Consider the following 55,887-nt stretch of genomic DNA (forward strand, 5'->3'; position numbering starts at 1 on the left):
GGGCTACAAACCGGAACTGACGGGTGGCCCGGATAAGGCGCCAGCCGCTATCCGGGTACATCTCCCCGGTGGCGCTGCGCTTACCGGGGCTACAAACCGGAGCCGACGGGTAGCCCGGATAAGGCGCCAGCCGCTATCCGGATACATCTCCCCGGTGGCGCTGCGCTTACCGGGGCTACAAACCGGAGCTGACGGGTAGCCCGGATAAGGCGCCAGCCGCTATCCGGGAATATCCCCCCAGTGGCGGGGCTACAGGGAGTGATACTTTTTCACTCCCCGTGGTTAGCCAGCACCGCAGGCAGATTGCTCTCGATCCAGTCCGCCAGCGCCGCCACTTTCTCGCTCACCTGCAGGCCGAGCGGCGTCAGGCTATATTCAACGTGTGGCGGTACCACCGGATAAGAGACGCGGTCGATAAAACCATCCTGTTCCAGCGACTGCAGCGACTGCGCCAGCATCTTTTCGCTGACCCCACCCATTTTGCGGCGCAGATCGCTGAAGCGATGGGTCCCCTCGCGCAGCGCCACCAGAATCAACACGCCCCAGCGACTGGTGACATGTTTAAGCACATCGCGCGACGGGCACTGTTCCGCAAACAGGTTGCCGTTGCGCAGTTTCTCGCTCAGCGTCGGTTCGGCCATTTTCACACTTACCTTTTTGTACGTACTTACTAAAAGTTAGTTAAGGTGTTAGGTTACCACAACTGCCAATAAACACGAAGGAGAAGACCCATGATCGCCCTTACCGGTGCCACCGGCCAGCTTGGCCACTACGTTCTGCAAGACCTGTTAAAAACCGTTCCTGCCAGCCAGATTGTGGCGATTGTCCGCAACCCGGCAAAAGCCCAGGCGCTCAGCCAGCAGGGCGTTGTCGTCCGCCAGGCCGAGTACGGCGATGAAGCGGCGCTAACTGCCGCGCTGCAGGGCGTGGATAAACTGCTGTTAATCTCCTCCAGCGAAGTCGGTCAGCGCGCCGTTCAGCATCGCAACGTCATCAACGCCGCCAAAGCCGCTGGGGTGAAATTTATCGCCTACACCAGCCTGCTGCACGCCGACACCTCGCCGCTGGGCCTGGCCGGTGAACACATTGAAACCGAGCAGATGCTGGCCGACTCTGGTATCGCTTACGCCCTGCTGCGCAATGGCTGGTATACCGAAAACTATTTGGCCAGCGCGCCGCCGGCGCTGGAGCATGGCGTGTTTATCGGCGCCGCTGGCGAGGGTAAAATTGCCTCCGCCACCCGCGCGGATTATGCCGCCGCTGCCGCCCGCGTCATCGCCGGTGAAGGCCATGAAGGGAAAATTTACGAACTGGCGGGTGATAACGCCTGGACGCTGAGCGAGCTGGCTACCGAGCTGAGCAAGCAAAGCGGGAAAAACGTGGTCTACCAGAACCTCAGCGAAGCTGATTTCGCCGCCGCGCTGAAAAGCGTTGGTCTGCCGGCGGGTCTGGCGGATATGCTGGCGGATTCCGACGTCGGCGCGTCGAAAGGCGGGCTGTTTGACGACAGCCGCACCCTGAGTACGCTGATCGGCCGTCCGACCACCTCCCTTGCCGAAAGCGTGAAAGGCATTCTGTAACCGCCCCTGTCAGCTTTTGCGGTTGCGTCCCGGCGGTTCCTCTCTCATATTGAAGGGATAACCGTCGGGAGGCAGGCATGCAGGGCGTACCACCCCAATTTAGTGATGAAAAAGATCGCGCGCGCTTTCGCCATCTCGAACAGCTGCCCGGGGTGGAGCTCTACCACGCCCATATCTCCCGCTACGCCTTTGAACCCCATACCCACGAAGCCTTCGGCATCGGCGTGATTGAGCAAGGCGCTGAGCGCTTTCGCTACCGCGGCAGCCAGCATATCGCCGCTGCAAACGCCATTGTCACCATGAATCCCGACGAGCTGCACACCGGCGAAGCGGAAACCGCCGATGGCTGGCGCTACCGGATGATTTATCTGGAGCCGGACCGTCTGGAAGCCATCACCGGGGTGCGCGACTGGTGGTTCAGCGAGGTGGTCCGCGAGGATCCTCTACGTTCCCGACAGATTGGCCAGCTGATTTATGGCCTGTGGCATAGCGACGATCCGCTGGCCCAGCAGGGACTGCTGCTCGACCTCATCGACGCCTTCCGCCCTCTGGCCCACCATGCCTCTGCGCAGGGTGAGGCCGGGCATCGCTTCGACCGCGTACGCGACTACCTGCACGATAACTATATGCGCGCCATCACCCTCGACGAGCTGGCGCAGGTGGCGGCGCTTAGCCCGTACCACTTTCAGCGCCAGTTTAAAGCCCACTATCACGTGACGCCCCATCAGATGCTGATGGCCATCCGTCTGTGGCGCGCCAAGGCATTTCTCACCCACGGTATGCCCGCCGCCGAAGTGGCGATAGCCGTCGGCCTCACCGACCAGTCCCACCTGACCCGCGCCTTCACCCTGCGTTACGGTATTACGCCGGTGCGCTATCAGAAGCAGGTCGCCAGGCGCTAATGCGCAATCTCATACAATATTCCTGCCCGGCCCCCTTCTACACTGCAGACAACGGTGATGACAACGGATGCAATGATGATTAGTGGTGTGTTGTACGCCCTGCTGGCGGGGCTGATGTGGGGATTAATCTTTGTCGGGCCTTTGCTGGTGCCAGAATATCCGGCGACGCTGCAGTCGATGGGGCGCTATCTGGCGCTGGGCCTGATCGCCCTGCCGCTGGCGTGGCTCGGGCGCGCGCGTTTGCGCCAGCTGAGCCGCAACGACTGGTGGACTGCGCTGGGCCTGACGATGATGGGAAATCTTATCTATTACGCCTGCCTGGCCAGCGCCATTCAGCGCACCGGGGCGCCGGTCTCCACCATGATTATCGGCACGCTGCCGGTGGTCTTGCCGGTCTTCGCCAATCTGCTCTACAGCCAGCGCGACGGAAAGCTGCCGTGGCGGCGCCTGTTTCCGGCGCTGGTCTGCATCGCCGTGGGCCTGATCTGCGTTAACGTCGCAGAACTGCGCCAGGGGCTGCCTGATTTTAGCCCGTGGCGCTACGGCTCCGGCATCGCGCTGGCGCTGGGATCGGTGGCCTGCTGGGCCTGGTATGCCCTGCGCAACGCCCGCTGGTTGCGGGAAAATCCGCATCAGCCGCCGATGATGTGGGCTACCGCTCAGGCACTGGTCACGCTTCCGGTTTCGCTGGTCGGCTATCTCGCCGCCTGCGCCTGGCTGCACGGTCAGCAGGCCGGGTTTCCCCTGCCCTTCGGCCCGCGCCCGACGGTGTTTATTACGCTGATGCTGGCCATCGCAGTGCTCTGCTCATGGGTCGGCGCGCTGTGCTGGAATATTGCCAGCCAGCGGCTGCCGACGGTGATCCTCGGGCCGCTGATCGTCTTCGAAACCCTGGCCGGGCTCCTGTATACCTTTCTGCTGCGGCAAAGTTTACCGCCGCTGTTAACCCTGAGTGGGATCCTGCTGCTGGTGCTCGGCGTGGTCTCCGCCGTACGCGCCAGACCGGAAAAACCGATGTTGCAGCCGCTGACGGACGAAAAAAAGTAGCCAGGCCTCCTTAAGGGGTATTCCCTCGCCACAAAGATGCATTTAAAATACATCTTATATTCCTGATGACGAGGTAACTGCTATGGCTTTCCGTGACCAACCTTTAGGCGAGCTGGCGCTGACCATCCCGCGCGCCTCCGCCCTGTTCCGTCAATACGATATGGATTACTGCTGCGGTGGCAAACAGACGCTGGCGCGCGCTGCATCGCGCAAAGCGCTGGATGTCGCGGTGATTGAAGCCGAGCTGGCGAAACTGGCCGAGCAGCCTCTCTCCCGCGACTGGCGCGCAGCACCTCTCGCGGAGATCATCGACCATATCATCGTTCGCTATCACGACCGGCACCGCGAACAGCTGCCGGAGCTGATTCTGCAGGCGACGAAGGTTGAACGTGTGCATGCCGATAAACCAAACGTGCCGAAAGGACTGACCAAATACCTGACCATGCTGCATCAGGAACTCTCCAGCCACATGATGAAAGAGGAGCAGATCCTGTTCCCGATGATCAAACAGGGGATGGGCGCCCAGGCCGGGGGGCCGATCAGCGTAATGGAAAGTGAGCACGATGAAGCGGGTGAACTGCTGGAAGTCATTAAGCACATCACCCATAACGTGACGCCGCCGCCGGAAGCGTGCACCACCTGGAAGGCGATGTATAACGGTATCAACGAGATGATTGACGATTTGATGGAGCACATCAGTCTGGAAAATAACGTGCTGTTCCCGCGCGCCCTCGCCGGAAAATAAAGAAAAAGGCGCCCGCAGGCGCCCTCGACATTGTCCGTCTTACTTTGGCCACTCCGGGTGGCCTTTTTTATGACGGGCCGTTGCAAGCAACGTTAACATTTTCTTTTATTTCGCCAGACGTTTTTTGCCGGCAAACAGCCAGCCCGCGCCCAGCAGAACAAACCACAGCGGGGTGACCATCAGCGCTTCACGGGTATCATCTTCCAGGGTCAACAGCACCAGTACGAAGACGAAGAAGGCCATACACACCCAGCACATGAATTTGCCCAGCGGCATCTTATATTTGGACTTCTCGTGCAGCTGCGGGCGCTGTTTACGGTAGACCAGATAAGAGCAGAGGATAATCGTCCAGACGAACATAAACAGGATCGCCGACACCGTGGTGATCATGGTGAATGCAGCAATCACGCTCGGGTTGACCATCAGCATGACCACACCGCCCAGCAGGCACATGCAGGAGAAGGTTAAACCCTTCGCCGGCACCGCACGCTTCGACAGCTTGGCGAACATCTTCGGCGCCTGACCATCCTGCGCCAGACCGAACAACATACGGCTGGTAGAGAACACGCCGCTGTTGGCCGAGGAGGCTGCGGAAGTCAGCACCACGAAGTTAATCAGGCTCGCCGCCGCCGGCAGGCCGACCAGCACGAACAGCTCGACGAACGGGCTCTTGCTCGGCACCACGGAGCTCCACGGCGTCACCGACATAATCACAATCAGCGCGAAGACGTAGAACATAATGATACGCAGCGGAATAGAATTAATTGCCCGCGGCAGGGATTTCTCCGGGTCTTTGGTTTCGGCGGCGGTGGTACCGACCAGCTCAATCCCCACGAAGGCGAACACCGCTATCTGGAAGCCAGCAAAGAAGCCGCTCAGCCCTTTCGGGAACCAACCGCCGTCATTCCACAGATGGGCGAAAGAGGCTTCGACGCCGGTCGGCGATTTGAAATGCATCATGACCATCACCAGGCCGACGACGATCAGCGCCACGATGGCGACGATTTTGATCATCGCGAACCAGAACTCCATTTCGCCAAACATTTTGACGGTAGCAAGGTTCAGGCCCAGCAGCAGCAGGATCACCGCCAGCGACGCAACCCAGTCGGAGAGTCCGGGAAACCAGAACTGCGCGTAGGCGGTGATCGCCACTACGTCCGCCATTCCGGTGACGACCCAACAGAACCAATAGGTCCAGCCGGTAAAGTAGCCCGCCCACGGCCCCAGCAGATCGGCCGCAAAATCGCTGAAGGATTTATATTCGAGGTTCGACAGCAGTAATTCGCCCATGGCTCGCATAACGAAAAACAGCATAAAACCGATAATCATATAAACAAAAATAATAGATGGGCCGGCAAGACTGATAGTTTTGCCAGAACCCATAAATAACCCAGTGCCGATCGCCCCGCCAATCGCAATCAGCTGAATATGTCGGTTTGTGAGATTTCGCCGTAGCGATTGTTCAGTCGGCTCCTGCTCAATAGCAGCGACTTTAACCTGATCTACCATGTGATTTCTTCCTGTTGTACCTGTCTGTGTTGTTCAGGCTCTGATGGCCCGTCGTCTGTCATTAACCCCAGCAAGGGCTAGTCGATATTAGGTAAGAATCGGAGGGATGAATACTATGATTTAGATATAATGTTAATTTTATGTTTAAAGTGAGTGTTATATCACTCATCTACCGCGAAATAGCTCACAAAAATACACCCATATGCGATGAATGCAAAACATAATTCTAATTAATTTTTAACTTAAGGATTTTACGCTATTTTTGCGGCTTCCCCCACCTCAGAGGAAGAGGAAGCCTCTGCTGTTTAGATAATATCCAGCAGTTCAACTTCGAAGATCAGGGTGCTGAACGGAGGAATCGACGCGCCAGCGCCGCGTTCGCCGTAGGCCAGGTTGTGCGGGATCGTCAGTTCCCATTTAGAACCGACCGGCATCAGGGTCAGCGCTTCAATCCAGCCGCCAATCACGCCGGTCACCGGGAATTCAGCAGGCTCACCACGGGCGACGGAGCTGTCGAAGACGGTGCCGTCGATCAGTTTGCCGGTGTAGTGCACGCGTACGCGGTCGGTACGTGCCGGGATCGGGCCTTCGCCCTGGGTCAGTACGCGGAACTGCAGACCAGATTCGGTACTGTTCACACCCTCTTTCTCGCGGTTTTCATCGAGGTATTTCTGGCCGTCGGCGGCCATAGCCTGGAAACGTTCGCGGCGTACGGCGTCAGCACGCTCGTGGATTTCACGCAGCGCGCGGTGAACGGCTTCTACCGGCACCTGCGGCTGGTTACCTTCCAGCGCATCAGCGATACCCGCCACCAGCGCTTCCGGCAGCAGCCCCTGCAGGCCGGATTCGCTCAGCTGTTGTCCAACCTGCAAGCCGATACCGTAACTTGCCTGCGCTTCGATAGTGTCAAAAGTTGGGGTTGCCATCTTTGTTCCTTTTTGGGTGATAAACATCAAGAGAAAAGCGTGCGAAAGCATAACAGCCATAGCGAAATGGGTAAAACTTTGTCGGCGGATGATGACAAATCTCAGCGAAACAGAAACAATAGGTGGCAGCAGGTTAACTTTACTTTGTTCCGGTCATCAGGACGTTAGCCATCTATACTCATATGCAGGATAAAAATATGCGGAGCAGGAGGAAAGCCATGCCCGGGCGCTTTGAACTGACATCTACCCTGGCGAAGATCTGGCACGCCCCGGATCATTTTCGCCTCCTGGACCCGCTGCCCCCGATGCACCGCCGGGGTATCATCGCAGGCTTCCTGTTGGTCATTATCGGTATCCTTCTTCCTTCCGACGATAGCCAAAGCCCGGCGACAAACAGCCGCGAAGCGAACCTGAATCTTCAGTCGCAGTCCCAGCCGCAAGCTGGCGGCAATCAGGCCGTTCCGCTCCCGCCGATCACCAATACGCCGACCGTGAGCGATGCCGATCAGATGGCGCCCGTCGCCCCGGAGCCGATTCAGGACGAGCAGCCAGATCAGGCGCAGACGCAGCAGCCTGCTTCCCAACCGTATCAATCCTCGCAGCAGCAGTCCGCACCGGGCATTGAGCAGCAGTGGCGGACCTATCGCATCGAGTCAGGCAAAACCCTGGCCCAGCTGTTCCGCGATCATGGGCTGCCGGCCACCGACGTCTACGCGATGGCGCAGGTTGAAGGCGCTGGCAAACCATTAAGCACGTTGCAGAGTGGACAGACGGTACAAATTCGGCAGAACGCCAACGGCGTAGTCACCGGCCTCACTATCGATACCGGCAACGGCCAGCAGGTGTTGTTTACCCGCCAGTCGAACGGCAGCTTTGTGCGTGCGCGATAGCGGAGAAGACGACAGCAAGCGTTACGCCGCCGCAACAAAATGAAAGGCGTTAAAAAGCAAAACGCCGGCACAAGGCCGGCGATTTGTTGTTACCAGAACGTCAGAGGCCGATTACTCAGCAACCACGTTGATGATAACTTTAGCGAATACTTCGCTGTGAACCTGGAAGTCCACTTCGTGCTCGCCAACGTTACGCAGAACGCCGTTCGGCAGGCGAACTTCGCTCTTAGCAACTTTAACGCCTGCTGCAGTAACAGCGTCAGCGATGTCGCGAGTACCGATGGAACCGAACAGTTTACCTTCGTCGCCAGCTTTAGACGCGATGGTTACGGATTCCAGGGCGTTGATCTGCGCAGCACGAGCTTCAGCAGCTGACAGAACGTCAGCCAGTTTGGCTTCCAGTTCAGCGCGACGTGCTTCGAAGAATTCAACGTTTTTCTTGGTAGCAGGAACAGCTTTACCCTGCGGGACCAGGAAGTTACGAGCATAGCCCGCTTTAACGTTAACCTGATCACCCAGGCTACCCAGGTTTGCTACTTTATCAAGCAGAATAACTTGCATTACCTTATCCTCTCAAAGTCGTATTAATGGACCGTGACCGATTACTGATGACGATCAGTGTACGGCAGCAGGGACAGGTAGCGAGCGCGTTTGATAGCGCGAGCCAGCTGACGCTGGTATTTTGCACGGGTACCGGTGATACGGCTCGGGACAATCTTACCGCTTTCGGTGATGTAGTTTTTCAGCGTAGCGATATCTTTATAGTCGATCTCTTGAACGCCTTCCGCGGTGAAACGGCAGAACTTGCGACGACGGAAATAACGTGCCATATGGCTAGTCTCCAGAATCTATCAATTCAATCTGCTCGGCATGCAGAACCATTTTGCTCAAGCCGTTCTTTGCCTTATGGCAAGAGATGAACCCTCGAACGGTTACTGCGCTACCGACCGTTATACTGTGAGTAATGGCCTGGTTTTCGTGACCGCTAATAATAACGGGCATTTGACACCATGCCTGCCGGTGAAAACCGGCTTCCTCCTGCACTGAACGATGCTCAAGCACGAACTGGCAGTGAGGAATTCCTGACGGGCTGACCTTACGAAGTGGAGTCCTGCAAATAATGCCGGACAGCTCCAGACGGTTGGTCATCAGGATTACTCTTCAGAATCCCCAGCTTCAGAATCATCTGCGGTTTCGTTGGCGAAATCTTCGCGACGCTCACGGCGCTCGTCTTTCGCTTTAACCATCGGAGATGCTTCGGTAACAGCGTGCTTAGTACGCATTACCATGCTGCGGATAACGGCGTCGTTGAAGCGGAAGTTAGTTTCCAGCTCATCGATCGCTTCCTGCGGTGCTTCAACGTTCAGCAGAACGTAGTGAGCTTTGTGCAGTTTGTTGATCGGATAAGCCAGCTGACGGCGGCCCCAGTCTTCCAGACGGTGGATCGTACCTGCTGCTGCAGTGATTGCACCAGTGTAACGTTCGATCATGCCCGGAACCTGTTCGCTCTGGTCAGGATGGACCATAAAAACGATTTCGTAATGACGCATCGAATTGCTCCTTACGGATTATTCAGCCTCCTGTCTGGGTCAGCCGCGGCCCATGGAGGCAAGGAACGTGTTAAAGGGCGGCTGAAAAATTGACGCGTCATTCTAATGGCGCCCCCCCAGGAACACAAGCGCATTTGCACAAATAATTCGCACTAAGCGCCAAGTTGCGCTAAGTGGGTGATTTAAAATCAACCAATAACGGAAGCGGCATTTTTTTGAACAACTGCATCAGAAAAGGTCGCCATGCGCCGGACACGCAGCGATTACACTTAAATCAGAAACCCAATGCCCACAGGAGATCCCCCGAGTCAGCGTCAGGACTGTCAGTCAGGAGCGTAGTATATGAAACTGAAAATCATCGTCATGATGGCCGCGCTTTTCTTCAGCGCCAACGCGCTGGCAGCTATCCAAATCACCGAACGACAGGCCCGCAACATGGACGACGTGCAGAGCCTCGGCGTTATCTATATCAATCATAATATGGCCACTGAGCACGAGGCCGAGCAGGCCCTTAGCCAGATGAGCGATGCGCAGGGGGCGAAATACTTTCAGCCCATCCTGATGCACGAACCAGAAACCAATGGCCCGCTTCGCGCCAGCGCGGTGATTTACCGCTAACGCCTGCCCGATTCTTCGCCTCTCCTCGCGAGGGGCGAAGCAAGGCCTGCGCCTAAACGCAATTGAGAATTATTTTACAAACCGACTTATCAGCGTCATCGCAACCTGATTTAATCAGCCACTCGCCTTTCGATAATCAGGAGTGATTGATGGTTCCGCGTTTCGCCACCTTAGGCCGTATCCCCAAAGGCGTTTGGGTACTCGGCGGCGTCAGCCTGCTGATGGATGTCTCCTCCGAGATGATCCACAGCCTCTTACCGCTGTTTATGGCCACCACCCTCGGCGCCAGCGTGATAATTATCGGTCTTATTGAGGGGCTGGCAGAAGCCACCGCCCTGATCCTGAAAGTCTTCTCCGGCGTGATCAGCGACTATGTCGGCAAGCGCAAAGGACTGGCGCTGCTGGGATACGGCCTGGGCGCGCTCAGCAAACCGCTGTTTGCCATCGCCCCCACCGCCGGAGTGGTGTTTAGCGCCCGCATGATTGACCGCGTGGGGAAAGGTATTCGCGGCGCGCCGCGCGATGCGCTGGTTGCTGACGTCACGCCGCCGGAGATCCGCGGCGCCGCCTTCGGGCTACGTCAGGCGCTGGATACCGTCGGCGCGTTTCTCGGTCCGCTGCTGGCGGTGCTACTGATGTTTATCTGGGCCAACGATTTCCACGCCATTTTCTGGGTGGCGGTCATTCCCGCCGTGCTCTCCATTCTCCTGCTGGGTTTTGGCCTGCAGGAGCCAAAATCCGCCATCGCCCATAAACGCAGCAATCCGCTGAAGCGCGAAAATCTGCAAAAGCTCTCCGCCGCCTACTGGTGGGTGGTCGCCATCGGCAGCATCTTCACCCTCGCCCGCTTCAGCGAAGCCTTTCTGGTGCTGCGCGCCCAGCAGATGGAGATCCCGCTGTTTACCATTCCGCTGGTGATGGTGGCGATGAACCTGGTCTACAGCCTCACGGCCTACCCGTTCGGTAAACTCTCAGACAGCATGAGTCACAGCAAACTGCTGCAGTGGGGACTGCTGGTGCTGATCCTCGCCGATATTGTGCTGGCGCTCAGCGGCCACTGGAGTACGCTGCTGCTCGGCGTTGCGCTGTGGGGGATTCATATGGGAATGACCCAGGGCCTGCTGGCAGCGATGGTTGCGCATACCGCGCCGCCGGAACTACGTGGTACGGCATTCGGCATGTTCAACCTGATGAGCGGCCTGGCGCTGCTGCTGGCCAGTACCGGCGCCGGGGTACTGTGGGAAACCTTCGGCGCCGCCTCGACGTTTTACGCCGGAGCGATAATTTGTATGGTCACGCTCATCGGCATGCGCGTGATGCCATCGGCCTATCGTCAGGATTAAAAACGGCTCCGGGGCCAGACCAGTTGCTTCACCGTGACGGTGAAAGCCCCGGAGCACGCTGTTTACTTCTGCCCGTAGTAGGCGTTTGGCCCGTGTTTACGCAGAAAATGTTTTTTCATCAGCCAGCTGTCGATGGGCTGCAGCTGCGGATTAATGCCGCGGGCAATCCACGCCATGCGCGCCACTTCTTCCATCACCACCGCGTTGTGTACCGCCTCGTGGGCGTCTTTGCCCCAGGCAAACGGCCCGTGCTGATAGACGACGATCCCTGGCGTATGCAGCGGATTCGACGCACCCAGCGTTTCGATAATCACCAGGCCGGTGTTCAGCTCGTAAGCCTCGTCCACCTCCTGTGCGCTAAGCGCCCGGGTGCAGGGGATATCACCGAAGAAATAATCCGCATGAGTGGTGCCGAGCGCCGGGATCGCCAGCCCCGCCTGCGCCCAGGCGGTGGCATGCGTCGAGTGGGTATGCACCACCCCGCCAAGGTCGGGATAACGACGATAGAGCGCCAGATGGGTGGCGGTATCGGAAGAGGGGCGATACAGCCCTTCCACCACGTTGCCCTCAAGATCCACGACAACCATATCGTCCGCCTTCATGGTCTCATAGGCGACGCCACTGGGCTTGATCGCCACCAGCCCGCGCTGCCGGTCAATGGCGCTGACATTGCCCCAGGTGAAGGTCACCAGGCCGTAGCGCGGCAGATCCATATTGGCCTCGAACACCTGCTGTTTCAGTTGTTGCATTACGCCGCCTCCATCAGGCCCGCGCGGGCCATCCGCGCCTTCACCCAGTCACGTGCCTTCGCCACCTCCGCCAGCGGGTCAGTGCTAGTTTCGCTCCACATCTCAATCAGGTACGGGCCACAGTAGCCGGTTTGCTTGAGCGTTTCGAAGCAGCGTTCAAAATCAACCACCCCTTCGCCGAACGGCACGTTTTTAAAGACGCCAGGTTTCGTGTCTTTGACGTGTACCGCCACGATATGCCCGCTCCCCGCCTTCAGTTCCATCTGGACGTCGTTATCCCACGCTGACAGATTGCCGATATCAGGGTAAAGCTGGAACCACGGATTATTCAGGTAATGGGCGTAGCCTAAGGCCTTACTGATCGAGTTCATCAGCGGGTAATCCATGATCTCCATCGCCAGCGTGACCTGGGCACGGCTGGCCATCTCGACGCTCTGTTTCAGGCCGTCGCGAAAGCGGCGGCGCGTCTCATCGTTCGCCTGCTGGTAATAGACGTCGTAGCCTGCCAGCTGGATCACCCGGATCCCCACATCCTGCGCCAGCTGGATGGCTTTACGCATAATTTCCAGCCCCTGATGACGCACCGCGTCGTCTTCACTACCCAGCGGAAAACGGCGATGGGCGCTAAGGCACATCGATGGTACCCGGACGCCGGTGTCAGCCACCGCCTTGACCAGCGCCAGACGCTGCTCGGGGCTCCAGTCCAGTCGCGCAAGGCGAACGTCCGTTTCATCGAGAGACATTTCCACAAAATCAAAACCCAGCGCCTTCGCCAGCTGCAGCCGCTCCAGCCAGCACTCCCCGGCGGGGAGCGCTTTTTCATAGATGCCGAGCGGAATGGATTTCGCCAACATAACCGCTCCTTAACCCCACAGCTGGGCGATTGAGCGTTTAAACTGGCGCGCCGCTTCCACCGGCGAGGCGGCATCGCGGATGCTGCGCCCGGCAATAAAGACGTGGATAGGGATCCCGGCGAACAGCGGCAGGTCTTCCAGCGCCAGGCCGCCGGTGACAGTCACTTTGAAGCCCATATCGGACAAACGTTTAATCGCGCTGATATCCGCCTCGCTCCACGCCACGCCTGCCGCCTGTGCGTCGCGGCTGCGGTGATAGACCACCTGCTGAATACCCGCCTCGCGCCATGCCTGCGCCTGCTCCCAGGTCCAGAAGCCGGTCAGCTCAATTTGCACATCGCCGTTATATTCTTTGGCGACGTCCAGCGCCCCTTTGGCGGTATTGATATCGGCACAGCAGATCACCGTGACCCAGTCGGCGTTGGCTTCAAAGCACATCCGCGACAGGATCTTGCCGGCGTCGGCAATTTTGGCGTCCGCCAGCACGATTTTATGCGGATACAGCGCTTTCAGATCGCGCACCGCACGCACCCCTTCGCCGACGCAAAGAATAGTGCCGACTTCAATGATATCCACCTCTTCGGCGATCAGGCGGGTCGTTTCATAGGCGCTGGCCAGCGTTTGGTTGTCCAGAGCGACCTGTAACATAGGTAATGACATGATGGTGTTCCTTTTAAACAGCCGCCGCGGTGGCGTTTTTGATTAAATCCAGCACTTCCTGCTCGCTACGGCAGGCGCGTAAACGGTCGAAATTGGCTTCATCATCAAACAGGTTAACGATCTGCATGATGCCCACCTCCTGGTGGGTGGTGGCGTCAACCGCCGCCATAGTGATCAGGATGTCGACCGGGTCGTTATCTTCGTGATTGAAAATCAACGGTTTTTTTAGCGTCACCAGCGCAAAGCCGGTTTTTTTGACGCCCTCTTCCGGCCGCCCGTGCGGCATCGCCAGCCCCGGCGCGATAACAAAATAGGGGCCATGCTGCGCGACGCCGTCGAGGATCGCCTGGTAGTAGCGCGGTTCCACTACGTCGGCGGCCACCAGCAAATCGACGCCGATCTTCACCGCCTCCTGCCAGGTTTCCGCTTCCGCCTGCAGGCGAATGGAGTGGTTCTGCGCCAGTGAGTCATGGAGTTTCATGGCCGCTCCTTATTTCACGTCCTGCGGGAAGTGAGCTTTGATCACCTCCAGCAGTTTTGGGCCGAAATCCGCCGGCGACAGCATATTGCGTACGCCCACCACGTGTTTATTGCCGGAGACGGTAATCTCCCCCGCGATATGGGTTGAAGCGATGATGATATCCGCGCCGTTCAGCTCGCTTTTGTATTCACCTACCGCGCAGCTGTTTACCGTGTGGTCGATGTTGGATTGCGTCAGGAACTGATCCACCTTCATTTTCATGATCATGGAACTGCCTTGCCCGTTGCCACACACAGCCAGAATACGTACGGTCATAATCAGAACTCCTTATTGGGCAGAGGCCTCTGCCAGTTGTTTTTCCGCGTCTTCCTCGGCGCGCAGTGCTCGGCCGGCGAAGAACATATAAGCCAGTGCAATCAGGATGATGACGGCCATAAACGCCAGCCCGATGGAGGCGAAGCCCTGCATCATCGGCGGCGCCAGAATCGACCAGTCCGCCATCCCCATCCAGGCGCTCATACCGGTGAGCTTCACCGCCCATACGCAGCCGAAGATTTCAATCATGCCCATCACCAGGCAGATCTTGAGCGCCGCGCGCCAGCCGCCGAAGTGGTTGGCAAAAACGCCAATCGTCGCGTTGGAGAAGAACATCGGGATAAAGCCTGGAATAATCAGAATTGAAGAGCCGATGCCGACCAGAATGCCGACGGCAATCAGCTGGCCGATGGTGCCCCACATAAAGCCCCACACCACCGCATTCGGCGCAAAGCTGTAGATCGCGGCGCAGTCAATCGCCAGCACCGCGCCGGGGATCAGGCGTTGCGAGATACCGTTGAAGGCTTCGGACAGTTCGGCGACGAACATCCGCACGCCCTGGGTAATGATGAAAATTGCCACCGCGAAGGAGAAACCGGTCTGCAGGATATAGACCGTCCAGTGGGTTTTACCCGCCATCGCCTGCACTACATCAATACCGAAGGAAAGCAGGATCGCGCCAAAGAAAATGGTCATCACAATCGCGGTAGAAACGATGTTGTCGTGGAAGATATTCAGCCAGCCGGGCAGCTTGAGCTCTTCGACGCTCTCCTCTTTTTTCCCCAGATACGGCGCCACTTTGTAGGCAATCCACGAGGCAAACTGCTGCTGGTGACCGATGGAAAAACCGCAGCCGTCGGTGACCAGCTGAGTCGGCTTGAACATCATGTTGGAGGTGATCCCCCAGTACAGGGAGACCAGTACCGCAGTGCAGATAATAGTCGTCCACATCCCGTAACCAAAGATGAAGAACGAGACCGCAATCAGCCCCGCCTGCTGAAACATGATATGGCCAGTCAGCATGATGGTGCGGATACCGGTAATGCGCCGCAGCAGGACATAACAGATGTTGAGCGCCAGTGCCAGGAGCACCGCATACCCCACCCAGCTGTAGGCCTCGCCCATCCGGTCGATGGTCGCCATCATCGAGGCGTAAGTGTCGGAAATCGCGCCATTGATGCCATAGACCTCTGACATTTTCGCCACCACCGGCTTAAAGGTGCTGGTGAGGATGCCGGAACCGGCTTGTAACAGCATGAAACCAATGATGGTTTTGATCGTACCTTTGATAATCACGCTGACGCTTTTACGCAACAGGATATAGCCAAGACAGGTCACGATACCCAGCAGCAGCGGGGCATTGGTCATGACCTGATTAAAGAAGACGGTAAAGATGTTGTAGAGGATCTCCATAACACACTCCAGAAGAGGAAGGCTTTGAACGCGCATGTCGCTCAGCAGTTGTCGTCGCCATCACTCTAATAATCAAAAATAATCACAACAAGATTGAATTTGATTAAATGTGACGTACACCGCAATAATCCTTACTTTACCTCAGGTCATTACCAATTACGTACATAGAGACATAAATAAATATCTTTAAATCATATAGATAAAACAACATCTAACGTCAATTTGAGCGGATAGAGCCCGGAAATTATGCGCGATGCCTCGCAAAAATGCAGGAAAACAAGATTGCAATCTTGAAAACACAGTGACAACATAAATCAAAACCAATCAAATAATGATTACTTTTGAAAATGCATGAGGAAGACCGCGATGAGTAAAGTCCAAACCATCACCCGAGAATCATGGATCCTGAACACCTTTCCGGAATGGGGTAGCTGGCTGAATGAAGAGATTGAACAAGAGCAGGTTGCGCCAGGCACCTTCGCCATGTGGTGGCTGGGCTGTACCGGCATCTGGTTAAAATCCGAGGGTGGAGCTAACGTCTGCGTCGATTTCTGGTGCGGCACCGGCAAACAGAGCCACGGCAATCCGCTGATGAAAACCGGCCATCAAATGCAGCGGATGGCGGGGGTGAAGAAACTGCAGCCGAACCTGCGCACCACGCCGTTCGTGCTCGATCCGTTCGCCATTCGCCAAATTGACGCCGTACTGGCGACCCATGATCATAACGATCATATTGACGTCAACGTCGCCGCCGCCGTGATGCAGAACTGCCCTGCCGATGTGCCCTTTATTGGGCCGAAAACCTGCGTCGATCTGTGGATAGGCTGGGGCGTACCGAAAGCGCGGTGTATCGTCATGAAGCCCGGCGATGTAGTGAAGATCAAAGACATTGAGATCCACGCGCTCGACGCGTTCGATCGCACGGCGCTGATCACCCTCCCGGCGGATCAAAAAGCCGCCGGCGTGCTGCCGGACGGCATGGACCAGCGCGCAGTCAACTATCTGTTTAAAACACCGGGTGGCAATCTCTACCACAGCGGCGATTCCCACTACTCCAACTACTACGCGAAACACGGCAACGAGCATCAAATTGACGTCGCCCTCGGCTCGTATGGCGAGAACCCGCGCGGCATCACCGACAAAATGACCAGCGCCGATATCCTGCGTATGGCGGAGTCGCTCAACGCCAAAGTGGTGATCCCGTTCCACCATGATATCTGGTCAAACTTTCAGGCCGATCCGCAGGAGATCCGCGTCCTGTGGGAGATGAAAAAGGATCGTCTGAAGTACGGCTTCAAGCCGTTTATCTGGCAGGTCGGCGGCAAATTTACCTGGCCGCTGGATAAAGACAATTTCGAATATCACTACCCGCGCGGCTTCGATGACTGCTTCACCATTGAGCCGGACCTGCCGTTCAAATCCTTCCTGTAAGCCGCCTCCGGCAGGCACTGCCTGCCGGAAATACCCCGCCGCAGGGTTAGTATTTTCACATGATTTCAAATATCATCTTTGCCGTTCACTTTTAATCGGATTCGCTCATGACGGAAGCGCAAAGGCACCAAATTCTGCTGGATCTGCTCGCCCAAACGGGGTTTGTTACCGTAGAGCAGGTGATGTCGCGGCTCGGGATCTCACCCGCAACCGCCCGACGTGATATCAACAAGCTGGATGAAAGCGGCAAACTGAAAAAGGTTCGCAATGGCGCGGAAGCCATTAGTGAGCAGCGCCCCCGCTGGACGCCAATGAACATCCACCAGGCGCAAAATCTGGATGAAAAAGTGCGTATTGCACGCGCCGCTTCGCAGTTGATCGCGCCAGGGGAAAGTATCGTCATTAACTGCGGCTCCACCGCCTTTCTGCTGGGACGGGAACTGTGCGGTAAACCGGTGCAGATCATCACCAACTATCTGCCGCTGGCTAATTATCTGATCGATCAGGAGCACGACAGCGTGATTATCATGGGCGGGCAGTATAACCGCAGCCACGCCATCACACTCAGCCCCCACGGTAGCGAAAACAGCCTGTATGCCGGGCACTGGATGTTCACCAGCGGCAAAGGGCTCACCGCCGAAGGGCTCTACAAAACCGATATGTTGACCGCCATGGCCGAGCAGAAAATGCTCAGCGTGGTCGGCAAACTGGCGGTGCTGGTCGACAGCAGCAAGATCGGCGAGCGCGCCGGGATGTTATTCAGCCAGGCCAGGCAAATTGACGTGGTGATCACCGGGAAACAGGCTGATGCCGCAATCCTCAAACAGCTTGAGGATCAGGGCGTCAGCGTGATCCGCGTTTAAAGATGCTGGCGGAAAAAGGCGACCGTCGCGGCCAGCGCCTCTGGCGTAATGCGATGGCGGACGCCCTTTTGCCAGACGCAGGTCAGCCTGGCGGCAAGATCGCCTTGCCGCAGCGCCTGCTCAAGACGAAAGGTCTCTTCCGGCGGCACCACATCGTCAGCGTCCCCATGCCAGAGCAACAGCGGCCGCCGGGCAAGGGACGCCAGCTGATGGCTGACATCCCACTCGCGGAGACTGTCAGCATCAAAGCCAGGCGAGGGAAACAGGGTTTGCGACAGCGAACGAAAATAGCCCGACCCCATCAGACAAGCGACGCTGTTCAGTTCGGGATGGTGCGTCATGATACCCAGCGCCGTCATCCCTCCCATCGAGGCGCCAGCCACCGCCAGCCGCTCTCCCTCCAGCCATCCCTCGGCGATAATCGCCTCGCGCAGCGCGGGAAACTCCCTGAAATTCTGCTGCAGGATCGGCCAGAAGCGCTGCATCCGCCCGGCCTCGTCGCCCTGATAACGCGCCCCATGCTCCGGGGCGTCCGGCATGATCACCCGGAAGCCCGCCTCGGCCAACGCCACCGCAAAGTAGCTGTAGACCAGCTTCGAGGAGGTAAAGCCATGATAAAAGACGATACAGGGCAAAGGTTTATCCAGACTCTCCTGTGGGCAGGCATGCAAAATTTCACCGCCGCCGAGGTTGCGCATTTCTAGTGCAATCATTTATCGTCTCCCTTCTCTATCGTGGTTAGGCGTCATGGGAAAATTCATTCACCAGGCAACCCGGTTTGCTACGATTCATAATGTTGAGAACCTGGTTACGCTTTCACAACATTTTCATTCGAAAATCGCGTCAGAGATAACAGTTCGGGAACATTCCCCGGAAATCCTGTTAAGGCTACCACTACACTATCACTATCAGGAAACGAGATATGGTTATGCGCAGGTTTTCACCGTGGTTACTGGCTATCGTGCTCAGCGGGTGTAGTGCCCTGCAGGGGACGCCGGAAGCCCCGCCGCCCGCCACCGACCATCCGCAGGAGATCCAGCGTAATCAGACGGCTGGCCTGCAGAAAATGGCCACGGTGAGTGTGCTGATGTACGGTTCGCCAATGGATGTCGAAGCGGCGTTGAAGGCCAAAGCAGAAGCGGCCAAAGCCGATTACTACGTCATCATCATGATCGATGACACCATGGTACCCGGCCAGTGGTATTCGCAGGCGATCCTCTATCGTCGATGACGAGGCGGCGTCTTTAAATCTGCTTTACACAGCTTTGCGTCCATTCACGTTCTCCTGTGCATAATAACGTTCGGCCAGCCACCTGGCAGGACGTTAGCAACGGACTGCCCTTGGGACTACGTGAAATGGAGCTGACGATGAAACGATCTTTTACCCTACCCAGCCTGCTGTTTACCGCTGCGACGGCCAATACCTCCGCGCAGTCAGCCGAATTCGCCAGCGCGGATTGCGTCACTGGCCTGAATGAAATCGGTCTGATCTCCGTCACTAATCTTTCCGGCAGCCAACAGGATGTGGAGCACGCCATTGCCCGCAAAGCGGACGAGCAAGGCGCCTCCTGGTATCGCATTATTCAGATGTACGAAGAACAACAGCCGGACAGCTGGCGCGTGCAGGCCATTCTCTACGCCTGAGGCGCCTGGCGCCCGCGCCCCATGGCCCGCAGCAGCAGGTCGTCGAGGGTCGGCGCATCAAGACGCATGCCGCCGCGGGTGTCGAGCATCATCCGACACCAGGCTTCAGCCAGCGGCGGCGAAGCGTGGCGCAGCATCTGCGCCCCTGCGCCAAGACGATAGACCAGCCGGGCAATCTCTCTCCCCTGCTCTTCGGCGGGCCGTCTCAGCAGCTGCTGCAGTTGACGCCACGCGCGGTCGAGATGGCGATTCTGTCCCTTCACCTCCGCGCACTCTGCCGCCAGCAGCTCCATCGCCGCCGGCTGCTTGCTGAGCACCCGCATGACATCGAGACACATAATGTTTCCGGAACCTTCCCAGATGCTGTTGACCGGCATCTCACGGTAGAGGCGCGGGAGTTCGCTCTCCTCGCAGTAGCCGATGCCGCCGAGCACTTCCATCGCCTCGGCGACAAACGGGATACCGGCCTTGCAGATGGCAAACTTGGCCGCAGGCGTAAACAGGCGTGCCCATGCGCTTTCCCGGGCATCATCCCGACGGTCCCAGGCGCGAGCCAGACGAAACAGAAACGCGGTTTGCCCCTCCAGACGCAGCGCCATTTGCCCCAGCAGCTGGCGCATCATCGGCTGATCGACCAGGTTTTTGCCAAACGCCTGACGCTGTAGCGCGTGATACAGCGCCACCGAGAAGGCGCGACGCATCAGGGCATGGCTGCCCAGCGCGCAGTCAAAGCGGGTCAGGCCGCCCATCCTGAGGATCTGCCGCACGCCGTCGCCCTCTTCGCCCACCAGCCAGCCGCAGGCATCATAAAACTCCACTTCACTGCTGGCGTTGGAGCGGTTGCCGAGCTTCTCTTTTAAGCGTTCAAGACGCACGCCGTTGCGCTGCCCGTCTGGCAGCAGACGCGGCACAAAGAAGCACGACAGTCCCGCGGGGGCCTGGGCCAGCACCAGGTGGGCATCGCTCTGCGGCACCGAGAAGAACCACTTGTGTCCCACCAGCCGGTAAAACCCTTCCGCCGTTTTCTCCGCGCGGGTGGTATTGCTCAGCACATCGGAGCCCCCTTGCTTCTCGGTCATCCCCATGCCGATCAGCAGGCCGCGCTTCTGACCGCCCGGCGCAAGATGGGGATCGTAACGGTCGCTCAGCAGCGGCGACAGCCAGTCACGAAAGGGCGCGGGCAGGGCGTGCTGCAGCAGCGGCGTCGCGGCGAAGGTCATGGTAATCGGGCACAATGTCCCAGCCTCCACCTGGGCATGGAGCAGAAAGCGAGCGGCGCGGGCGACAAAAGCGCCTTCACGGGCATCCTCCTGCCAGGCGAGGTTATGCACCCGGTTTGCACACAGCCCCTGCATCAGCAGGTGCCAGGCGGGATGGAAGCGCACGTCGTCCAGCCGGGCGCCGGTGGCGTCATAACGCAGCAGCTCCGGTGGGTTACTGTTGGCCAGACGTCCCAGCTCCAGTGATTCGGCGGTCCCCAGCTGCTGGCCAATACTGGCGAGCAGATCGCCATCCCAGCCGGCGCCTTCGCGGACCACCGCTTCACGCAGGGCGGTATCGGACAGGAAAAGATTGCTGTTATTCAGCGGAGTCGGTTGATTAAAAACGGTGTGCGTTTGCCAGTGCATCGTGTCTCCCTCCATCAATGGCGATAGCCATAAGTATGGTTTTCAAGGGGGATTCTCGCCCGCGAAAGCGGTCACAAAAAAGCCATCCCGAAGGATGGCTTTTTTTGATTCGTCGACGGTTCAGCTTAGCTGCGCTGGCGTACCGCTTCAAACAGGCAGATGCCGGTGGCCACCGAGACGTTCAGCGAGGAGACGCTGCCCGCCATCGGGATGCTGATTAGCTCATCGCAGTGCTCGCGGGTCAGACGACGCATACCTTCGCCTTCAGCGCCCATCACCAGCGCCATCGGACCGGTCATTTTGCTCTGGAACAGCGTATGGTCGGCTTCGCCAGCGGTCCCGACGATCCAGACGTTTTCTTCCTGCAGCAGACGCATAGTGCGCGCCAGGTTGGTCACGCGGATTAGCGGGACGTTCTCCGCCGCGCCGCAGGCCACTTTCTTCGCCGTCGCATTCAGCTGAGCGGAACGATCTCGCGGCACGATCACCGCATGCACGCCGGCGGCGTCGGCGCTACGCAGGCAGGCGCCGAGGTTGTGCGGATCGGTTACGCCATCGAGGATCAGCAGGAACGGCTGATCGTGCTGCGCCAGCAGATCCGGCAGATCGTTCTCCTGATACTGACGTCCGGGCTTCACGCGAGCAATGATCCCCTGATGCACCGCGCCTTCGCTCTTCTCATCGAGGAACTGGCGGTTGGCCACCTGAATCACCACGCCCTGCGCTTCCAGGGCATGGATCAGCGGCAGCAGGCGCTTATCCTCACGGCCTTTCAGAATATAAACTTCCTGAAAACGCTCAGGTGCGCGTTCCAGCAGTGCCTGCACCGCATGGATGCCGTAAATCATTTCACTCATTGATGTACTCGTTTTAGGTTCTGTTATCCGTCCCCTTCACCCCGTTCTGCGCCAGCAGACTTCTGGAGTGAAGGGACGTCAATCACTCGGCGATTTTCTTCTTTGCCGCGCGCTTGGCTTTGGTCGCGGCGGCGATTTTCTGTGTTTTCGCCGACGGTTTTTTCGCTTTCTTCTCGCCTTTGGGCTTCGCTTTAGCCTGCTCTTTTTCTTTGCGGAACGCGCTATCCGGCTCGAAGTTCACCTGTTTACCCACCTGGCGGCGACGGCCACCCGGTTTGCCAGAGGTGCTCTTTTTCGCTTTCTCACGGGCAGTTTTGCCAACATTACGCGGCGCACGCTCGCTGGAAATCAGGCTGAAATCAATCTTACGCTCGTCCATGTTGACGGCTTCCACGCGGACTTCCACACGGTCGCCCAGACGATAAGTCTGGCCGCCGGACTCGCCGATCAGCCGCTGGCCAACCTGGTCAAAACGGTAATAGTCGTTATCCAGGGAGGAGACATGCACCAGACCGTCAATAAACAGATCGTTCAGGCGGACAAAGAAGCCAAAGCCGGTCACGCTGGCGATGACACCGGAGAAGGTGTTGCCCACCTGATCCTGCATGAAGTCGCACTTCAGCCAGTCGGATACTTCACGCGTCGCTTCGTCGGCGCGGCGCTCGGTCATCGAACAGTGCTGGCCCAGCTGCAGCATCTCTTCCATGCTGTAGTGCCAGCCGCCGGTCTCGGTGCTATTCCCTTTATGTCCCTGCTCTTTTGCCAGCAGATACTTGATGGCGCGGTGCAGCGACAGATCCGGGTAGCGGCGAATCGGCGAGGTGAAGTGGGCGTATGACTGCAGCGCCAGGCCAAAGTGGCCACGGTTTTCCGGATCGTAAACGGCCTGCTTCATGGAGCGCAGGAGCATCGTTTGCAGCATTTCTGCATCCGGGCGATCGGCAATGGAGGTCAACAGTTCGGCGTAATCGCGCGGCTCCGGCTTGTTGCCGCCCGGCAGCTCCAGTCCCAGCTCAGCCAGCACGGTACGGAACGAGGTAATCGCTTCGGTGCTTGGCTTATCGTGGATACGGAACAGTGCCGGCTCCTGCGCTTTCTCAACGAAACGCGCGGCGGAGATGTTCGCCAGGATCATACACTCTTCAATCAGCTTATGCGCATCGTTACGCTGAGTCTGTTCGATACGCTCAATACGGCGTTCGGCATTGAAGATGAATTTAGCTTCTTCACTTTCAAATGAGATACCGCCGCGCTCTTCGCGGGCGCTCTCCAGCACTTTGTAGAGGTTATGCAGCTCTTCAATATGCTTCACCAGCGGCGCGTAGTGTTCGCGCAGCTCCTGATCGCCCTGCAGCATATGCCACACTTTGGTGTAGGTCAGGCGAGCATGTGAACTCATCACCGCTTCATAGAACTTAAAGCCGGTCAGGCGGCCTTTTGACGAAATCGTCATCTCGCACACCATACACAGGCGATCTACCTGCGGGTTCAGCGAGCACAGGCCATTCGACAGCACTTCCGGCAGCATCGGCACCACCTGCGACGGGAAGTAGACCGACGTCCCGCGGCTACGCGCTTCACCGTCCAGCGGCGTACCGGGGCGCACATAGTAGCTCACGTCGGCGATAGCCACCCACAGACGCCAGCCGCCGCCGCGTTTCTTCTCGCAGTACACCGCGTCATCGAAGTCGCGGGCATCTTCGCCATCAATAGTGACCAGCGGCAGAGAGCGCAGATCGACGCGTCCGGCTTTCGCCTCTTCCGGCACCTGCTCTTTGAGGCCGGAAACTTGTTTTTCCACCGCCGGCGGCCAGACGTAAGGAATTTCATGGGTACGCAGCGCCATATCGACGGCCATGCCGGTGCCCATGTTGTCGCCCAGCACTTCGACGATTTTCCCGACCGCTTTGGTGCGGCGGGTTGGGCGCTGGGTCAGTTCGACCACCACCACGTAGCCCATCCGCGCGCCCATAATATCTTCAGGCGGGATCAGGATATCGAAGCTCAGGCGACTGTCGTCCGGGACGACGAAGCCGACGCCAGCGTCGGTGAAGTAGCGGCCAACAATCTGGCTGGTTTTCGGTACCAGCACACGAACGATGCGCGCCTCGCGGCGGCCCTTACGGTCCGCACCCAGCGGCTGGGCCAGCACCTGGTCACCGTGAATACAGGTTTTCATCTGCTCTGACGACAGATACAGATCGTCCTTGCGCCCTTCAACGCGCAGGAATCCATAGCCATCACGGTGGCCAATAACGGTACCTTTGAGGAGATCAAGACGCTCCGGCAGCGCATAGCACTGGCGGCGTGTGAAGACCAGCTGACCGTCGCGCTCCATCGCGCGCAGGCGGCGGCGCAGCGCTTCTATTTGTTCTTCGCCCTCAATATTCAACTCGATGGCCAGCTCATCGCGGCTGGCAGGCTTTTCCCGTTTGGTTAAATGTTCGAGGATAAATTCCCGGCTCGGGATGGGATTCGCGTACTTCTCAGCTTCGCGTTCCTGGAATGGATCTTGTGACATATCGGTTCCTCCGTTGTCATCTCCGGCAGAGTGGCGTCACTCCACCAGTAATAATTTATAAAGCGGTTGATTCTTCTCAACCAAATCAGCCAGCGTATAGTTATCCAGCTCCTTGAGAAAACTCTGCGCGGCTTCAGCTAGCGCCTGTTTCAGACGACAGGCTGGTGTAATGTGGCAAAATTCGCTGCTGCAGTTGACCAGCGATAAGGGTTCAAGGTCGCGCACCACGTCGCCCACGCGGATCTGCCCTGCTGGTTTACCGAGGCGAATGCCCCCATTCTTCCCCCGCACGGCAGTCACGTAGCCCATGCGGCTTAACTGATTGATTATTTTAACCATATGATTACGGGAGACGCCATAGACCTCGGTCACTTCCGAGATGCTGGTCATGCGTCCTTCCGGCAGCGACGCCATATAAATCAGCGCGCGTAATCCGTAATCGGTGAAACTCGTTAACTGCACATAAACCTCAGGGAAAAGAAAACAGGGTATGTCGAGCGACATCATTATTATTGATGATAAACCAGCCAGCGCTCAGGCCGCTAATTTATTTGAAATGGGGCGGGCGAACAGCAAAAACAAGGGCGCCCGAACGGCGCCCCTTGAGAGTGATTACGCGTCGAACGGGTCGCGCAGAATCATGGTCTCGGTACGGTCTGGACCAGTAGAAATGATATCCACCGGCACGCCGGTCAGCTCTTCAATACGCTGAATGTAGTTCAGCGCTGCCTGCGGCAGACCGCTGCGCTCTTTCACGCCGAAGGTGGTTTCGGACCAGCCCGGCATGGTTTCGTAGATAGGCTCGATACCTTCCCAGTTGTCGGCAGCCAGCGGAGTGGTGGTCACTTCACGGCCGTCCGGCATACGGTAGCCGACGCAGATTTTCACTTCTTTCAGGCCGTCCAGGACGTCCAGTTTAGTCAGGCAGAAGCCGGACAGCGAGTTAATCTGCACCGCGCGGCGTACTGCAACCGCGTCCAGCCAGCCGGTACGACGACGACGACCGGTGGTGGCGCCGAATTCGTTACCCTGCTTGCAGAGGAACTCGCCAGTTTCATCAAACAGCTCGGTCGGGAACGGACCCGCGCCTACGCGAGTCGAGTAAGCTTTGATGATACCCAGTACGTAATCCACATAACGCGGACCCAGGCCAGAACCGGTCGCCACGCCACCAGCTGTGGTGTTGGAGGAAGTTACGTACGGATAGGTACCGTGGTCGATATCCAGCAGGGTACCCTGCGCGCCTTCGAACATCACGAAGTCGCCGCGCTTACGCGCCTGATCCAGCAGATCGGAAACATCAACGACCATGCCGGTGAGGATGTCGGCAATCGCCATGACATCGTCCAGCACTTTCTGGTAGTCAACCGCTTCCGCTTTGTAGAAGTTCACCAACTGGAAGTTGTGATATTCCATCACTTCTTTCAGTTTGTCAGCGAAGGTGGCTTTATCAAACAGGTCGCCAACGCGCAGACCGCGACGAGCAACTTTATCTTCGTAAGCCGGGCCGATACCGCGACCGGTCGTACCGATCGCTTTCGCACCGCGTGCTTTCTCACGTGCGACGTCCAGCGCCACGTGATAGTCGAGGATAAGCGGGCAGGCTTCGGACAGCAGCAGACGCTCACGAACAGGGATACCACGGTCTTCCAGACCTTTCATCTCTTTCATCAGCGCAGCCGGAGACAGCACAACACCGTTACCGATGATGCTGGTTACATTCTCACGGAGAATACCTGATGGAATAAGATGGAGGACGGTTTTTTCACCGTTGATTACGAGAGTATGGCCTGCGTTATGGCCACCCTGGTAGCGCACAACATATTTAGCCCGTTCTGTCAGGAGATCGACGATCTTCCCTTTACCTTCGTCACCCCATTGGGTGCCCAGTACGACGACGTTGTTACCCATTTTTCAAAATCACCGTTTGCTTAAAAATGGATTCTACCATCGCTTTTTCAGAGTTACAGCACTTTTTGCATCCAAAATAAGGCAAATCCGACCACTTTTTGATCAGCCAATCGATTTCCTCAACATGTAGTAGATCACAATCCCTGCAACCACAAGTCCGCCGCCAAAGCGGCGCAATAAATTATCCGGTAACTGGCTCAGGCTGGCGACCATTTTGCGCCAGGCGCGAGGATAGAGCAGCGGGCCGAGCCCTTCGAGTACTAAAACCAGCGCCAGCGCCAGCCAAATGGTGGAGTTCATTATCAACCCTAATTGAAAAGTATTATCGTCGCCCTCGCGGGCGTCATCGGCCAGCATGGTGAATTCATTCACTCATTTCACATTGTCCCGTATTTCATCTTCATTATGAACTGGCAAGGTGAAACAAAATTCACAACTAATTGTATTGCTGCATATTTTTTAAATTGTAACTATGCCGTCGCGTACTACAACCCGGTACGTCTACATAATCAGGAAGATTATCATGAGAGAATTAACCGCGTTTGAAATCGAAAATGTGAGCGGCGCAGGCTGGTTACAGGATGGCCTGGCTTCTTTAGGCAGCAAGGTCGGCGCCGCCGCATGGACGATGGGTACCGATGCCCTGAGCATCAACCTGCCGCTGATTGGCACCCTCAATCTGGCCGACCTGGCGCCAGACCTGGGCAAAACCCTGGGCGAAAGCGTTGGGTCGACTATCGGTGGCACCATCGAAAGTGCGCTGGCGAGCCTGCCGGTGATCGGTGGCCTGCTGAACAAACTGCTCGGCAACTAATTCACGCCCCCGCAGTATGAAAAAAGGCGCCTGAAACAGGCGCCTTTTCGCGTTAGCACTTCAGGCTTACACCCTCTGCGGCTTATTTACGCGCCGAATCCGGTGAACGCATATAGCGGAAGAAATCACTGTCCGGGCTCAGGACCATCACATCCTGGTTGCTCTGGAAGCTCTTCTCATAGGCACGCAGGCTACGGATAAAGGAGTAGAAGCCTGGATCCTGGCTGAACGCGTCGGCAAACAGTTTTGCCGATTCCGCATCGCCTTCACCACGCAGGATACGACCCTGGCGCTCGGCTTCCGCCAGCGTCTTGGTGACTTCGTAGTCTGCGGTCGCGCGCAGTTTCTCAGCTTCTTCCTGACCCTGTGAACGGTGGCGACGAGCAACCGCTTCACGCTCCGCGCGCATACGGTTATAAATCGCTTCCGACACTTCTGCCGGCAGGTTGATCTGTTTGATACGCACGTCGACAACTTCGATACCCAGCGCCGCCATACTGTTCGGGTTGATCACCTGCACTTTGCCGTTGGTTTCTGCTTCCACACGCTCAGCGGCTTTGGCGATAGCGTCATCAGCCGCCGGGGTGCTGACCTCATCTTCAGTGCCAGCAGAACCCGAGTTCAGCGCATCGCGCACTTCGAGCGTCAGGCGACCACGGGAGTCGGTAACGATGTCTCTCACATCCAGACGACCAATTTCAGAACGCAGACGGTCAGAGAATTTACGCTTCAGCAGGACCTCGGCCTGGGAGACGTCGCCGCCGCCGGTTGCCAGGTAGTAACGGCTGAAGTCGCTGATGCGCCATTTGATATAGGAGTCGACGATCAGGTCTTTCTTCTCTTTGGTCACAAAACGGTCAGCCTGGTTATCCATGGTCTGGATACGCGCATCCAGCATCTTCACTGATTCGATAAACGGGATCTTGAAGTGCAGGCCTGGCGCATACACCAGCGGCTTGTTCTCATCGTCGCGAAGGACTTTGCCGAAGCGCAGCGTAATCCCGCGCTCGCCTTCCTTCACCACAAAGACTGACATGTAGAGCACTACCAGCACGACGACAATGATCGCGATAACAGATTTACGCATCGTTATTCCCCCTGACGCTGGTAGTCGTTACGCTGCGCGTTAGCGCGGCGTTGGTCCATAATGCTACCCCCGGTTGAGCTCGAGGTTGATGAGGTGCTGGCGCTGCCGGTGCTGGATGCAGGTGGCAGACGCAGCAGATCGCTGGCGTCACTGCTATCACTCTTTGCTGCCGGCGCGGCGGCGCCTTTCAGCATCTGGTCAAGCGGCAGAACCATCAGATTGCCGTTTTTGCTGTCGTTCACCAGCACTTTACGGGTGTGGCTCAGCACTTTTTCCATGGTTTCGATATACAGACGCTCACGGGTAATTTCCGGTGCGGCTTTGTATTCCGGCAGGAGCTTAGCAAAGCGAGCCACTTCACCCTGGGCTTCCAGGACGGTCTGGGTCTTGTAGGCACGCGCCTCTTCAAGGATACGCTGCGCCTGGCCATTCGCCCGCGGCTGTACTTCGTTGGTATAAGCTTCCGCTTCACGGATGTACTGCTGCTCGTTCTCACGCGCGGCAATGGCATCGTCAAACGCCGCCTTCACCTCTTCCGGCGGACGTGCCGTCTGGAAGTTGACGTCCAGCAGGGTGATCCCCATGTTGTACGGGCGGATAGTCTCTTCCAGCTCGCGCTGGGTATCGCTACGGATCACGGTACGACCTTCGGTCAGAATGCGATCCATGGTGTATTTGCCGATCACGCCGCGCAGCGCACTGTCAGTCGCCTGACGCAGACTGTCATCCGCGCTGGTGACGCTAAACAGATAGCGTTCCGGATCGGTGACGCGGTACTGCACGTTCATCTCAACGCGCACGACGTTTTCGTCAGAGGTCAGCATGACGCCGGAAGCGGCCAGTTCACGTACCGACTCCACGTTCACCGCCTGAACGTTATCGATAAAGGTCGGTTTCCAGTTCAGGCCTGGCTCAACCAGATGGCTGAACTTACCAAAACGGGTCACGACGCCGCGTTCGGCTTCTTTAATGGTATAAAAACCGCTGGCCGCCCAGATAATCACTGCCGCCGCGGCAACGATGCCGACAATACGCCCGCCCATCGGTCCGCGAGGCGTCTGCGCGCTATTACCACCGCCCAGTCCGCCCTTCCCGCCGCCGAGCCCGCCAAGTTTTTTACTTAACTTGCGGAAGATATCATCCAGATCCGGCGGCCCCTGCTCGCGACCACCTTTGTTGCCATTTCCCTCAGAGTTGCCGCCAGGTTTGCTGCTCCCCCACGGGTCGCGGTCCTGTCCGTTATTACCGGGCTGATTCCACGCCATGTATATGCTCCATATTTGTTTTTGATATCCCCACAGGGGTCAATATCTTCAGGCAAGCTGCAAGGTTAAACCACATAGTCAACAAGCGTTGGCTCTTGCTTACAGAGGCGCCGCCAGTCAACGATCGGCATGCGCACCTGCAGACTCACGCTGCCGTCATCCTCCATCCACTCTTTTTCTATCGCCTGAAGCTGATAGAAACGGCTTCTCAGTCGCCCTTCTTTCGGCGGTAAGCGCAGCGTATGCTGGGCCACTTCACCGGAAAGACGTTCCGTTAATGCCTGAAAAAGCAGTGGTACGCCAACCCCGGTCTGCGCTGAAAGCCAGACCCGAATCGGTTTATTTTCATCGTCGCGATCGATGCGCGGTTCAAAATCGTCAAGCATGTCGATTTTGTTCATCACCAGCAGCGCTGGGATCTCATCGGCCTCAATCTCAGCGAGAACCGTATTTACCGCATCAATGTTTTCCTGCACGCGGACATCCGCCGCGTCAATCACATGCAGCAGCAGCGTCGCCTGACGCGTCTCCTGCAACGTCGCTTTAAACGCGGCTACCAGATCGTGCGGCAGATGGCGAATAAAGCCGACGGTATCGGCCAGCACCGTTTCGCCGACGTCAGGGACGTCAATGCGGCGCAGCGTCGGGTCCAGGGTGGCGAACAGCTGGTTCGCGGCATAGACCTCGGCGGCGGTGATCTGGTTAAAGAGCGTTGATTTTCCGGCGTTGGTGTAGCCCACCAGCGACACGGTTGGAATATCGGCTTTCGCGCGCGACCGCCGCCCCTGCTCACGCTGTTTCTCAACTTTTTCCAGTCGCGACAGGATCTGCATGATGCGGTTACGCAATAAACGACGGTCGGTTTCGAGCTGGGTTTCACCCGGGCCACGCAAACCAATCCCGCCCTTCTGTCTTTCAAGGTGGGTCCAGCCGCGGACGAGGCGGGTCGCCATATGGCGCAACTGCGCCAGCTCAACCTGCAGTTTCCCTTCATGGGTGCGCGCGCGCTGGGCGAAAATATCTAAAATAAGACCGGTACGATCGATAACCCGGCATTCGCACAGGCGTTCCAGGTTGCGTTCTTGTGCCGGACTCAGGGCATGATCGAAGAGCACGACCGACGCGCCGGTCGCTTTAACGGCTTCCGCAATTTCGACTGCCTTACCTTCACCAACAAAATACTTCGGGTGCGGTGCTTTACGGCTACCGGTAATCACCTGCATTGCTTCGACACCGGCGGAAGAGGCCAGAGTTTCAAACTCCTGGAGATCTTCCATATCTTTGTCTTGCGAAAAATAGATGTGTACCAGTACCGCCTGCTCACCGGCGTCATAACGGTCAAACAAGCGTAAACCCCTTATAAAATACCAGCGGGGAACGCAGAAAACCTGGCTCCCCGGCGTGGAAAAACAGCACTGGCCTTATTCGGCGTCGTCGCTGTCTTGTTGCGGCGCAGAAGAGCCCTGCGCGCTACCACCGTGGTGATAGTTACTGGAACCGCCGCCAGCATTATTGCTGTGGTGAGACACCGGGCGAGACGGGACAACAGTAGAAATTGCGTGCTTATAGACCATCTGGCTGACCGTGTTCTTCAACAGGATCACGAACTGATCGAAAGACTCAATTTGCCCTTGCAGCTTGATACCATTCACCAAATAAATAGAAACCGGAACACGTTCCCGACGCAAAGCGTTCAGGAACGGATCTTGTAAAGATTGCCCCTTAGCCATTCTCTCTTTTCCTTATATGTATGCTTGTTTTGTACTCAGAACCTTACGATTCTTAAAAAAAATTACGCACGATACCGTTTAATTGTACACGTTCAGTTCTGGCTCGCACCAACAACCTGTAATACTTTGTTGAGCGCTTGTTCAGGTTGTTCACTGTCTAACCAGTGCACACCTTCCCAACCGCGCAGCCAGGTGACCTGACGTTTGGCTAACTGTCTCGTGGCGCAAACACCTCGATAAACCATCTCATCATACGGGATCTCGCCATTGAGGTATGACCACATCTGGCGGTATCCAACACAACGGATGGAAGGCATATCCGTATGCAAATCTCCGCGGGCAAAAAGCGCCCGTACTTCTGCTTCAAAACCTGAAGCTAACATCTGATGAAAACGCTGTTCTATGCGTTGATGGAGCAGTTCACGGCTCGCCGGGGCGATGGCGAACTGATGCACCTGATATGGCAGAGCGTCTCCTGACGTTTGCGTCAGTTCCGTTAAAGTTTTACCCGAAATGAAAAAAACTTCCAGTGCCCGGGAAAGCCTTTGCGGATCATTTGGATGAATACGCGCAGCAGCTACGGGATCGATCGCCTGTAATTGCTGATGTAACGCGTTCCATCCCTGCTCTGCGGCCTGCTGCTCAATCCGCGCTCTGACCTCTGGGTCAGCCGACGGTAAGGGCGACAATCCTTCCAGCAACGCTTTGAAATACAACATCGTTCCGCCGACTAACAGCGGAATACGCCCGGCGGCGACAATATCGGCCATCGCCGCCAGCGCGTCGCGGCGAAAATCAGCCGCGGAATAGGCTTCTGCGGGATCCAAAATATCCAGCAGCCGGTGCGGCGCAGCGCTAAGCTCCGCGGCATCCGGTTTGGCAGTGCCAATATCCATTCCCCGATAAATGAGGGCGGAATCAACACTAATCAACTCTACTGGCAAAACTTTACGTAAGGCTATCGCCAGCGCGGTTTTACCTGAGGCCGTCGGGCCCATTAAAAAAATTGCCTTGGGCAGGCTCGCCTCGGTTACATCATTCATCTTTCAGGGCATTCATCGCCGAATGGAGATCTACAGGTTGTAACAGGCCGCCCGGCGGCGTTTTCACCAGCTGCGGGCAAAGACGTTCGACGTCCGCCAGCAGCGCAATCGCCTGCGCCATATTCCATGACGCCTGTTCGCTCGTCAGATTACGCGCCATCCATTGGGCGATGTTGCCGACGTCGAATGCGTTTTGCTGCGCCAGGTAGCCTATCAGTTCAGGAATCAAGATTTGTAAATTTTGTTGTCTTAAGGGTAAAGGGACCGCGCGCACCGTCACGTGCAGGGCATCGGTATGGAGCTCGATCCCCAGCTGCGTCAGCGCCGACTGCGCAGCGGCCAGCGCCCGCTTCTCCCCTTCCGTGACTTTTAACCGCAACGGGATCAGCAGCGGCTGGGCACATACCGCTTCCACCCCCGGCGTCAACTGCGCCTGGCGCAGCCAGCGCTCGGCAACGGTCAACGACAGCAGCGCCAGACTGCCCTCGCGCTCCAGCAGCGCGCAGTCGCCGCCGACAATCGTCAGCACTCTGCCAAAACTCTGACTGTGACCAGCCAGTTCCGCCGGGGCGACGGACGGCTGCGCGGGTCGCGGCGCGGCGGGCGTGTCGAGCAACTGACGATAAAGCGCCCCCTGCTGCTTCTGGTAACCCGGCTGCGCATGCGGCCAGCTCGCGCCGCCCGAACTGCCGCCGGAGGCAGCCGGCTCACGCGACGATGTCATGCTGAATCGGGTTGCCGGTTCACGCGCTTCCGACGGGCGAGCAAACTGGTTGCCGCCTGCGGCGATGCGATTCTCCGGCATCTGGCGCGGCGTCGGCGGGTCGTCTTTTTCCGCCAGCGGCGCATCAAGCTGTTGCTGCAGCACGCACAGTACGCCCTGGTAGATAAAGTCATGCACCAGGCGAGACTGATGGAAACGCACCTCATGCTTGGCCGGATGGACGTTCACATCCACCTGATGGGGATCGATCTCCAGATACAGCACAAACGCCGGCTGCTGATCGGCCCCCAGCTTGTCTTCGCAGGCCTGGCGGATAGCATGGTTGATCAGCCGGTCGCGCATCATCCGCCCGTTGACGTAACAGTACTGAATTTCCGCCAGCGCCGGGGTGGTATGGAGCGGATCGGCAACCCAGCCGCGCAGGGTCAGATCGCCATGCTGCCACTCGATCGCCAGCGCATGTTCGAGAAAAGCGGTGCCGCAAATGGTTCCCAGCCGCCGCTCCCGCTGGCCATCCTGCGCCACTGCCCGATACTGGCGCATCACCTTGCCGTTATGGCTGAGGTTAATGGTGACGTCGAAGCGCGCCAGCGCAATGCGGCGCACCACTTCGTCAATATGGCCGAACTCGGTTTTTTCGGTGCGCATAAATTTGCGCCGCGCCGGCGTGTTGTAGAACAGATCGAGGACTTCCAGGGTGGTGCCGACCGGGTGCGCCGCCGGCTTCACCGTTACCGCCTGATCGCGGCCTTCGGCATAAGCCTGCCAGGCTTCCTGCTGCTCCGCCGTCCGCGAAGTCAGCGTTAAGCGCGCCACCGAACTGATACTGGCCAGCGCTTCGCCGCGAAAGCCGAGGCTGATAATCGCCTCCAGATCGTCAAGCGAGGCGATCTTGCTGGTCGCATGACGAGCCAGGGCCAGCGCCAGCTCGTCTTTTTTGATGCCGCTGCCGTTATCGCGGATACGAATGAGCTTCGCGCCGCCGCGTTCGATATCAATGTCAATCCGCGTAGCGCCAGCATCAAGGCTGTTCTCAACCAGCTCTTTCACCACCGACGCGGGCCGCTCCACCACTTCGCCGGCGGCAATCTGGTTGGCGAGCTGCGGCGGCAGAACCTGAATCGGCATCCCCTGCTCCTTAGTTAATCAACATCCCGCCTGGCGCTGCGGCGCTGGCGGTCTGCGCCGCCTCCCCTCGAGGCGCCGACTGCAGCGGATGCTGCATAAAGTAGTTACGCAGGCCGTTGTAAATCGCCTGTGCGATCTGCTCCTGGTAATCCTCACTCCCCAGCAGCCGCTCTTCACCGTTGTTACTGATAAAGCCCGTTTCCACGAGGATCGACGGGATATCCGGCGAGCGCAATACACCGAGGCTGGCATGCTCCGGGCGGCGTTTGTGCAGGTTGCCAATGCGCTGCAGCTGGCTCAGCACGTTGGTCGCCACATCGTAGCCGACGCGCTGGGAATGACCGAACTGCAGATCCAGCACCGCCTGGCTCAGATAGGGGTCGGCCTGGCTGTTCGCCAGCACGTCGCCTGCCCCGCCGAGCAGTTCAGACTGCTTCTCATGCTGCTCGAGCCAACCGGCCATTTCGCTGTTGGCGCGACGGTTCGAGAGCACCCACACCGAGGCGCCGGTCGCATCGCGGTTTGGCGCGGCATCAGCATGGATAGAGACGAGGAAGTTGGCGTTTTGCTTACGCGCCACGTCAGAGCGCCCCATCACCGAAATAAAGTAATCTCCGTCGCGGGTCAGCACCGGCTTAAACTGCGGATCGGCGTTCAGTAACGCCCGCAGCTTGCGCGCGATGGCGATAGTCACGTTCTTCTCTTTGGTGCCGTTCGGGCCAATCGCGCCTGGATCCTGGCCGCCGTGTCCGGCATCGATGGCGATAATCACCTTATCATCCGCCGACACCGTACGGGCCGCCGGGCGAGTCACGGTCTGATTGTTGGTCATCGCCGGCTGAGAGGAGGTCATCGCCGTCTGCCGTTCATGGCCCGACGAGCTGAATGGGTTACGCCCTGCCGTCGCCGTCCGGGAAGGCATCACCGGCGGCGGGTCGGCCCGTTTCACCACCACAGGCGGCGGTGGCGGTGGTGCGTCGGCGTTGATGGTAAAGACCACCGTGTAATTCGCCCCGTTCTGCTGCTTCACCGCCCGCGTTTTGCCATCTTCCGTCAGATCCACCAGCAGACGCAGCGTCTGCGTATCCTGCGGCGTACCGGCGCGAATACTTTTCACCAGGTTGCTACCGCTAAACTGCAGCGGTAGTCCCTGCAATACGCCGGTCTGCTTGATATCCAGTGCCACCAGACGTTTGCCCTGTGGGGAAAAGGAGTACTCCGGCTCACCGACAAAGCTCAGGGTAATACGGGCCTGCTGGTCTCCGTTGGAGACCTGGATATCGGATAAACTCGCCGCAGTGGCGTGAAGACTCGACAGCATTAGCGCAGCGGCAAGCCAGGTGGTTATGCGATACTTCATCCCGTCATCCTTCAGGCTAAATGGCTAAACGCGCCAGTAAAGATTCACCCCGTGAGGAGATCGCGGTAATACGCGCCTCACGCCCTTGTGCCTGGTAATCAAGGTGAATTTCAACGTCCGGGTCAGGCAGGACACCTGCGCCTTGCTGCGGCCATTCCACCAGGCAGATGGCATCGTCGGCAAAATAATCACGGATCCCCATAAATTCGAGCTCCTCAGGATCCGCCAGTCGGTAGAGATCGAAGTGATATACCATCAGATTCTCGAGGGTATACGGCTCCACCAGGGTATAGGTTGGGCTTTTGACATTGCCGCGGTGACCGAGCGCCTGCAAAAAGCCGCGGCTGAAGGTCGTTTTCCCCGCGCCTAAATCACCATACAGATAAATCACGGTGGCGCCGGTACAGACCTGCGCGATGCGGTCGCCAAGGGCCAGCGTGGCCTGCTCATCGGGTAAAGGAATCACTCGGTTAATCATGGTCTACGTCAATCACATCCGGGTTAACAACACGCCTGAGCGTGGAAAAGAGATCGGTCGCCAGCATGCCGCGGGTGCCCTCGCGGGCGGCCAGCCGGTCGGCGGCGTCGCCATGAGCGACGCACCCGGCACAGGCTGCATCATACGGCGTCAGGTGCTGTCCTAACAATGCGGCAATAATGCCGGTAAGCACATCGCCCATCCCGCCGCTGGCCATCCCGGCATTGCCGGCATCGATAATGCCCATCGCCCCGCTTTCACTGGCCACCACCGTGCCCGCGCCTTTCAGCACAACCACGCCACCATACCGTTTTACCAGACGCTGCGCAGAAAGTAAGCGATCGCTTTCAATTTCTGCCACGCTGACATTCAGCAGACGGGCCGCTTCGCCGGGGTGCGGCGTTAGCACGCGATTGTGACGTTTATCGGGATTGAATGCCAGCAGGTTCAGCGCGTCGGCGTCCCAGACCATCGGTTTGTTAAAACTTTCCACCGTGCGCAGTGCGCTGCGCCCCCATTCGCGCTGCCCCAGGCCCGGGCCAATCGCCACCACATCAGCCCACTCCAGCGCGGCTTTCAGAGTCTGCGGCGTCAGTTCATCCACCATTAATTCCGGCCGCACGGTGACAATGGGCGCGATGTTCTCAGAGTGAGTAAGCACTCGCACCAGCCCGGCACCGCTGCGTAGGGCCGCTTCACCGCACATACGGATAGCGCCTGCCGTGCCGCGATCGCCGCCGACAATCACCAGCTTGCCGTGATCACCCTTATGGGAGGTGGCCCGCCGCGGCGGCAGCCAGTCGGCGAGGTGGGCGGCGCAAAACCGCGTCAGGGGAGTACTTTGCCTGGCGAGCCAGCGCTCGAGCCCAAGGGCATGATGATGGAGATGCCCGACGACATCCCGCGCCTTGCCGGTCAGCAGCCCGGGTTTGAGGGCGATAAAGGTCAGGGTGTGGTCAGCCTGAACCACTGCACCTGGCGTCGCGCCGGTCTGCGCATTCAGGCCGGAAGGGATATCCAGCGCCACCACCGGCGCCGGGTGGTGGTTCGCCTGGTGGATGAGCGCCGCGACGGGATCGCGCGGCGCACTGCGCAGACCGGTGCCGAGCAGGCCATCAATAATCAGTGAGATATCGTCGGGCCATGGGATAGTCGCCGCATGGATCACACCGCCGGCGTTAAGCCACGCCTCCCGCGCCGCCTGCGCCTCTTCCGGCAGCGGGCTGTCACTCTCTACCGCCAGCAACGTCACCCGCCGCCCCGCGGCCTGTGCCAGACGCGCGACGACATATCCGTCGCCGCCGTTGTTGCCATGTCCGCAGAGGATCAGCCAGTGCGCGCTGGCGGGATAAGCGCGGCTGGCCAGCTGAAAGGCCGCCTCGCCCGCGCGCTGCATCAGTTCGAACAGCGTCAGCCCCAGGCTGTCCGCCGCCTCTCGTTCGGCCAGGCGCAGCGCCTCCGCAGGCCAAATGTTGTATGGTATACTGTCAGGGTTTTTCGTCATTGTATGGTCCATCATGTCACAGCCCCTCGATCTCGTTCAGTTAGCGCAACAAATCAAACAATGGGGCACAGAGCTCGGGTTCCAGCAGGTGGGTATCGCCGATACCGACCTCAGCGCCAGTGAACCCAAACTGCAGGCATGGCTGGATAAACAATACCATGGCGAAATGGAGTGGATGGCCCGTCACGGAATGATGCGCGCCCGCCCCCACGAACTGCTGCCCGGTACGTTACGCGTCATCAGCGTGCGGATGAACTATCTGCCCGCCAACGCCGCCTTTGCCCGCACCCTGAAAGATCCCGCGCTGGGTTACGTCAGCCGTTATGCCCTCGGGCGTGATTATCATAAGCTGCTACGTAATCGCCTGAAAAAACTGGGGGAGAAGATTCAGGAACAGTGTGCTTCGCTCAATTTTAGACCTTTTGTCGATTCCGCGCCTATCCTGGAACGGCCAATCGCAGAAAAAGCGGGCCTTGGCTGGACAGGTAAGCACTCACTTATCTTAAGCCGCGACGCGGGGTCATTCTTCTTCCTCGGCGAACTGCTGATCGACCTCCCCCTGCCGGTCGACAGCCCGGTTGCGGAGGAGTGCGGACGCTGCGTCGCCTGCATGACCATCTGCCCCACCGGCGCCATCGTTGAGCCCTACACCGTCGACGCCCGGCGCTGCATCTCCTATCTCACCATCGAACTGGAAGGCGCTATCCCGGAGGAGTTCCGTCCGCTTATCGGCAATCGTATTTACGGTTGTGATGATTGTCAGCTGATCTGTCCGTGGAACCGTTTCTCACAGCTCACCGATGAAGAGGATTTCAGCCCACGCAAAGCGCTGCATGCGCCACCGCTGGTGGAGCTGTTCGCCTGGAGCGAAGCGTGGTTTCTGAAGGTAACCGAAGGGTCGGCGATTCGTCGCATTGGCCATCTGCGCTGGCTGCGCAATATCGCCGTCGCGCTGGGCAACGCGCCCTGGGATGAAGCTCATCTTCGCGCGCTGGAGAGTCGCCGGGGTGAGCACCCGCTTCTCGACGAGCACATCGAATGGGCTATCACTAAGCAAATAAACAAGCGGAACGCCGACGCCGTCGAAGTACAGCTGCCGAAAAAATTACGTCTGGTCAGGGTGGTAGAGAAAGGCTTGCCGCGCGACGCCTGATTCATTCACAGGCTGTGAATAAAATCTAAAACACATTGCGTTTCAAGGCGCCGACCAAGGTCAAGTGATCGAATTAACATTTTGAAATGAAATTTAAATGTTAAATTTCAAAGAGATACAAAGATACTATTTACAAAGCGAAGCATTCCCGCCGTCATGGATGAAACCATAACCTGTGGATAACTCTGTTCACAGTATTTCTGAAGATCAAACGAAAATCATCCCCGGCGCTGGATTGCACTGTGGATAAATAAGAGATGGAAGAAAATTTGGAGCGGGAAACGAGACTCGAACTCGCGACCCCGACCTTGGCAAGGTCGTGCTCTACCAACTGAGCTATTCCCGCTTAATCATCGTCATTCAAGCTACCGTGTAGCAACCTGAATACTGCGACTGGTGTGGTATGTCTTTCAAATTTTGGAGCGGGAAACGAGACTCGAACTCGCGACCCCGACCTTGGCAAGGTCGTGCTCTACCAACTGAGCTATTCCCGCTTAATCTTCGGCTTTCGCCTCGCATCTGCGAGTTGAAACCCTGTGATCAGGATGGTGCTTTCAAATTTTGGAGCGGGAAACGAGACTCGAACTCGCGACCCCGACCTTGGCAAGGTCGTGCTCTACCAACTGAGCTATTCCCGCGTTACTGCTTTTTTTGCCATATTTTGATGGCGTCGTAATTTGCATTTCTGCGTCGTTACGGGAGGCGCATTATACGAGAATTCGATGCCCCTGCAACCCCCTGACGATCACTTTTTTGCGTTTTTTGTTTAAGTGGACATTTTCTCGCCACCTACGCCGCTGAATTGTATAAATAAGCGTCATAACGGGCAAAATTGCTTTTTCCGTCCGGCTGAATGACGCAAAATCGCTCGCATCATATTGCGGTGGCGCGACGTATAACGTGGCCACCACGACGCCAAACAGGGAATTAGCATGAGAAAAGTCCTCACCATCCTGCTGCTGAGCACGCTGGCCATTGGAACCGCGTCAGCCGAGACGCTCCATTTTGGCACCACCACAGCCAATCCACCATTTGTCACCACCAACGGCAAAAATCAGCCCATCGGCTTTGATATCGATCTCGCTCACGCCCTGTGCCAGCAGATGCAGGCGCAGTGCCAGTTTACGGCGCAGCGTTTCGATACCCTGATCCCGGCATTGCGCTTTAAGAAGTTTGATGCGGTGATTGCCGGTATGGAAGTGATCCCAATGCGCGAGAAGCAGGTCGCCTTTAGCCGCCCCTATCGCCAGGCGCTCTCCGGGGTGGTGATCGTCAATAAAGATGTCGCCCATACCTTTGCCGATCTGAAAGCCAAAAAAATCGGCGTGGTGAAAGGCACGCTGCATCAGCACTATCTGCGCGATAAGCAGAAGGCCGTGCAGGCGATCCCTTACGACGACGTCGCCAGCGCTTTAGCCGCGCTGAAAGCCGGCGAAATAACCGGCGTTATGAGCGACTTCGCCACCCTTGACGCCTGGCAACAAGAGAACCCTGACTACGCCATCATGGATGAGCGGGCCACCGACCCGGCTTATTACGGTAAGCAGTATGCGATTGCGGTGCGCAAAGACGATCCGGAGTTGCTGAATGCCATCAACGATGCCCTGATCGCGGTCATGGCGACGCCTGACTTCCAGCAGATGCAGCAAAAGTGGTTTAAATAATCAGAAAGATGTACCGGGCCGCACCAGACCCGGTTTTCACAGCCAGTCGTGGTTTACAGCTTAATGAAATGCTCGCGATAGTAGGCCAGCTCGGCGACCGACTCGCGGATATCGTCCATCGCCTGATGGGTGCCCTGCTTTTTAAAGCCGTCAAGAATTTCCGGCTTCCAGCGGCGAGCCAGCTCTTTCAGCGTGCTGACGTCCAGATAGCGGTAGTGGAAATAGGCTTCCAGTTGCGGCATGTACTTAAACAGGAAGCGACGATCCTGGCCGATGCTGTTGCCGCAGATCGGCGACTTGCCCGCCGGCACCCACTGCTTAAGAAACTCAATGGTCGCCAGTTCGGCATCGTGCTCGCCGACGGTGCTGGCCTTCACGCGATCCACCAGTCCGCTGTCGGTATGGGTCCGCACATTCCACTCGTCCATTAATGCCAGCTGAGCATCCGACTGATGCACGGCGATGGTCGGCCCTTCAGCCAAAATGTTCAGGTTGGCATCGGTCACCAGGGTGGCGATTTCGATAATGCGATCGCGCTCCGGATCCAGCCCTGTCATCTCCAGATCGATCCAAATGAGGTTGTTTTCATTTGCACTCATGCTATTTTCCACCCTTCTTGCGTGACTATATTCATCTAAAATAGCGTGTATCATAGAGGTTTTGCCCCATCAGGGCGACCAGGAGCCAGTTCGATTGAGTAAAAATAAACTCTCCAAAGGCCAGCAGCGCCGCGTCAACGCCAACCACCAGCGCCGCCTGAAAACCACTGCGGAGAAGGCCGACTACGATGACAACCTGTTTGGCGAAACGTCGGAAGGCATTGTCATCAGTCGCTTTGGCATGCATGCCGACGTCGAATCCGCTGACGGCAGCGTCCATCGCTGCAACATTCGCCGGACAATCCGTTCGCTGGTCACTGGCGACCGCGTGGTCTGGCGGCCGGGTAAAGATGCCGCCGACGGCGTAAACGTCAAAGGGATCGTCGAAGCGGTGCACGAGCGCGCCTCCGTCCTGACGCGTCCGGATTTTTACGACGGCGTGAAGCCTATCGCCGCCAATATCGATCAGATCGTGGTGGTTTCCGCGATCCTGCCTGAGCTGTCATTGAATATTATCGATCGTTATCTGGTGGCCTGCGAGGCGCAGGATATCGAGCCGTTAATCGTTCTGAATAAAATCGATCTGCTGGATGACGATGGCCTGCGCTTCGTCAATGAGCAAATGGACATCTACCGCAATATCGGTTACCGCGTGCTCATGGTCTCCAGTCGGACTCAGGACGGCCTCAAGCCGCTGGAAGCGGCCCTGACCGACCGCATCAGCATTTTCGCCGGGCAGTCCGGGGTCGGTAAATCGAGCCTGCTGAACGCCCTGCTGGGGCTGAATGAGGATCAAATCCTCACCAATGATGTCTCGGACGTTTCCGGCTTAGGCCAGCACACCACCACCGCGGCGCGCCTCTACCACTTCCCGCACGGCGGCGATGTAATTGATTCACCGGGCGTTCGTGAATTCGGCCTCTGGCATCTGGAAGCGGAACAAATCACCAATGGCTTTGTCGAATTCCATGATTATTTAGGCCATTGCAAATACCGCGACTGTAAACACGATAACGATCCTGGCTGTGCGCTTCGCGAAGCGGTAGAGAACGGCAAGATCGCCGAAAGCCGTTTTGAGAACTACCACCGCATCCTCGAAAGCATGGAGCAGGTACAGGTAAAAACGCGTAAAAACTTTTCCTCGTCCGATGACTGATCATTAAGCTGAGCGTCACGTCAGGCTCTGCCAGGACGCGGTCAAACTGCGACTAACGCGGATGCCATTTGGCGAGGTTTACGTATAGAATCGTCCCCTTTTTTCAGGTCCCCGCCCGCGGGCGGGGTCAGGAACGACATATCATGGCCTGGAGGCTACTTTGTTAAACGATCTTAAACTTTCACTGCAATACATTCTGCCTAAACTGTGGCTCACCCGCCTCGCAGGCTGGGGTGCGAGCAAACGCGCAGGTTGGTTGACGAAACTGGTCATCGATCTGTTCGTGAAATACTACAAGGTCGATATGAAAGAGGCGCAGAAGCCGGATACCGCGGCTTATCGCACCTTCAACGATTTCTTTGTGCGTCCGCTGCGCGACGACGTTCGCCCGCTGAATACCGATCCCAACGTGCTGGTGATGCCGGCAGACGGCGTGATCAGCCAGCTTGGCGCCATTGAAGACGATAAAATCCTGCAGGCCAAAGGTCATGACTACAGCCTGGAAGCCCTGCTGGCCGGCAACTATCAAATGGCCGACCTGTTCCGTAACGGCAGCTTCGCCACCACCTATCTGTCGCCGCGCGACTATCACCGCGTGCACATGCCGTGCAACGGCATCCTGCGCGAAATGATCTACGTCCCTGGCGACCTGTTCTCGGTTAACCATCTGACGGCGCAGAATGTGCCTAACCTGTTCGCCCGTAACGAGCGCGTCATCTGCCTGTTTGATACTGAGTTTGGCCCGATGGCGCAAATTCTGGTGGGCGCGACTATCGTCGGCAGCATCGAGACCGTGTGGTCCGGCACCGTGACCCCGCCGCGCGAAGGCATTATTAAACGCTGGACCTGGCCCGCGGGTGACAGCGAAGGCTCCGTCGCCCTGCTGAAAGGCCAGGAGATGGGCCGCTTCAAACTGGGTTCCACCGTGATCAACCTGTTCGCCCCGGGCCAGGTGAAGCTGGTTGACTCGCTGCAAAGCCTGTCCGTGACTAAAATCGGCCAACCGCTGGCGACCGCCGTGGAAGCCAGCGCCGCTGCTGAACCCGCGCCGTTACCGGAAGAAGAGATCCGCGCCGAACACCGCGCCAGCCCGCTGGTTGACGATACACAAGACCAAGGTTAATTCTTCAGCAAAAAGGGTTATGCCGTGCGCCTGATATACACTTTCCTGTTGGCCTTGAGCCTCAGTTTCGGGGCGTACGCTGCGACAGCCCCGGATGCTAAACAGATAACCCAGGAACTGGAACAGGCGAAGGCGGCAAAGCCCGCCCAGCCTGAAACCGTTGAAGTTCTACAGTCCGCGCTGAACGCGCTTGAGGAGCAAAAATCGTCCCTCGAGCGCGCCCGTCAGTATCAGGACGTTATCGATAATTTCCCCAAACTGTTTCAAAGCCTGCGCTCTCAGCTCAACAATCTGAGCGAAGAACCGCGCCAGGTGCCAACCGGCCTGACCGCCGATGCGCTGAACCAGGAGATCCTGCAGGTCAGCAGCCAGCTGCTGGAATCGAGCCGCCAGGCGCAGCAGGAGCAGGATCGCGCGCGTGAAATCGCCGACTCCCTGAACCAGCTGCCGCAACAGCAAACCGATGCCCGTCGTCAGCTCAATGAGGTTGAGCGCCGCATCGGCACGCAAACCGGCAACAATGCTCTCGCCCAGGCGCAAAATCTTGCCCTGCAGGCGGAATCGGCGCGCCTGAAGGCGCTGGTGGATGAACTCGACCTCGCCCAGCTTTCCGCCAACAACCGCCAGGAGCTGTCGCGCGCCCGTTCCGAGCTGGCGCAAAAGCAGAGCGAACAACTGGATGCCTATCTGCAGGCGCTGCGCAATTTACAGAACAGCCAGCGCCAGCGGGAAGCGGAAAAGGCGCTGGAGAGCACCGAACTGCTGGCGGAGAACAGTGAAAACCTGCCGCCGGACATCAACGCGCAGTTCAAGGTCAACCGGGAGCTCTCCCAGGCGCTGAACCAGCAGGCGCAGCGCATGGATCTGGTGGCGTCCCAGCAGCGGCAGGCGACGAATCAAACGCTGCAGGTGCGCCAGGCGTTAAACACCCTGCGCGAGCAATCGCAGTGGCTGGGCTCTTCCAACCTGCTGGGCGAAGCCCTGCGCGCCCAGGTGGCGCGACTGCCGGAGCGCCCTCGCCCACAGCAGCTGGATACGGAAATGGCACAGCTACGCGTGCAGCGTCTGCGCTTTGAAGATTTGCTGAGTAAGCAGCCGCAGCTGCGGCAGATCCGTCAGGCCGACGGCGAACCGCTGACCAGCGAGCAGAACAAAATCCTGCAGGCGCAGCTGCGCACGCAGAACGAGCTGCTGAACTCGCTGCTGCGCGGCGGCGATACCCTGATGCTGGAGCTCACCAAGCTGAAGGTCGCCAACGGCCAGCTGGAAGACGCGCTGAAAGAGATCAACGAAGCGACTCACCGCTATCTGTTCTGGACTTCGGACGTCAGCCCTATCGGCTTCTCCTGGCCGCTGGAGATTGTCCAGGATCTGCGGCGCCTGATCTCCCTGGATACCATCAGCGAACTGGGCAAAGCCAGCGCGATGATGCTCACCAGCAAAGAGACTCTGCTGCCGCTGTTTGCCGCCCTGCTGCTGGTTGGCTTCAGCATCAGCTCGCGGCGCCATTTCACCCGCTTCCTTGAGCGCTCCAGCGCCCGGGTGGGGAAAGTCACCCAGGATCACTTCTGGCTGACGCTGCGCACGGTCTTCTGGTCGATACTGGTGGCCTCGCCGCTGCCGGTGCTGTGGATGACGCTCGGCTATGGCCTGCAGTCCGCCTGGCCCTTCCCGCTGGCGGTGGCGATAGGCGATGGGGTCACGGCGACCGTGCCTTTGCTGTGGGTGGTGATGATCTGCGCCACCTTCGCCCGGCCAAACGGGCTGTTTATCGCCCACTTTGGCTGGCCGCGTAACCGCGTGGCGAAAGCGATGCGCTACTACCTGATGAGCATCGGGCTGATTGTGCCGCTGATTATGGCGCTGATCATGTTCGATAATCTTAACGACCGCGAGTTCTCCGCTTCGCTGGGCCGCCTGTGCTTCCTGTTGATCTGCGGCGCGCTGGCGGTGGTCACGCTGAGCCTTAAGCACGCCGGTATCCCGCTCTATCTGGATAAAGAGGGGAATGGCGACAATATGGTGAACCGCCTGCTGTGGAACCTGATGCTTGGCGCCCCGCTGGTGGCCATGCTGGCGGCCGCCGTCGGCTACCTCGCCACCGCCCAGGCGCTGCTTGCGCGTCTGGAAACCTCGGTCGCCATCTGGTTCCTGCTGCTGGTGGTCTATCACATCATCCGCCGCTGGATGCTGATCCAGCGCCGCCGGCTGGCCTTCGACCGGGCCCGCCACCGTCGCGCGGAAATTCTCGCTCAGCGTGCCCGCGGCGAAGATGAGCCCGTTCACGTCAGCAGCCCGGAGGGGTCGGTGGAAACGGAGATCAGCGAGGTCGACCTCGATGCCATCAGTACTCAGTCGCTGCGGCTTGTGCGCTCCCTGCTGATGCTGATTGCGCTGCTGTCGGTCATCGTGCTGTGGTCGGAAATTCACTCGGCGTTTGGCTTCCTTGAGAATATCTCGCTGTGGGACGTGACCTCGACGGTACAAGGGGTGGAAAGTCTTGAGCCGATCACGCTTGGCGCGGTGTTGATTGCCATTCTGGTGCTGATCATCACCACTCAGCTGGTACGCAACCTGCCCGCGCTGCTGGAGCTGGCGATCCTCCAGCATCTCGATTTAACGCCCGGCACCGGCTACGCCATCACCACCATCACCAAGTATCTGCTGATGCTCGTCGGCGGGCTGGTGGGCTTCTCGATGATCGGTATTGAGTGGTCGAAGCTGCAGTGGCTGGTCGCCGCGCTGGGTGTGGGTCTCGGCTTTGGCCTGCAGGAGATCTTCGCCAACTTTATCTCCGGCCTGATTATCCTGTTTGAGAAGCCGATCCGTATCGGCGATACGGTCACCATTCGCGACCTGACGGGCAGCGTCACCCGCATTAATACCCGTGCGACCACCATCAGCGACTGGGACCGGAAAGAGATTATCGTGCCGAACAAGGCGTTCATTACCGAACAGTTTATCAACTGGTCGCTGTCGGACTCGGTCACCCGCGTGGTGCTGACGGTGCCGGCCCCCGTGGACGCCGATACCGATGAGGTAACGAAAATTCTCATCGCCGCGGCGCATCGTTGCTCGCTGGTCATCGATACCCCAGCACCAGAGGCGTTTCTCGTCGACCTGCAGCAGGGGATCCAGATTTTCGAGCTGCGTATTTTTGCCGCCGAGATGGGGCACCGCATGCCGCTGCGCCATGAGATGCATCAGTTGATCCTGGCGGGCTTCCGCGAACATGGCATTGATATGCCGTTCCCTCCGTTCCAGATGCGTCTGGAAAGTATCGACGGCAGGCAAAGCAGTAAAACCATGACCTCGGCCGGAAAAACCAGCCGCCGTACGGCTGGCGGACTGTAAGTCATCACCTGCCCGGCAGCAACGCCGGGCAGGCTCTCTAACTCTCCATCACCAGCGCGCCGGACGCCATGCGCCGACGGTAGCTTTCGTAGATCCCCAGCGCCAGCAGTGAGAAGAAGATCGGCCCACCGACCATCCACAGGGTGCTGTTCCAGTCCCCGCTGTCGATGACGGGTTGGATAATGGTGAAGATATTGGCGAAGGTCACCACCAGCAACACCACGCCGGTCGCCAGCAGCGTCGACGGTCGGTTTTTGAAAATCACGAACGGCCGGTCGAGATGCGTTTTCGCCTTGAAGAACGGGAAGGCGATGGTCAGGAACAGGTAGGGCAAGGTCATGGAGACATTGGCCATCAGCGTCAGCTTGTTATAAAACGCCGAAGCACTATCCCCGCCGAACGACACCAGCACAATAAACACCCCGACCAGCAGGCACTGCAGCCACATCGCCGCGGCGGGCATGCCGTTGACGTTAAGACGGGTCATCACCGACGGCCAGAGCGCTTTTGGCGTGCCCTGAATAATCGCTTTCAGGGGCGAATAGCTGAGGGTGAAGAATGCACCGGTATAGGCGAGAAACATCGACAGGCCGGTAATACGGGCGAACCAGACTCCGGTCAGGGCCGCCGACTCTGGCGTCAGGTGCAGAGCCTGGCCGAGCGTCGTCCCGAGGCTGGTCATCAGCACATAGGTGATGTTGCCGAGGTTGGTCGAACGCGCACCAAGCACCTGCTGCCAGTTGGCGCTCACGCCCCACAACACAATCGCCAGCGAGTAACCGACCGAGATAACGATCGCCGCGATGATAATGCCTTTGGCAAAGTTCTTTTCCGGCTTGTCGGTCTTATCCACTAAGCCGCCGACCGCCTCAATTCCGCCGTAGGCAAAGATGGCAAATACTACAAACGACAGCATCGCCATGCCCGACTGATACCCGGGATTAGGTGAAAGGGTGAAGTTTAACGGCTGGGCGAAATGGCCGCCGTTGAGCAGGAGGATCGCCCCACTCACCAGCAGTAGCACCAGGTTAAGCCCCATCACCGCGATACCGCCGACGGCGGTGATTTTGGCGATTTTATTGATCCCTTTGACGGCAATAAAGGTCACGATGCCCATCCAGCAGGCTGCCAGAATGCCCACCGTCTGCGTCGGGGTCAGGCTAGCCAGCGCCCAGGTCTGGGTTTTGTCCGCGCCAAACAAAAAGGTGGATAACGGCACCCAAATTTTAGCCGCCGTACTCACCATCCACACCACGTACGACGCAAACCACATAAAGGTGCCGATGAAAGCAAAGCGCGGCCCGACGCTGTGGTTCATCCAGGAATAGATCCCGCCCTCTTCGCGACGATAAGCCGAGCCCATCTCCGCCATCATCAGCGCGAACGGAATAAAGAAAAAGAGGGCGGAAAAAAGATAAAACGGCATCGCACTGTAGCCCATCAGATAAAACGCCGACGGGCTGTTGGCAAAGCCAAACACCGAAGTGAAGATCATCAGAATCAGCCCAATCAGGCTCATCTTCTTGAATTGTTGATGCATAAATCTATCCAAACGTGGGCATCGCCCAACAGGCAACGCCTGGCCTCAAAAAATGAGCGCGGATAGTAGCAAAAGCACGGAAGGAGATTGTGGGTATTCGGGCTAAAACCGGGACAGCGTGAGTGCGTTGTTTTCAGGGCGGGTCTGTCACCTCCCCCGCTCTCAGGCGGCAGGAGGTGACAGCGCCATCAGGCGCGGTCGACCGTAAAGGCGATCACCTCACCGATGCTTTCGGCACCCAGCGCCAGCATCACTACACGGTCAACGCCCAGCGCGACGCCGGAGCAGTCCGGCAGGCCCGCCTCCAGTGCCGCCAGCAGGTTGTTATCGATAGGCTGCTGCGGAAGGCCGCGCGCGGCGCGTTTGCGGTTGTCCTGCTCAAATCGCAGGCGCTGTTCGCGGGCATCGGTCAGCTCGTGGAAACCATTCGCCAGCTCAATACCTTTGTAGTAAACCTCGAAGCGCTCAGCGACCCGATGATCTTCCGGGCTGATCTGCGCTAAAGAGGCCTGGGTGGCCGGGAAATGATAGATAAACGTCGGCCGATCTTTGCCGATGTGCGGCTCCACGCCCATGGTGAACAACAGTTGCAGCAGCGTGTCGCGATCTTCTTCAGTATCGGCGATATTGCTTAAATCCAGCTTCGCCGCGACTTCACGCAGCTGCGTTTTATCAGCAGAGAGCGGATCAATATCCAGATGACGCTGGAACGCCTGCTGATAGGAGAGGCTTTCCGCTGGCTGACACTCCAGAACCTGCTGCAGCAGGTCGTCCACCTCGTTGATCAGGCGATACATGTCATAGCACGGACGATACCACTCCAGCATGGTGAACTCCGGATTGTGATGCCGGCCCATCTCTTCATTACGAAAGCTGCGACACAACTGGAAAACCGGACCGCAGCCCGCCGCCAGCAGGCGCTTCATGTGGTATTCCGGACTGGTCATCAAGTACAGATTGAGTCCCTGTGAATGGCCCGGGCCGACGAAACGGGTTTCGAACGGGAACAAATGAATATCCGTTACCGTCGCCTGACTCATGCAAGGCGTCTCCACCTCCAGCACGCCGCGATCGGTAAAGAAACGGCGGATTTCCGCCATCACCGCCGCGCGTTTCAACAGATTGGGAATGGGTGCGCTCGGCTGCCAGGTTGCCGTCTCGCTCATGGTACTTTCTCCGGTTACAAACAAGGGCACGAAGTCTACTCGCAACCGGCGAGTGAAACAAATTTTGTGCAATCCCCGGCAGATTACATGCCATTAATCTATCGTTAACCTGAATGCATAAATATCACTGATAAATAACCGCACATATCGATAAAAAAATCGAACACGTCAATTTTCCATACTGACCCTACGGCTATACTCCTGTACCTATAAAGGAGCAGTGATACTTTTTCGCCAGCCCGGCGGCGAAATACACTAAAACTGGAGGAATGTCGTGCAAACTTTTCAAGCCGATCTCGCCGTAATTGGTGCCGGCGGAGCAGGCCTTCGTGCCGCTATCGCTGCCGCACAGGCCAACCCCAATGCCAAAATCGCCCTGATTTCTAAAGTCTATCCGATGCGCAGCCATACGGTCGCTGCAGAAGGGGGATCCGCAGCCGTTGCCCAGGATCACGATAGCTTTGAGTACCATTTTCACGACACCGTCGCCGGAGGCGACTGGCTGTGCGAGCAGGATGTCGTCGACTATTTCGTTCATCACTGCCCGACGGAAATGACCCAACTGGAACAGTGGGGATGCCCGTGGAGCCGCCGCCCTGACGGCAGCGTCAACGTCCGGCGCTTCGGTGGTATGAAAATCGAACGCACCTGGTTTGCCGCCGATAAAACCGGCTTCCACATGCTGCATACCCTCTTCCAGACCTCCCTTCAGTTTCCCCAAATTCAACGCTTTGATGAGCATTTCGTCCTTGACCTGCTGGTCGATGACGGGCAGGCCCGCGGCCTGGTGGCGATGAATATGATGGAAGGCACCCTGGTGCAGATCCGCGCCAACGCGGTCGTGCTGGCCACCGGTGGTGCCGGGCGCGTCTATCGCTACAACACCAACGGCGGCATCGTTACTGGTGATGGTATGGGTATGGCGCTGGGCCATGGTGTGCCGCTGCGCGATATGGAATTTGTTCAGTATCACCCGACTGGTCTGCCGGGCTCCGGGATCCTGATGACCGAAGGCTGCCGCGGGGAAGGCGGGATTCTGGTCAACAAAAACGGCTATCGCTACCTGCAGGATTACGGCATGGGCCCGGAAACCCCGCTCGGCGAACCGAAGAACAAATATATGGAGCTGGGTCCACGCGACAAAGTTTCCCAGGCCTTCTGGCACGAATGGCGGAAAGGAAACACCATCCCGACGCCACGCGGTGACGTGGTCTACCTCGATCTCCGCCACCTCGGCGAGAAAAAACTGCTGGAGCGTCTGCCGTTTATCTGTGAGCTGGCGAAAGCCTACGTCGGCGTCGACCCGGTGAAAGAGCCGATTCCGGTACGACCGACCGCGCACTACACCATGGGTGGTATCGAAACCGATCAGCAATGCGAAACCCGGATTAAAGGGCTATTTGCCGTGGGCGAATGCTCGTCCGTCGGTCTGCACGGCGCCAACCGTCTAGGTTCCAACTCGCTGGCCGAGCTGGTGGTCTTCGGCCGTCTGGCCGGGGAACAGGCCATGCAGCGCGCCGCTCAGACGACCGAGGCGAATAGCGCCGCACTGGATGCGCAGGCTGCGGATGTGGAGCAACGTCTAAAAGCGCTCGTGAACCAGGAAGGTAACGAAAACTGGGCGAAAATCCGTGACGAAATGGGCCTGTCGATGGAGGAAGGCTGCGGCATCTACCGTACGCCGGAGCTGATGCAGAAAACTATCGATAAGCTGGCTGAGCTGCAGGAACGCTTTAAGCGCGTGCGCATTACCGACAACTCCAGCGTATTCAACACCGACCTGCTTTACACCATTGAGCTGGGCCACGGCCTGAACGTTGCCGAATGTATGGCGCACTCGGCCATCGCGCGTAAAGAATCGCGCGGTGCGCATCAGCGTCTGGATGAAGGCTGTACCGAGCGCGACGACGTCAACTTCCTCAAGCACACCCTCGCCTTCCGCGAGGCCGATGGCACCACCCGTCTGGAATATGGCGACGTGAAGATCACCACGCTGCCACCGGCAAAACGTGTTTATGGCGCCGAAGCGGAAGCGGCCGAGAAGAAGGAGACCACCCATGGCTGAGCTGAAAACCCTGAAAGTCGAAGTGGTGCGCTACAACCCGGAGGTCGACACCGCACCGCATAGCGCGTTCTATGACGTGCCCTATGATGAGCAAACCTCGCTGCTGGACGCGCTGGGTTACATTAAAGACAACCTGGCGCCGGACCTGAGCTACCGCTGGTCCTGTCGGATGGCGATCTGCGGCTCCTGCGGCATGATGGTCAACAAGGTGCCGAAGCTGGCCTGCAAAACATTCCTGCGTGATTACACCAAAGGTTTAAAGGTTGAGGCGCTGGCCAACTTCCCAATCGAGCGCGATCTGGTGGTGGATATGACCCACTTTATCGAAAGCCTGGAGGCCATTAAGCCGTATATCATCGGCAATAACCGCACGCCGGACCAGGGGCCAAACAAGCAGACCCCAGCCCAGATGGCCAAATACCATCAATTCTCCGGCTGCATCAACTGCGGGCTGTGCTATGCCGCCTGCCCGCAGTTCGGCCTGAACCCGGAGTTCATCGGCCCGGCGGCGATCACGCTCGCCCACCGCTACAACGAAGACAGCCGCGACCACGGCAAAAAGGAACGTATGGCGCAGCTTAACGGCCAGAACGGCGTCTGGACCTGCACTTTCGTGGGCTACTGCTCGGAAGTGTGTCCGAAGCACGTCGACCCGGCGGCCGCGATCCAGCAGGGCAAGGTGGAAAGCTCGAAAGACTTTCTTATCGCGACCCTGAAACCACGCTAAGGAGTGCATTATGACGACGAAACGCAAACCCTACGTGCGGCCGATGACCTCCACCTGGTGGAAAAAACTGCCGTTTTATCGCTTCTACATGGTGCGGGAAGGCACGGCGGTACCGACGGTATGGTTTAGCATTGTGCTGATTTACGGGCTGTTTGCCCTCAAGCACGGCGCCGAAAGCTGGGCGGGATATATCGGATTCCTGCAAAACCCGGTGGTGGTGATCCTCAATCTGATCACTCTGGCGGCGGCGCTGCTGCACACCAAAACCTGGTTTGAGCTGGCGCCGAAAGCCGCCAACGTCATCATCAAAGGCGAAAAAATGGGGCCAGAGCCGGTCATTAAAGGGCTCTGGGTGGTGACGGCAGTGGTCACCGTGGTAGTCCTGTTTGTCGCTCTGTTCTGGTAAGGAGGCTGAGATGATTAATCCCAATCCGAAACGTTCCGACGAACCCGTATTCTGGGGGCTGTTTGGCGCTGGCGGTATGTGGGGCGCGATTGTCGCGCCGGTGATGGTGCTGCTGGTCGGCATCTTGCTGCCGCTGGGGCTCGCCCCGGCCGACGCCTTCAGCTATGAACGCGTGCTGGCCTTTGCCCAAAGCTTTATCGGCCGCGCGTTCCTGTTTCTGATGATTGTCCTGCCGCTGTGGTGCGGTCTACACCGTATTCACCACGCCATGCACGACCTGAAAATCCATGTGCCCAACGGTAAGTGGGTCTTCTACGGCCTGGCGGCAATCCTCAGCGTCATCACCCTCGTTGGCGTACTGTTTATCTGATCCTGCAAGAGCCCGGCTGCATTTCTGCTACCGGGCTCGCTTCATAGAAAAATCTTGCCGCCTTTTCCCTGCTGGACTCTACACTTAGCTTAAAAGCCAGCAAGGAACATGCCATGCGTATCCTGCCGATAATGACCGCGATTGCCGTCTCGTTCCTGTCTGTCGCCTGCAGCACGCCCACCCCGCCGCCGGGCGTCACCGTAGTCAGCCCCTTCGATGTTCAGCGCTATCTGGGTACCTGGTATGAAATCGCCCGCTTTGACCACCCTTTTGAGAGTGGGCTGGAAAAGGTCACGATCGCCTGGCACCCACGTGATGACGGCGGTCTGGACGTGACCAATAAAGGCTATAACCCCGACCGCGGCATGTGGCAGAAAACGGACGGGGTGGCCTACTTTACCGGGGAGCCCAGCCGCGCCGCGCTGAAGATTTCCTTCTTCGGCCCTTTCTACGGCAGCTATAACGTCATTGCGCTGGATAAGGAGTATCGTTACGCGCTGGTCTGCGGCCCCGATCGCGATTATCTCTGGCTGCTGGCGCGGGCGCCCACCATCGCTCCGGAGGTCAGGCAGCAGATGCTGGATATTGCCACCCGGCAGGGCTTTGATGTCAGCAAACTGATCTGGGTCAATCAGCGCTACAACTAGTGCGCGCTAATCTTCAGTCCAATGATGCCGACCACGATGCAGGCGAGACTGGCGATACGCATAACGCTGGCGGATTCACCCAACAGCACAATACCGGTCACGGCGGCGCCCACGGCGCCGATCCCAGTCCAGACCGCGTAGGCGGTACCGACAGGCAGGGTTTTCATCGCCCACGAAAGCAGCGCCATGCTGACGACCATCGCCACGATGGTGATGACGCTGGGAACCAGCCGGCTAAAGCCATGGGTATATTTCAGGCCAACGGCCCATACCACTTCCAGCAGACCAGCGATAAACAAGACAATCCAGGACATAAGGCTCCTTTGCTGGGGCCGTCCCCGGATGAGAAACGCCTACGGGTCGTCCCGTAAGGTGGATGAAAAGTCGCAGTGAGTATAGCTAACAGGATAGGGGAAGTGAAGAACGGTACGGCGTAAAACCGTACCGTCGACGGCGTTTATTGCTGAGCTTTGGTTGCCGCGCCAGAGATTGCGCTACCGCCTTCTGAAATATCCTGACCCACTCCGCGCGTAGTGTTACAAGCAGTCAGTGCTGAAGAGAGGACCAAAACCGTAAAGAACGCTGCAATCGTTTTTTTCACCATAATGTCATCCTTAGTGTCAGTTTTGTTTTCATGCCCTATAAGCATAGACAAACCGTCCAAAGATGAAGGGATCTTTGCGTTTTTTAAGAGAAAAGGAGTATTAATGGAGGAGCCTGACATATCGGTAGGCAAGCGCCATTAACGAAACGGCAGGGAAATTTAGCTCACAGCGTGAGAGATAGCGTGGCCCAGGCCCTGAATATCTTCACCCACACCGCGGGCGGTATTGCAGCCAGCCAGCAGGACGCTGCTCAGAAAGAGTAACACCAGGAGTTTAACGCTGCGCTTCATGTGTCGTGCTCGTCGTACCTGTAAGGAGAGAGCGGCGCAGCACGGAGGCTGCGCCGGTCATCATGACGCGAAATTACTTCACGCGGGATACGTATTCGCCAGAGCGAGTATCCACTTTGATCACTTCGCCAATCTGAACGAACAGCGGAACCTTAACCACCGCGCCGGTGGACAGGGTCGCTGGTTTACCGCCGGTACCCGCGGTGTCGCCTTTCAGACCTGGATCGGTTTCCACGATTTCCAGCTCAACGAAGTTCGGCGGGGTGACCGCGATCGGCTGGCCGTTCCACAGGGTCACGATGCACTCAGCCTGATCCAGCAGCCACTTAGCGTTGTCACCGATTGCTTTCGCGTCAGCAGACAGCTGCTCGAAAGTTTCGTTGTTCATGAAGTGCCAGAACTCACCGTCGTTGTACAGATAAGTCAGGTTCATATCGACAACGTCCGCGCCTTCTGCGGAATCGGTAGATTTGAAGGTTTTCTCAACACGGGTACCGGTCAGCAGGCGGCGCAGCTTAACGCGTGCAAACGCCTGGCCTTTACCTGGTTTAACGAATTCGCTGGCTTCTACCGCATAAGGTTCGCCATCTAACATGATTTTAAGACCAGCACGAAAATCGTTGCTATAGTAAGTCGCCATAAGGCCCTCTGAAATTGTTTAACTGGTAGCTAAGCCACAAAATGGCGCATATTGTAACCCTAAATACCCCATCCAGAGAAGATTGGATAACGCAACTTGCCAATGTTGTGACCAGTCCTGATGAACTGCTGCGTCTTTTAAATGTAGACGCTGATGAAAAACTGCTGGCCGGACGCGAGGCCAGACGCCTGTTCCCGCTGCGCGTCCCGCGCGCGTTTATCGCCCGCATGGAGAAAGGCAACCCTAACGATCCGCTGCTTCGTCAGGTACTTACCGCCGAGGAAGAATTTATCGTTGCCCCCGGTTACTCCACCGATCCGCTGGAAGAACAGCACAGTGTAGTGCCCGGTCTGCTGCACAAATATCGCAACCGGGCCCTGTTGCTGGTGAAAGGCGGTTGTGCAGTCAATTGCCGTTATTGTTTCCGCCGCCACTTCCCTTATGCCGAAAATCAGGGCACCAGGCGCAACTGGCAGACGGCGATGAACTACATAGCTGAGCATCCGCAGCTCGATGAAATCATCTTCTCCGGCGGCGACCCGCTGATGGCGAAGGATCATGAACTCGACTGGCTAATGACCCAGCTGGAAGCCATTCCGCACGTTAAGCGCCTGCGTATTCACAGCCGCTTGCCGATTGTGATCCCGGCGCGCATTACTGAGACGCTGGCCAGCCGCTTCCAGCGTTCGTCGCTGCAGGTAATTCTGGTTAACCACGTCAATCACGCGAATGAAATTGACGATGAGTTTCGCGCGTCGATGGCCATGCTGCGTCAGGCGGGGGTCACGTTGCTCAACCAGAGCGTGCTGCTG

59 protein-coding genes and 3 tRNA genes (1 of these 62 running past the window's edge) are annotated in these 55,887 nt (G+C 57.8%); 23 read left to right on the forward strand and 39 right to left on the reverse strand.

Annotated elements, in window-relative coordinates; translation table 11 throughout:
* Window positions 1-269 precede the first annotated feature (269 nt).
* Entirely contained in the window at window positions 270-641 is a 372-nt protein-coding gene (locus CWM57_RS13950; RefSeq protein WP_061156005.1) for a winged helix-turn-helix transcriptional regulator, read from the reverse strand.
* Window positions 642-731: 90 nt separating this feature from the next.
* On the opposite strand from CWM57_RS13950, the gene CWM57_RS13955 reads away from it, so the two are divergent.
* From CWM57_RS13955 to ytfE, 4 genes are all read left to right on the forward strand, one after another.
* Window positions 732-1,580, forward strand: coding sequence for an SDR family oxidoreductase (locus CWM57_RS13955; protein WP_100631238.1), 849 nt, complete (start codon window positions 732-734; stop codon window positions 1,578-1,580).
* A 77-nt stretch (window positions 1,581-1,657) separates the two neighbouring features.
* Complete coding sequence (locus tag CWM57_RS13960; protein WP_061156007.1) at window positions 1,658-2,482, forward strand: AraC family transcriptional regulator; 825 nt, start codon at window positions 1,658-1,660, stop codon at window positions 2,480-2,482.
* A 75-nt stretch (window positions 2,483-2,557) separates the two neighbouring features.
* Window positions 2,558-3,529 carry a DMT family transporter gene (locus CWM57_RS13965; RefSeq protein ID WP_165784211.1) on the forward strand — a complete coding sequence of 324 codons (972 nt, stop codon included), beginning with the start codon at window positions 2,558-2,560 and terminating at the stop codon, window positions 3,527-3,529.
* 82 nt (window positions 3,530-3,611) lie between these two features.
* Entirely contained in the window at window positions 3,612-4,274 is a 663-nt protein-coding gene (gene ytfE / locus CWM57_RS13970; protein ID WP_061156009.1) for an iron-sulfur cluster repair protein YtfE, read from the forward strand.
* A 105-nt stretch (window positions 4,275-4,379) separates the two neighbouring features.
* On the opposite strand, the gene cycA is transcribed toward ytfE, so the two are convergent.
* Entirely contained in the window at window positions 4,380-5,783 is a 1,404-nt protein-coding gene (gene cycA / locus CWM57_RS13975) for a D-serine/D-alanine/glycine transporter (protein WP_023323511.1), read from the reverse strand.
* Window positions 5,784-6,088: 305 nt separating this feature from the next.
* Window positions 6,089-6,709, reverse strand: coding sequence for an FKBP-type peptidyl-prolyl cis-trans isomerase (gene fklB / locus CWM57_RS13980; RefSeq protein ID WP_002886687.1), 621 nt, complete (start codon window positions 6,707-6,709; stop codon window positions 6,089-6,091).
* A 218-nt stretch (window positions 6,710-6,927) separates the two neighbouring features.
* Between fklB and CWM57_RS13985 the strand changes: the two genes are divergently transcribed.
* The gene (locus CWM57_RS13985) at window positions 6,928-7,599 is read left to right on the forward strand and encodes a LysM-like peptidoglycan-binding domain-containing protein (RefSeq protein WP_022064856.1); all 672 of its coding nucleotides are present in this window, start codon (window positions 6,928-6,930) and stop codon (window positions 7,597-7,599) included.
* Window positions 7,600-7,710: 111 nt separating this feature from the next.
* On the opposite strand, the gene rplI is transcribed toward CWM57_RS13985, so the two are convergent.
* The 4 genes from rplI to rpsF are packed head-to-tail and all read right to left on the reverse strand — an operon-like array spanning window position 7,711 to window position 9,149.
* Window positions 7,711-8,160: a 50S ribosomal protein L9 gene (gene rplI, locus CWM57_RS13990; protein WP_008807173.1), complete on the reverse strand. Its 450-nt coding sequence runs from the start codon at window positions 8,158-8,160 to the stop codon at window positions 7,711-7,713.
* A 41-nt stretch (window positions 8,161-8,201) separates the two neighbouring features.
* Complete coding sequence (gene rpsR / locus CWM57_RS13995) at window positions 8,202-8,429, reverse strand: 30S ribosomal protein S18 (protein WP_000135199.1); 228 nt, start codon at window positions 8,427-8,429, stop codon at window positions 8,202-8,204.
* 4 nt (window positions 8,430-8,433) lie between these two features.
* Entirely contained in the window at window positions 8,434-8,748 is a 315-nt protein-coding gene (gene priB, locus CWM57_RS14000) for a primosomal replication protein N (protein ID WP_002885722.1), read from the reverse strand.
* Window positions 8,749-8,753: 5 nt separating this feature from the next.
* A complete protein-coding gene (rpsF, locus tag CWM57_RS14005) occupies window positions 8,754-9,149 on the reverse strand; it encodes a 30S ribosomal protein S6 (RefSeq protein ID WP_008807174.1) in 396 nt (131 codons plus the stop codon).
* Between the two features lie 342 nt (window positions 9,150-9,491).
* Here rpsF and CWM57_RS14010 point away from each other — a divergent pair, with 342 nt between their 5' ends.
* Complete coding sequence (locus tag CWM57_RS14010; RefSeq protein WP_061156018.1) at window positions 9,492-9,767, forward strand: DUF1471 domain-containing protein; 276 nt, start codon at window positions 9,492-9,494, stop codon at window positions 9,765-9,767.
* Between the two features lie 149 nt (window positions 9,768-9,916).
* The gene (locus tag CWM57_RS14015; protein WP_100676139.1) at window positions 9,917-11,110 is read left to right on the forward strand and encodes an MFS transporter; all 1,194 of its coding nucleotides are present in this window, start codon (window positions 9,917-9,919) and stop codon (window positions 11,108-11,110) included.
* A gap of 62 nt (window positions 11,111-11,172) precedes the next feature.
* Here the strand turns inward: CWM57_RS14015 and CWM57_RS14020 are convergent, their stop codons facing one another.
* The 6 genes from CWM57_RS14020 to ulaA are packed head-to-tail and all read right to left on the reverse strand — an operon-like array spanning window position 11,173 to window position 15,582.
* Complete coding sequence (locus CWM57_RS14020; RefSeq protein ID WP_100676138.1) at window positions 11,173-11,859, reverse strand: L-ribulose-5-phosphate 4-epimerase; 687 nt, start codon at window positions 11,857-11,859, stop codon at window positions 11,173-11,175.
* Window positions 11,859-12,713: an L-ribulose-5-phosphate 3-epimerase gene (locus CWM57_RS14025; protein WP_100676137.1), complete on the reverse strand. Its 855-nt coding sequence runs from the start codon at window positions 12,711-12,713 to the stop codon at window positions 11,859-11,861. Before CWM57_RS14025 ends, CWM57_RS14020 begins: the two co-directional genes overlap by 1 nt.
* A 9-nt stretch (window positions 12,714-12,722) precedes the next feature.
* Window positions 12,723-13,373 carry a 3-keto-L-gulonate-6-phosphate decarboxylase UlaD gene (ulaD, locus tag CWM57_RS14030; RefSeq protein WP_074387274.1) on the reverse strand — a complete coding sequence of 217 codons (651 nt, stop codon included), beginning with the start codon at window positions 13,371-13,373 and terminating at the stop codon, window positions 12,723-12,725.
* A gap of 13 nt (window positions 13,374-13,386) precedes the next feature.
* On the reverse strand, window positions 13,387-13,854 hold the full coding sequence (gene ulaC, locus CWM57_RS14035; protein ID WP_008807180.1) for a PTS ascorbate transporter subunit IIA: 468 nt from the start codon (window positions 13,852-13,854) through the stop codon (window positions 13,387-13,389).
* 9 nt (window positions 13,855-13,863) lie between these two features.
* On the reverse strand, window positions 13,864-14,169 hold the full coding sequence (ulaB, locus tag CWM57_RS14040) for a PTS ascorbate transporter subunit IIB (RefSeq protein WP_002885682.1): 306 nt from the start codon (window positions 14,167-14,169) through the stop codon (window positions 13,864-13,866).
* Between the two features lie 12 nt (window positions 14,170-14,181).
* Window positions 14,182-15,582 (reverse strand): PTS ascorbate transporter subunit IIC, encoded by a 1,401-nt coding sequence (gene ulaA / locus CWM57_RS14045; protein ID WP_100631235.1) that lies wholly within the window; start codon window positions 15,580-15,582, stop codon window positions 14,182-14,184.
* Window positions 15,583-15,948: 366 nt separating this feature from the next.
* Here ulaA and ulaG point away from each other — a divergent pair, with 366 nt between their 5' ends.
* Window positions 15,949-17,013, forward strand: coding sequence for an L-ascorbate 6-phosphate lactonase (gene ulaG, locus CWM57_RS14050; protein ID WP_008807182.1), 1,065 nt, complete (start codon window positions 15,949-15,951; stop codon window positions 17,011-17,013).
* Window positions 17,014-17,120: 107 nt separating this feature from the next.
* Complete coding sequence (ulaR, locus tag CWM57_RS14055) at window positions 17,121-17,876, forward strand: HTH-type transcriptional regulator UlaR (RefSeq protein ID WP_074387277.1); 756 nt, start codon at window positions 17,121-17,123, stop codon at window positions 17,874-17,876.
* Here the strand turns inward: ulaR and yjfP are convergent.
* Window positions 17,873-18,589, reverse strand: a complete 717-nt coding sequence (gene yjfP, locus CWM57_RS14060; protein ID WP_061156023.1) for an esterase — start codon at window positions 18,587-18,589, stop codon at window positions 17,873-17,875. The genes ulaR and yjfP overlap by 4 nt on opposite strands.
* Window positions 18,590-18,798: 209 nt before the next feature.
* On the opposite strand from yjfP, the gene bsmA reads away from it, so the two are divergent.
* Together bsmA and yjfN are read left to right on the forward strand one after the other, a co-directional pair.
* A complete protein-coding gene (gene bsmA / locus CWM57_RS14065; RefSeq protein ID WP_008807185.1) occupies window positions 18,799-19,107 on the forward strand; it encodes a biofilm peroxide resistance protein BsmA in 309 nt (102 codons plus the stop codon).
* 137 nt (window positions 19,108-19,244) lie between these two features.
* Window positions 19,245-19,520, forward strand: coding sequence for a DUF1471 family protease activator YjfN (gene yjfN, locus CWM57_RS14070; protein WP_008807186.1), 276 nt, complete (start codon window positions 19,245-19,247; stop codon window positions 19,518-19,520).
* Here yjfN and CWM57_RS14075 read toward each other — a convergent pair.
* The 6 genes from CWM57_RS14075 to CWM57_RS14100 all read right to left on the reverse strand — a co-directional run bounded on the left by CWM57_RS14075 (window position 19,511) and on the right by CWM57_RS14100 (window position 26,737).
* Window positions 19,511-21,148, reverse strand: coding sequence for an isovaleryl-CoA dehydrogenase (locus tag CWM57_RS14075; RefSeq protein WP_074387278.1), 1,638 nt, complete (start codon window positions 21,146-21,148; stop codon window positions 19,511-19,513). The two genes, yjfN and CWM57_RS14075, sit on opposite strands and share 10 nt — an antisense overlap.
* A gap of 125 nt (window positions 21,149-21,273) precedes the next feature.
* On the reverse strand, window positions 21,274-22,005 hold the full coding sequence (rlmB, locus tag CWM57_RS14080; RefSeq protein WP_061156025.1) for a 23S rRNA (guanosine(2251)-2'-O)-methyltransferase RlmB: 732 nt from the start codon (window positions 22,003-22,005) through the stop codon (window positions 21,274-21,276).
* Between the two features lie 82 nt (window positions 22,006-22,087).
* Complete coding sequence (gene rnr, locus CWM57_RS14085) at window positions 22,088-24,526, reverse strand: ribonuclease R (RefSeq protein WP_100676136.1); 2,439 nt, start codon at window positions 24,524-24,526, stop codon at window positions 22,088-22,090.
* Between the two features lie 36 nt (window positions 24,527-24,562).
* The gene (gene nsrR, locus CWM57_RS14090; protein ID WP_002885667.1) at window positions 24,563-24,988 is read right to left on the reverse strand and encodes a nitric oxide-sensing transcriptional repressor NsrR; all 426 of its coding nucleotides are present in this window, start codon (window positions 24,986-24,988) and stop codon (window positions 24,563-24,565) included.
* Window positions 24,989-25,138: 150 nt separating this feature from the next.
* On the reverse strand, window positions 25,139-26,437 hold the full coding sequence (locus CWM57_RS14095) for an adenylosuccinate synthase (protein ID WP_012543110.1): 1,299 nt from the start codon (window positions 26,435-26,437) through the stop codon (window positions 25,139-25,141).
* 102 nt (window positions 26,438-26,539) lie between these two features.
* Window positions 26,540-26,737, reverse strand: a complete 198-nt coding sequence (locus CWM57_RS14100; RefSeq protein WP_002885664.1) for a DUF2065 domain-containing protein — start codon at window positions 26,735-26,737, stop codon at window positions 26,540-26,542.
* 223 nt (window positions 26,738-26,960) lie between these two features.
* Here CWM57_RS14100 and CWM57_RS14110 point away from each other — a divergent pair, with 223 nt between their 5' ends.
* Window positions 26,961-27,251: a hypothetical protein gene (locus tag CWM57_RS14110; protein WP_008807192.1), complete on the forward strand. Its 291-nt coding sequence runs from the start codon at window positions 26,961-26,963 to the stop codon at window positions 27,249-27,251.
* 82 nt (window positions 27,252-27,333) lie between these two features.
* On the opposite strand, the gene hflC is transcribed toward CWM57_RS14110, so the two are convergent.
* The 9 genes from hflC to nnr form a co-directional block, all read right to left on the reverse strand.
* Window positions 27,334-28,338, reverse strand: coding sequence for a protease modulator HflC (gene hflC / locus CWM57_RS14115; RefSeq protein ID WP_061156028.1), 1,005 nt, complete (start codon window positions 28,336-28,338; stop codon window positions 27,334-27,336).
* 2 nt (window positions 28,339-28,340) lie between these two features.
* Window positions 28,341-29,603 carry an FtsH protease activity modulator HflK gene (gene hflK, locus CWM57_RS14120; RefSeq protein ID WP_061156029.1) on the reverse strand — a complete coding sequence of 421 codons (1,263 nt, stop codon included), beginning with the start codon at window positions 29,601-29,603 and terminating at the stop codon, window positions 28,341-28,343.
* A 65-nt stretch (window positions 29,604-29,668) separates the two neighbouring features.
* Entirely contained in the window at window positions 29,669-30,949 is a 1,281-nt protein-coding gene (hflX, locus tag CWM57_RS14125) for a ribosome rescue GTPase HflX (protein WP_004146725.1), read from the reverse strand.
* Between the two features lie 75 nt (window positions 30,950-31,024).
* Complete coding sequence (hfq, locus tag CWM57_RS14130; RefSeq protein ID WP_002885659.1) at window positions 31,025-31,333, reverse strand: RNA chaperone Hfq; 309 nt, start codon at window positions 31,331-31,333, stop codon at window positions 31,025-31,027.
* Window positions 31,334-31,425: 92 nt separating this feature from the next.
* Window positions 31,426-32,376 (reverse strand): tRNA (adenosine(37)-N6)-dimethylallyltransferase MiaA, encoded by a 951-nt coding sequence (miaA, locus tag CWM57_RS14135; protein ID WP_061156030.1) that lies wholly within the window; start codon window positions 32,374-32,376, stop codon window positions 31,426-31,428.
* Window positions 32,369-34,228, reverse strand: a complete 1,860-nt coding sequence (gene mutL, locus CWM57_RS14140) for a DNA mismatch repair endonuclease MutL (protein WP_100676135.1) — start codon at window positions 34,226-34,228, stop codon at window positions 32,369-32,371. The genes miaA and mutL overlap by 8 nt, the downstream gene beginning before the upstream one ends.
* 10 nt (window positions 34,229-34,238) lie before the next feature.
* Window positions 34,239-35,588: an N-acetylmuramoyl-L-alanine amidase AmiB gene (gene amiB / locus CWM57_RS14145; RefSeq protein ID WP_100631232.1), complete on the reverse strand. Its 1,350-nt coding sequence runs from the start codon at window positions 35,586-35,588 to the stop codon at window positions 34,239-34,241.
* Window positions 35,589-35,604: 16 nt separating this feature from the next.
* Window positions 35,605-36,066: a tRNA (adenosine(37)-N6)-threonylcarbamoyltransferase complex ATPase subunit type 1 TsaE gene (tsaE, locus tag CWM57_RS14150; RefSeq protein WP_008807197.1), complete on the reverse strand. Its 462-nt coding sequence runs from the start codon at window positions 36,064-36,066 to the stop codon at window positions 35,605-35,607.
* Window positions 36,059-37,570: a bifunctional ADP-dependent NAD(P)H-hydrate dehydratase/NAD(P)H-hydrate epimerase gene (gene nnr / locus CWM57_RS14155; protein WP_165784206.1), complete on the reverse strand. Its 1,512-nt coding sequence runs from the start codon at window positions 37,568-37,570 to the stop codon at window positions 36,059-36,061. Before nnr ends, tsaE begins: the two co-directional genes overlap by 8 nt.
* A 13-nt stretch (window positions 37,571-37,583) precedes the next feature.
* On the opposite strand from nnr, the gene queG reads away from it, so the two are divergent.
* Window positions 37,584-38,723 (forward strand): tRNA epoxyqueuosine(34) reductase QueG, encoded by a 1,140-nt coding sequence (gene queG / locus CWM57_RS14160; RefSeq protein ID WP_074387284.1) that lies wholly within the window; start codon window positions 37,584-37,586, stop codon window positions 38,721-38,723.
* 270 nt (window positions 38,724-38,993) lie between these two features.
* Here queG and CWM57_RS14165 read toward each other — a convergent pair.
* The 3 genes from CWM57_RS14165 to CWM57_RS14175 form a co-directional block, all read right to left on the reverse strand.
* Window positions 38,994-39,069 (reverse strand) — tRNA-Gly (locus CWM57_RS14165).
* A 72-nt stretch (window positions 39,070-39,141) separates the two neighbouring features.
* Window positions 39,142-39,217: transfer RNA gene (locus CWM57_RS14170), tRNA-Gly, on the reverse strand.
* Window positions 39,218-39,285: 68 nt separating this feature from the next.
* Window positions 39,286-39,361, reverse strand: a tRNA-Gly gene (locus CWM57_RS14175).
* A 294-nt stretch (window positions 39,362-39,655) separates the two neighbouring features.
* Here CWM57_RS14175 and CWM57_RS14185 point away from each other — a divergent pair.
* Window positions 39,656-40,387 carry a transporter substrate-binding domain-containing protein gene (locus CWM57_RS14185; RefSeq protein WP_100676133.1) on the forward strand — a complete coding sequence of 244 codons (732 nt, stop codon included), beginning with the start codon at window positions 39,656-39,658 and terminating at the stop codon, window positions 40,385-40,387.
* Window positions 40,388-40,440: 53 nt separating this feature from the next.
* Here the strand turns inward: CWM57_RS14185 and orn are convergent, their stop codons facing one another.
* Window positions 40,441-40,986, reverse strand: a complete 546-nt coding sequence (orn, locus tag CWM57_RS14190) for an oligoribonuclease (protein ID WP_100676132.1) — start codon at window positions 40,984-40,986, stop codon at window positions 40,441-40,443.
* A 94-nt stretch (window positions 40,987-41,080) separates the two neighbouring features.
* Between orn and rsgA the strand changes: the two genes are divergently transcribed.
* The 3 genes from rsgA (at window position 41,081) to mscM (ending at window position 46,619) form a co-directional block, all read left to right on the forward strand.
* Window positions 41,081-42,142, forward strand: coding sequence for a small ribosomal subunit biogenesis GTPase RsgA (rsgA, locus tag CWM57_RS14200; protein WP_061156037.1), 1,062 nt, complete (start codon window positions 41,081-41,083; stop codon window positions 42,140-42,142).
* 160 nt (window positions 42,143-42,302) lie between these two features.
* Window positions 42,303-43,265, forward strand: coding sequence for an archaetidylserine decarboxylase (gene asd, locus CWM57_RS14205; protein WP_074387288.1), 963 nt, complete (start codon window positions 42,303-42,305; stop codon window positions 43,263-43,265).
* A 24-nt stretch (window positions 43,266-43,289) separates the two neighbouring features.
* Window positions 43,290-46,619, forward strand: coding sequence for a miniconductance mechanosensitive channel MscM (mscM, locus tag CWM57_RS14210; protein WP_074387289.1), 3,330 nt, complete (start codon window positions 43,290-43,292; stop codon window positions 46,617-46,619).
* Window positions 46,620-46,656: 37 nt separating this feature from the next.
* Here the strand turns inward: mscM and yjeM are convergent, their stop codons facing one another.
* The gene (yjeM, locus tag CWM57_RS14215) at window positions 46,657-48,159 is read right to left on the reverse strand and encodes a glutamate/gamma-aminobutyrate family transporter YjeM (protein WP_074387290.1); all 1,503 of its coding nucleotides are present in this window, start codon (window positions 48,157-48,159) and stop codon (window positions 46,657-46,659) included.
* A gap of 188 nt (window positions 48,160-48,347) precedes the next feature.
* Complete coding sequence (gene epmA / locus CWM57_RS14220; RefSeq protein WP_008807206.1) at window positions 48,348-49,325, reverse strand: elongation factor P--(R)-beta-lysine ligase; 978 nt, start codon at window positions 49,323-49,325, stop codon at window positions 48,348-48,350.
* A gap of 274 nt (window positions 49,326-49,599) precedes the next feature.
* Between epmA and frdA the strand changes: the two genes are divergently transcribed.
* From frdA to CWM57_RS14245, 5 genes are all read left to right on the forward strand, one after another.
* Window positions 49,600-51,390 (forward strand): fumarate reductase (quinol) flavoprotein subunit, encoded by a 1,791-nt coding sequence (frdA, locus tag CWM57_RS14225; RefSeq protein ID WP_061156040.1) that lies wholly within the window; start codon window positions 49,600-49,602, stop codon window positions 51,388-51,390.
* Entirely contained in the window at window positions 51,383-52,117 is a 735-nt protein-coding gene (locus CWM57_RS14230) for a succinate dehydrogenase/fumarate reductase iron-sulfur subunit (protein WP_061156041.1), read from the forward strand. Before frdA ends, CWM57_RS14230 begins: the two co-directional genes overlap by 8 nt.
* Window positions 52,118-52,127: 10 nt before the next feature.
* Window positions 52,128-52,523 (forward strand): fumarate reductase subunit FrdC, encoded by a 396-nt coding sequence (gene frdC / locus CWM57_RS14235; RefSeq protein WP_074387291.1) that lies wholly within the window; start codon window positions 52,128-52,130, stop codon window positions 52,521-52,523.
* Window positions 52,524-52,533: 10 nt separating this feature from the next.
* Window positions 52,534-52,893 carry a fumarate reductase subunit FrdD gene (frdD, locus tag CWM57_RS14240; protein ID WP_061156043.1) on the forward strand — a complete coding sequence of 120 codons (360 nt, stop codon included), beginning with the start codon at window positions 52,534-52,536 and terminating at the stop codon, window positions 52,891-52,893.
* Window positions 52,894-53,006: 113 nt separating this feature from the next.
* Window positions 53,007-53,540: a lipocalin family protein gene (locus tag CWM57_RS14245; protein ID WP_074387292.1), complete on the forward strand. Its 534-nt coding sequence runs from the start codon at window positions 53,007-53,009 to the stop codon at window positions 53,538-53,540.
* Here CWM57_RS14245 and sugE read toward each other — a convergent pair.
* The 4 genes from sugE to efp all read right to left on the reverse strand — a co-directional run bounded on the left by sugE (window position 53,537) and on the right by efp (window position 55,075).
* Window positions 53,537-53,854, reverse strand: a complete 318-nt coding sequence (gene sugE, locus CWM57_RS14250) for a quaternary ammonium compound efflux SMR transporter SugE (RefSeq protein ID WP_049157131.1) — start codon at window positions 53,852-53,854, stop codon at window positions 53,537-53,539. The two genes, CWM57_RS14245 and sugE, sit on opposite strands and share 4 nt — an antisense overlap.
* A 143-nt stretch (window positions 53,855-53,997) precedes the next feature.
* Complete coding sequence (gene ecnB / locus CWM57_RS14255; RefSeq protein WP_004206423.1) at window positions 53,998-54,144, reverse strand: lipoprotein toxin entericidin B; 147 nt, start codon at window positions 54,142-54,144, stop codon at window positions 53,998-54,000.
* A gap of 159 nt (window positions 54,145-54,303) precedes the next feature.
* The gene (locus CWM57_RS14260) at window positions 54,304-54,435 is read right to left on the reverse strand and encodes an entericidin A/B family lipoprotein (protein WP_025712607.1); all 132 of its coding nucleotides are present in this window, start codon (window positions 54,433-54,435) and stop codon (window positions 54,304-54,306) included.
* A 73-nt stretch (window positions 54,436-54,508) separates the two neighbouring features.
* Window positions 54,509-55,075, reverse strand: coding sequence for an elongation factor P (efp, locus tag CWM57_RS14265; protein ID WP_004206421.1), 567 nt, complete (start codon window positions 55,073-55,075; stop codon window positions 54,509-54,511).
* Window positions 55,076-55,116: 41 nt separating this feature from the next.
* Between efp and epmB the strand changes: the two genes are divergently transcribed.
* On the forward strand, window positions 55,117-55,887 hold the 5' portion of the coding sequence (gene epmB / locus CWM57_RS14270; protein WP_074387293.1) for an EF-P beta-lysylation protein EpmB. It continues 258 nt past the right edge of the window; only the first 771 of its 1,029 coding nucleotides appear in the window; its start codon is at window positions 55,117-55,119; the stop codon falls past the right edge of the window.

It is taken from the genome of Klebsiella sp. G-Nf4, from assembly GCF_002810615.1.
Taxonomy (GTDB): domain Bacteria; phylum Pseudomonadota; class Gammaproteobacteria; order Enterobacterales; family Enterobacteriaceae; genus Klebsiella; species Klebsiella variicola.

Coding starts and splice junctions, on each gene's coding strand:
- CWM57_RS14260 (WP_025712607.1), bottom strand. CDS start 54,435: ATGAAGCGCAGCGTTAAACTCCTGGTGTTACTCTTTCTGAGCAGCGTC.
- orn (WP_100676132.1), bottom strand. CDS start 40,986: ATGAGTGCAAATGAAAACAACCTCATTTGGATCGATCTGGAGATGACA.
- ulaR (WP_074387277.1), top strand. CDS start 17,121: ATGACGGAAGCGCAAAGGCACCAAATTCTGCTGGATCTGCTCGCCCAA.
- efp (WP_004206421.1), bottom strand. CDS start 55,075: ATGGCGACTTACTATAGCAACGATTTTCGTGCTGGTCTTAAAATCATG.
- CWM57_RS14110 (WP_008807192.1), top strand. CDS start 26,961: ATGAGAGAATTAACCGCGTTTGAAATCGAAAATGTGAGCGGCGCAGGC.
- mutL (WP_100676135.1), bottom strand. CDS start 34,228: ATGCCGATTCAGGTTCTGCCGCCGCAGCTCGCCAACCAGATTGCCGCC.
- ulaA (WP_100631235.1), bottom strand. CDS start 15,582: ATGGAGATCCTCTACAACATCTTTACCGTCTTCTTTAATCAGGTCATG.
- hflC (WP_061156028.1), bottom strand. CDS start 28,338: ATGCGTAAATCTGTTATCGCGATCATTGTCGTCGTGCTGGTAGTGCTC.
- CWM57_RS14245 (WP_074387292.1), top strand. CDS start 53,007: ATGCGTATCCTGCCGATAATGACCGCGATTGCCGTCTCGTTCCTGTCT.
- hflK (WP_061156029.1), bottom strand. CDS start 29,603: ATGGCGTGGAATCAGCCCGGTAATAACGGACAGGACCGCGACCCGTGG.
- CWM57_RS14010 (WP_061156018.1), top strand. CDS start 9,492: ATGAAACTGAAAATCATCGTCATGATGGCCGCGCTTTTCTTCAGCGCC.
- hfq (WP_002885659.1), bottom strand. CDS start 31,333: ATGGCTAAGGGGCAATCTTTACAAGATCCGTTCCTGAACGCTTTGCGT.
- CWM57_RS13965 (WP_165784211.1), top strand. CDS start 2,558: ATGATTAGTGGTGTGTTGTACGCCCTGCTGGCGGGGCTGATGTGGGGA.
- CWM57_RS13985 (WP_022064856.1), top strand. CDS start 6,928: ATGCCCGGGCGCTTTGAACTGACATCTACCCTGGCGAAGATCTGGCAC.
- yjfP (WP_061156023.1), bottom strand. CDS start 18,589: ATGATTGCACTAGAAATGCGCAACCTCGGCGGCGGTGAAATTTTGCAT.
- tsaE (WP_008807197.1), bottom strand. CDS start 36,066: ATGATTAACCGAGTGATTCCTTTACCCGATGAGCAGGCCACGCTGGCC.
- ecnB (WP_004206423.1), bottom strand. CDS start 54,144: ATGGTGAAAAAAACGATTGCAGCGTTCTTTACGGTTTTGGTCCTCTCT.
- epmA (WP_008807206.1), bottom strand. CDS start 49,325: ATGAGCGAGACGGCAACCTGGCAGCCGAGCGCACCCATTCCCAATCTG.
- CWM57_RS13955 (WP_100631238.1), top strand. CDS start 732: ATGATCGCCCTTACCGGTGCCACCGGCCAGCTTGGCCACTACGTTCTG.
- sugE (WP_049157131.1), bottom strand. CDS start 53,854: ATGTCCTGGATTGTCTTGTTTATCGCTGGTCTGCTGGAAGTGGTATGG.
- CWM57_RS13960 (WP_061156007.1), top strand. CDS start 1,658: ATGCAGGGCGTACCACCCCAATTTAGTGATGAAAAAGATCGCGCGCGC.
- queG (WP_074387284.1), top strand. CDS start 37,584: ATGTCACAGCCCCTCGATCTCGTTCAGTTAGCGCAACAAATCAAACAA.
- CWM57_RS14075 (WP_074387278.1), bottom strand. CDS start 21,148: ATGCACTGGCAAACGCACACCGTTTTTAATCAACCGACTCCGCTGAAT.
- ytfE (WP_061156009.1), top strand. CDS start 3,612: ATGGCTTTCCGTGACCAACCTTTAGGCGAGCTGGCGCTGACCATCCCG.
- CWM57_RS14185 (WP_100676133.1), top strand. CDS start 39,656: ATGAGAAAAGTCCTCACCATCCTGCTGCTGAGCACGCTGGCCATTGGA.
- CWM57_RS14230 (WP_061156041.1), top strand. CDS start 51,383: ATGGCTGAGCTGAAAACCCTGAAAGTCGAAGTGGTGCGCTACAACCCG.
- miaA (WP_061156030.1), bottom strand. CDS start 32,376: ATGAATGATGTAACCGAGGCGAGCCTGCCCAAGGCAATTTTTTTAATG.
- nnr (WP_165784206.1), bottom strand. CDS start 37,570: ATGACGAAAAACCCTGACAGTATACCATACAACATTTGGCCTGCGGAG.
- ulaD (WP_074387274.1), bottom strand. CDS start 13,373: ATGTCATTACCTATGTTACAGGTCGCTCTGGACAACCAAACGCTGGCC.
- CWM57_RS13950 (WP_061156005.1), bottom strand. CDS start 641: ATGGCCGAACCGACGCTGAGCGAGAAACTGCGCAACGGCAACCTGTTT.
- ulaB (WP_002885682.1), bottom strand. CDS start 14,169: ATGACCGTACGTATTCTGGCTGTGTGTGGCAACGGGCAAGGCAGTTCC.
- rpsF (WP_008807174.1), bottom strand. CDS start 9,149: ATGCGTCATTACGAAATCGTTTTTATGGTCCATCCTGACCAGAGCGAA.
- amiB (WP_100631232.1), bottom strand. CDS start 35,588: ATGAAGTATCGCATAACCACCTGGCTTGCCGCTGCGCTAATGCTGTCG.
- cycA (WP_023323511.1), bottom strand. CDS start 5,783: ATGGTAGATCAGGTTAAAGTCGCTGCTATTGAGCAGGAGCCGACTGAA.
- frdC (WP_074387291.1), top strand. CDS start 52,128: ATGACGACGAAACGCAAACCCTACGTGCGGCCGATGACCTCCACCTGG.
- rnr (WP_100676136.1), bottom strand. CDS start 24,526: ATGTCACAAGATCCATTCCAGGAACGCGAAGCTGAGAAGTACGCGAAT.
- CWM57_RS14020 (WP_100676138.1), bottom strand. CDS start 11,859: ATGCAACAACTGAAACAGCAGGTGTTCGAGGCCAATATGGATCTGCCG.
- frdD (WP_061156043.1), top strand. CDS start 52,534: ATGATTAATCCCAATCCGAAACGTTCCGACGAACCCGTATTCTGGGGG.
- CWM57_RS14025 (WP_100676137.1), bottom strand. CDS start 12,713: ATGTTGGCGAAATCCATTCCGCTCGGCATCTATGAAAAAGCGCTCCCC.
- rlmB (WP_061156025.1), bottom strand. CDS start 22,005: ATGAGTGAAATGATTTACGGCATCCATGCGGTGCAGGCACTGCTGGAA.
- yjeM (WP_074387290.1), bottom strand. CDS start 48,159: ATGCATCAACAATTCAAGAAGATGAGCCTGATTGGGCTGATTCTGATG.
- rplI (WP_008807173.1), bottom strand. CDS start 8,160: ATGCAAGTTATTCTGCTTGATAAAGTAGCAAACCTGGGTAGCCTGGGT.
- CWM57_RS14100 (WP_002885664.1), bottom strand. CDS start 26,737: ATGAACTCCACCATTTGGCTGGCGCTGGCGCTGGTTTTAGTACTCGAA.
- yjfN (WP_008807186.1), top strand. CDS start 19,245: ATGAAACGATCTTTTACCCTACCCAGCCTGCTGTTTACCGCTGCGACG.
- ulaG (WP_008807182.1), top strand. CDS start 15,949: ATGAGTAAAGTCCAAACCATCACCCGAGAATCATGGATCCTGAACACC.
- bsmA (WP_008807185.1), top strand. CDS start 18,799: ATGGTTATGCGCAGGTTTTCACCGTGGTTACTGGCTATCGTGCTCAGC.
- rpsR (WP_000135199.1), bottom strand. CDS start 8,429: ATGGCACGTTATTTCCGTCGTCGCAAGTTCTGCCGTTTCACCGCGGAA.
- priB (WP_002885722.1), bottom strand. CDS start 8,748: ATGACCAACCGTCTGGAGCTGTCCGGCATTATTTGCAGGACTCCACTT.
- CWM57_RS14015 (WP_100676139.1), top strand. CDS start 9,917: ATGGTTCCGCGTTTCGCCACCTTAGGCCGTATCCCCAAAGGCGTTTGG.
- CWM57_RS14095 (WP_012543110.1), bottom strand. CDS start 26,437: ATGGGTAACAACGTCGTCGTACTGGGCACCCAATGGGGTGACGAAGGT.
- ulaC (WP_008807180.1), bottom strand. CDS start 13,854: ATGAAACTCCATGACTCACTGGCGCAGAACCACTCCATTCGCCTGCAG.
- fklB (WP_002886687.1), bottom strand. CDS start 6,709: ATGGCAACCCCAACTTTTGACACTATCGAAGCGCAGGCAAGTTACGGT.